This window comes from Shewanella sp. KT0246 (genome assembly GCF_019654955.1).
In the GTDB taxonomy this organism is placed as follows: Bacteria; Pseudomonadota; Gammaproteobacteria; order Enterobacterales; family Shewanellaceae; genus Shewanella; species Shewanella goraebulensis.
This window is the reverse complement of the sequence record NZ_BPEV01000006.1, coordinates 1-57,671: the sequence shown is the minus strand read 5'-3', so window position 1 is coordinate 57,671 and position 57,671 is coordinate 1. Positions and strand designations below refer to the sequence as shown.

The window sequence follows — 57,671 nt, the reverse complement described above, 5'->3', positions numbered from 1 at the left end:
ATCAAGGCGATAGGATCCGCGAGGAAGACCAAAAAGTCTTAAGCGATCGTTCATTACTGCGCTATCAAGAAAAAGTGGATATCGGCGGTAAAACCGTACTACTCGATACACTCAAGCTGCCTTTTTACAATCGTCGTGGTGAGTTATTGGGTCTGATTTCGGTATGGCGTGATGTCACCCGTGAGTACGAATCGGCCGAGCAATTACGTTTATCAGAAGAACGTTATCATTTAGCGATGGATGCGGTAGAGGATGGTTTATGGGATTGGTATTTAGACTCTGAACAATTGATCTGTAACCCTGCGTTTTACTCAATGCTGGGCTATAAACCGAATGAATTTCCTGCGCTGATATCATCAACGGATGCACTTATTCATCCTGATGATCGCATGCGAGTTGAAGAATATCGTAGTGGTTATGCTAAAAAGCCTGAAGGTACCTATGAGATCGAGTATCGAATGCGGGCTAAGTCGGGTGAATATCATTGGGTGTTATCACGTGGTCGCGCGGTAGAATTTGCTGAAGATGGCCAATCAAAACGTATGTTGGGTACCCATAAAGATATTACTCGTCAAAAGAGTAACGAAGTGGCCTTGCTAGAAGCCAAACAAGACGCTGAATTGGCGAATATGTATAAGAGTGAATTCTTAGCCAATATGAGTCATGAAATCCGCATGCCAATGAATGCCATTATCGGTATGTTGCAGTTAGCTCAGCGAACCCAGTTGACGTCGCAACAACAAGATTATTTAAATAAAGCCGGTTTCTCTGCTCAGTCATTACTGCGGATTATTAATGACATTCTCGACTTCTCCAAAATTGAGGCGGGTAAGTTAGAGCTCGAGCGAGTGTCATTCCCGCTGGATAAAGTGCTTGATCATGTCATTGATATGAACGCGCAAAAAGCCCAAGAAAAAGGGGTTGAGTTACTGCTTTATGCACCAGTGACAGCAGGATTAATTCTAAATGGCGATCCACTGCGTTTAGGCCAAGTGTTGGTGAACTTACTCTCTAACGCTGTTAAATTTACTCAAAACGGTGAAATTGAGCTGGGTTGTGAAGATGTCGGTGAGCGTGATCATCGCATTACCCTTAAATTCTGGGTCCGTGATACTGGTATTGGAATTAGCAAAGAGCAGCAAGCTAAATTGTTTGATGCCTTTTCACAAGCCGATGGTTCAACCACGCGTAAGTACGGCGGAACAGGTTTAGGCTTGTCGATTAGTAAACACTTAGTGTCGCTAATGGGCGGTACGATGGAAGTGTCATCTGAGCCGAACCAAGGCAGTACTTTTAGCTTTAATATTAGCTTCGAAATTGCCGAAGAGAATGTCGTTGCGCCATTAGTGGTCCCAGAGCAGTTGAATAATTTGACCACGTTAGTGGTCGATGATAATCCAAGTGCTTTACAAATATATTCAACCGTAATGAGCGACTTTAGCTTTGAAGTTAAGACCGCACAAAGTGGCGCTGAAGCACTTGAAGTATTAACCCATTCGTCAGTGGATTTATTGCTGCTAGATTGGATGATGCCTGAAATGGGTGGCGGTGATGTGGTGGATATCGTTGATGAAATGGTCGCAGATGGTCGACTGAAAAAACGTCCTGTTATTATCTTAATGACTGCTTACTCAGCTGAGCCTTTAGAAGCTGAGTTTGATGAAAAACGCGTGTTTGCAATATTACAGAAACCTTTTAAAGCTTCAGCCCTGTTTGATGAGATTATCGGTGCGTTTGCTGCTGAGCCTAAGCTAAACGTTGCACCAGTTGTGGAAGAAAACCCGCAGCAAACCAAAGAAGCTGGCTTAGTGTTATTAGTGGAAGATAACTTTATCAACCAACAAGTGGCGACAGAGTTACTTAAGAGCGCAGGTTATGAAGTGGTGCTAGCTGATAATGGTCAAATAGCATTAGACATCATTGACACTAAAGCTTTTGACGCTGTGTTGATGGATATTCAAATGCCAGTAATGGACGGTTTAACTGCCGCACAAGAGCTACGTAAGCGTTATTCTAGTGAACAAATGCCTATTATTGCGATGACAGCACATGCGATGTCGGGTGATCGAGAAAAGAGCTTAAAAGCGGGTATGAATGCCCATATTACTAAGCCTATTGTTTTGAATGAGTTATTTGATACGTTAGAGCATTGGATAGATTACAAGAATAGTCACAAGTCGTAATCATGCAAACAGCGTAAGCTTCGTTCTAGTTATTGTCTAGTGCCGATCTAGCTCTAGCTTAGCGCTGCTATTTGTATTAACTTGCTTAACGCTTGCACAGTTAAAACGTGAGTAACCCTGTTTTATCGAATTGGAGATAGTTGAATGATCCGCCACAGCATTGCACTTTCATTGGTATTAACCGCAATACCCGTTATGACTTACGCGGCTACACCTGCGCAAGAAGTGATAAAAAAAAGTGAGAAAGCCAGTGGGTTTATTAACTTTTACTATCAAACCCAATCTGGTGAGTTGTTTTTAGAAGCCAAAAAGCTTAATCAACCATTTTTGATGATCACCAGCTTGCCCCATGGGGTAGGCTCAAATGACATTGGTCTGGATCGTGGTCAATTAGGTGAAACTCGAATGGTACAGTTCGAGCGCCAAGGGCCATTCATTCTATTAAAGCAGTTAAACACCTTTTATCGAGCCAGTACTGATAATCCCGCCGAACGATTAGCAGTTAAAGAAGCATTCGCAGAATCAGTTTTGTGGCGCGGGAAGGTCTTAGATGGCAAAACGCCCTTAGTCTCAATCAATAATTTAGTCCTTAACGATCTTCATGGTGTAGCGCAACGTTTTGCTGATACCAAACAAGGCAACTATAGCTTAGATACCTCGCGTTCAGTAATTTTGGAACAAGGTATTAAGTCCTTTGAGAAAAATGCAGACGTGGATGTATTACTGACATTTACTAGCCAGAAAGAAGGCGAATACGTTCGTCAAGTGACTCCTGATGGAAAATTTGTATCGGTGCGCATGCGTTACTCGTTTGTCGATTTACCTGAAGAAGGTTATCAGCCCCGCGAATATCAACCCATGAGCGGTTATCTATCTGGTGAGTACTTTGATTACTCTGCACCGATAGACTCACCAGTGAGTAAACGTTATTTACTCAGACATCGTTTAGAAAAAGTCACTCCAGGTCTTGCACCTAGTGAAGTCGTTAAACCTATTACTTATTATCTCGACCCAGGTGTGCCAGAACCTATTCGCACAGCGTTACTTGATGGCGCTCGCTGGTGGGAAGAAGCTTTTACTGACGCAGGCTTTATTGATGGTTTTAAAGTAGAAATGCTGCCTGAAGGTGCTGACCCACAAGATATTCGTTATAACATGATTCAGTGGGTACACAGAGCGACCCGTGGTTGGTCATATGGCGCGTCAATTAAAGACCCTCGCACAGGCGAAATCATTAAAGGACATGTGACGTTAGGCAGCTTGCGAGTGAAGCAAGATCACTTAATAGCACGTGGCTTAACAGCTGGTTGGGAAGACAGAAAAGCTGCCAGTGATGCATCGATGGCATTAGCGTTAGCCCGTATTCGTCAATTATCAGCTCATGAAATAGGCCATACTATTGGGTTGGATCATAACTTCGCATCATCTACTAATGACAATGCTTCGGTGATGGATTACCCACATCCTAATGCCACATTAAATGGCGATAAAATTGATATATCGACACCTTATTCTGAGGGTATTGGTGAATGGGATAAATTTACCATTGCCTATGGTTATGGTAATGAAGCCAGCATGGCTGAGTTAGTGCGTCAGGCGAGAACTCAAGGTTTACGTTACATTGGTGAGGCTGATTCACGTTCGCCTTCATCTAGCCATGCCTATGCGAGCTTATGGGATAATGGTGCATCTGCCGCCGATGAGTTGACTCGGTTAGAAAAAGTTCGCCGTACTGCCATTGAGCAATTTAATGCCCAAGCGCTGCTTGAAGAGCAACCATTAGGTGAGTTGAGTGATGTGTTTGTACCAATCTATTTGTTAACTCGATATCAAATTGATGCAACTGCTAAGTGGATTGGTGGCAGTGACTACAGCTACCAGCAACAAGGTTCGGCGGAACGTTGGCATTACCTTTCTCCTAAGCTGCAACATTCTGCATTAGCCTCATTGCTAGATGTTATATCAGCCCAAAGCTTATCAGTTCCAGCTGAAGTGACAGAGATGCTAGTGCCTAAAGCGGGTAACTATCGCAAAACCCGCGAAAGCTTTGACTCTGGTATTGGGGTATTAACCGATCCTATTGGTATGGCGGAAGTATTGAGCCGTCAAATTGCAAACAGACTTTTGGCACCTGAGCGCCTAAATCGAGTAAATCAAGGGTTTATGGATGATTCAGAGCAGTTATCGGTTGTGAGTTTAGTGGATAAATTGCTGGCGAAAACCGTGTATCAAGACTTGCAGCGAGGCCAATTATTAGCAGTACAAATGCGGGTAAATGCAGTGGTATTGGATGAAGTATTAGCCAGTTATCATGATGATAAAACATCAGCTGAAGTCAAAGCGCAGTTACTTGCGAGACTTCACTATGCTGAAAAGCAATTAAAGCGCCGTAGTAATCGCGCCAGTAATTACCAAGCTGCTCATTTTGATTGGTTATTACAAGGACTAGCTAAAGGATTAGAGTCGAAAGAATATCGCTTTATTGCTCAGCCGCTGAAAATGCCTCCGGGCTCACCAATTTAATCGATTAAAAGCCTCATTTTAAAATGAGGCTTTTTTGTTTCTGGTCTTTAAGTCATTGTTAAAACGAATTTTTTTAAGGCTATCCCCTTAGAAGCTTGTTTTCTAGAAGCTATTAGTTATGCGCTTTTTTAGGATTTTTAGGATAAAAATGCTCAGCTTTACTGTCGATATGTGAAAACTGACGGGTATTTTTATAAGGAAGTTTCATAAACCCTGATACTCCATGGCCTTGAATCTTTGTGGCATGATGTAGAATTCGATCGAGTGAAGCGCGAAAAGCGGCCTGTTTACGCGGGTTTAATAACCGCAAATAACTGTGCACTTTTAAGTGGTTAGGAAGCGCTTCAAAGATGATACAACCGGTATGATGAATTTGGTTAATCCAGCCCAATTCGGTCATGATTTCAGTTGGCAGCTCTAAATTTTCTTCTGGATCTTTGCCGTCTTCAAAGTAAGAGTGTAATCGCGAACGCCCTTCAGATGCTGGGACATCACCGACTTCAAAACTTAACTGCGCATCATTTACCATTTGATAGGGCTCTGATGCATTTTGTCGTTCAAGGTGTAAGGTATCTTTAGCATTAAAAAAACAAGCTTTAAACACCCCGATACGCTTAATACCGCGGGCGAGGGTAACCATATTATTGACCGCTTTTATGAGTACATCTTTGGTTTCAGGGTCATAAATTGCAAGGTTTGAATCAATATAAACCCCACTTTTACGCCAATGAATCGCTAAACCTCCCACAATAGGGTACTGGGCTAATTTACCCACAGCAGCGACAAAGCCTTTTTCGGTATCGCCCATGCCGGCTAAGAAATTTCGGTAGTACTTCTCTAGTTGTACGTCGTCCATTTTGGCAATGGGATCTTGGGTGTTGTGTTCTTTTAAGAATGATTTTCGCGAGCTATAACTTACCGTTTCAACTTGTTTCTGTTTTGGCAGTAGCCACAGCGGAATATCTTCGTGAAGTGGCTGAGTTTGTAAATCAGGCAAGTGCATTTTGTGGTTATGTCGCATACTTTTTAAAAAGTAATCGCCAGCAAGGTTTTGTCTTTCGACATCATCACTGAGCATGCCATCTAGTGTGCGCGCAAGTTCAATGGGCAGCCCCAAACTACTTGCGGGGATCACTTTACTGCCAAAGCGACTGATTTGCCCTGAAGCCAATGCATATAGGGTTGCAGCTACACCTTGCTCATCAAACCGCGGGCTGGACAGTGCGCCGTTAAGTTGTTCAGAACCAATAAAGTATACGTCGCCCATTCTGGCATTGGTATGGTGTTGATCGCTCGACATCAAAGACATCACGTTATCTTCAACGGCCTTATTATGTTCATCACGTTGAGCAAAGACTGCTGATCCCCAATCGATTAAAGACAGGTGATCATTTTTAATGTCATAGACTAAATTAGAGGGCTTAATGTCACCGTGCACAAGACACTTACCAGTGCGAAGGTAATAAAGTAGGTTGGCTAATTGGCGAGCAATACTGACAATCATTGCCACTGGCAATACGCCCAAACGATGACAAATTTTATCTAAATCTTCACCCTGTGCTCGTTCCATTACCATAATGCCTTGTTTACCGACCCGCTCAAATTTGATGCCGCTTGGTACATTAGGGTGGACTAACTGACTAAGCATAAAAGCTTCTTCTTCAAGTCGGTCTTGGACACTGCGAGGCAGGGTTATACGAGAGAACTTAAATACATGGGATTCGCCAATGTCGTTGGTGCCAGCAAACACGAAACCATAAGCACCTTTACCAATAAACTCGATATCGGCATAACCGAGCTTACTAAGCTGTTGATTACATAGTCGGATCCAAGCGCGATGTTTTCGAGCATCTTCAGCTTTTAATAAATAAACAGATTGCTCTTCATTGATATAAAAGTGTTGTAGCTGAGGTGTTTGCACTGGGTACTCCTGTTAGCTAACTCATCGGCGTAATGAATTAGAAACTCCATAAACTCATATTTCGATTTATCAGGCAAGGCCTTAGATAACTTTTTACTATTATTCATCAGTAAAAAGCAAAATGATCGATAGAACGGCCGCAATTAGGCCTAAAGTGAGTTTTATATTAGCTATTGCGGGTAAAGCTGCCTATCTCAAAAAAACGGAGTTGTAAACTTTGACATGAATCAATTTGTTTTTGGTGATAGACAGGTACTATCTAAATGAATCAACGGATTCGGTTTAATCAAGGAGTGCTTATGCCTACCATCAATAAAGCTGACTTAATTTCACTATTTTCTTTTCCGCGTCAGCGTATTTTACAGTCTATGGAAGTAACGCATTGCCCACATGCAGTGTTCTATAATGCCAGTGATGAGCAGTGCACTACGTGCCATCAAGGTGAAGAATGCATTTGGATGAATCACAATGATGAATTAGTGGCGATTGAGAAGAAATCCGTTGAAGAGCTCAAACAGCAATTGCTGATCGCGGTAGACTTTATCGATTCAAACTTAAGCCCGCACCATTTATCAAGACGCAACTGTCAATGTGATAACTGCAAATGGCTTAAAAAAGTACAACAAGTGTTAGAAGGTGAACCTGAATAGGCGATCAGCATTTTTTAGCTTAAGGTTGGCAAGTAAGTAACTTACTCATATTTACAGCTATAGTTAAAGTGAAGAAAACCTTAATAACCATCCCCTTATTTCAGATTTGTCTGAGAGAATAAGTTGTAGTGCCATATTGCATATCACAATTTTTGTGATTACAGTGAAACCCATTAGTTATTGATGATATATCACTAGGGGTTTGTAATCATGGAGCCGAGTTTTTGGCACGAAAAATGGGATTTAAAGCAAATTGGATTCCATCAACCGCAAATTAATGAATTTCTGGTTAAGTATTGGTCGCGTTTATCGTTAGCAACCTCTGCAGAAGTCTTTGTTCCATTGTGCGGTAAGTCATTAGATATGTGTTACTTAGCGGAGCAAGGGCATAACGTACTTGGCTGCGAGCTAAATCAACTAGCTGTTGAAGACTTTTTTAAAGAAAATAATCTCCCTGTTAGTCATCAAGTTAAGGGGGAACACCAAGTTTACTTAACTGAGCAAGTCTCGCTCATTCAAGGTGATATATTCACCTTACCGACAGAATCTACTCAATCAATTACTGCTTTTTATGATCGCGCTGCGCTTATTGCCTGGCCAGAAGAAATGCGCCAGCAATATGCGATAAAACTTGCGACATTAGTTCCTGCTGGCGTTAAAGGTTTACTGGTGACCTTGGATTACCCACAAGAAACCCTTAATGGCCCACCATTTGCGGTAAGTCCGCAATGGATAGAACAATACCTAGCACCTTACTTTGATGTAGAGCTTTTAGAGTGTGCTGATGTATTGGCTGAAAATCAGCGGTTTGTGAAAAAAAATGTTCCTTGGCTTAACGAAGCAGCTTACGTGCTGACTCGTAAAATATAAAATTGCAAAGATGTGAAGAATTAAACCTTATTAAAGTTTCATATCTATTTAAAAGGCAAAAAAAAGCGACCATAAGGTCGCTTTTTTGATATTAGTCGCTTGTTATTAAAGCGATTTACTCAATTAGAAATCGTAACGCATACCTACGGTAAATACGTTGTCATCTTCTAAATCGATGGTTGGGCCACCGTCAAGTTGGTAATCACCTTCGTACATAGCGTAATGGCCATATACTAGAGTAGATTTAGAGATGCGGTAATCAGCACCTACAGTGATTTGAGTAATGCTAGCATCAGTAACAACACCATCTGCTGCTTTTTGCTTAGTTAGGTAACGACCGAAACCACCTTCGTCAACACCGTACTCAGCTTTTAAGTTAACGCCGTTTAGGTTGTAAACCACGTTTAAGAAGTAAGAATCACCTTCTTGCTCAGTTGTTTGGCTTTCAGTGTTTTGGTATAAACCGCCTACTTTGAAATCGCCAAATTTAACTTGACCCACTGCACGGTATGCATCGATGCCACCGATAGTGTTGTAAGCAGCTGCTACATAGTAGTTTTGTGCTTTAAGTTTTTTATCACCAATCGTTGCACTTAATGCATATTGATCTTCATAAGACTCGTTGTCATCAGCATCGGTGTAATTATCTTCCATTAAGTAAGTCGCGTTTAATGTGATTAAATCAGCGATTTTTGGAGAGTAGTACCAGATACCGTCAGCAGAACGAGTTTGACCAGCCACTAAACGGTCGATATCAGCATTGCTGTTACCGAAAACGTCAACGCCGCCTTCAGATTGCTTAAATACTGTGTCGTTACGGCCAACTAATACAGTACCGAAGTCAGTTTTTAGACCTAGGTAAGTATTACGAGCTTTGAAAACATCTGAACTTGAAGAGGTGTTTTCAACTTGGAATTCCATTTGGTATAGCACTTCAAAAGCATCAGAAATTTTCTCACTGCCTTTAACACCTAAGTGAGAGAAGTTATTTTCGAATACAGTGCCTTCTTTACCTTCTTGGGTAGTAACACCAAGATCAGAATTAGTTACTGCTAGGTCTAAACGACCGTAGAAGTTAGGGCCATCGGCTAGCGCACCGAAAGAAGTTAAAGCAATAACTGAGGCTACAGATGCTGAGATTAGCGTCTTTTTCATCTTTTCATACTCCCGTATAGAACCGAAGTCCTATTCCCATTATTGGGTGTTATAGTGAATTTCAGTTGCAAAAAAACTAATAGAAAATGCTTTTGCATAACGAACTGATCGGAATTTTTGCAGGTTTATAGGGTATAAGTTGTGGTGTAGTTCAAAGTTTTTGGTATAACGTAATGATTTAAGGTAAAAATGTGACAAATTCGATACTTTTGAGCATTGATTAACAGCTTTTTAGCAAACTACCTATTTGTGGAGGTTCACAAGCTTTGTTAATTCGTGTAAGGCTTGACTGTATTGGCTATACGGCTAGTTAAGGTGTTGCTAAATTGTTAACTCTTAAGCGGTAAAACTGCTTGAATTATGCGGTTTTGCATAATTCAAAGGTTGAATAAAATAAAGGCTATAAAAAAAGCGACCTTTTGAGGTCGCTTTTACATTTTTAAAACAATTTACCGCAGTATATTTCGGCGGCCAATTGGTTGTTTAGAAGTCTAAACGAACACCAACAGTAAAGATGTCATCACTTAAATCTTCAACAACACCATTTAATTTCATGTCGCCATCGTATTTAGTGTAGTGACCATAAACTAAAGTGTTTGAACTTAAGCGGTAGTCAGCACCAACACTGAACTGTTGGATTTCAACATCTGATACATCTTTACGAGCATCTAAAATGTTTGCACCTTCGCTGCTTTCAAGCTGACCTGTACGACGGTCTACAATTTTACCTAGCCCAGAATCATCGTAACCGTACATAGCTTTAATTTTTAGATTACCCATTACATAAGCTGCATTGATGAAGTAGCTGTCACCTTCAAGGTGTGCTAATTCGCTTTTTAAGCTTTCAGTGTTTTGGTATAAACCGCCAACAATGAAGTTGCCGAATTTAGCTTGTACAACACCACGGTAAGCTTCGATATCTGTGATACCGTCTTGGTAAGCAGCTGCTGCGTAGAAGTTTTGTGCTTTAAGGGCTTTATCACCAATTGTTGCACTAACAGCGTACATAGAATCACTTTGTGAATCATAGTTGTCGTCCATTAGGTAAGTCGCGTTTAGCGTTACCATGTCAGCAATTTTTGGAGAGTAGTAGCTGATACCATCGCCTGAACGTGTTTGCCCTGCAGCTAGTAAATCGATGTCTGAGTTAGTGTTACCAAATAAGTCAAAACCACCTTCAGAAGCTTTGAATACAGTGTCGTTACGACCAACTAATGCAGTACCTGCATTGGTTTTTAGACCGATAAACGTGTTACGAGCTGCGAAAGTATTGCCTGAGTTATCAAAGTTGCTTACACCGAACTCCATTTGGTAGATCACTTCAAAATCATCATTGATTTTTTCTGTGCCTTTAACACCTAACCATGAGAAGTTGTTTTCAATAATAGTGCCGTCTTTTTGATTTTGAGTAGCTACACCCGCATCAGAATTGGTGAATGCAAGATCAGCACGGCCGTAGAAATTTGGGCCATCAGCTAGCGCAGTAAAAGAGGTCATTGCAGTGCAAGATAAAATTGCTGCAGTGATCAGGTTTTTTTTCATCATCTTAATCTTCCTTTGGTAAGGGCTTGATTTTGTTAGACACTCATCAGTTATGCCTAACATTGATAGAAATAGCGATGACGCATCAAATAGGGTGCGTACGCTATTTATGGAATCCTGTATCTGCGTTTGATATTGCCATAAAAACTTAATAAAAAAGTGTGACACTAGTCACTAAAGGTTGGATTTTTTCGATATGTATCATATTGATTTACAAGCATTACTGTACTGAGTAACATAATTTCTAGCTTGCTTAACTAACAATATCTCTAGTTTTCCCTATTAGCATAAACTGATAACAATTGTGTCGCTTGTGAGCTATTTTTAAATGGTCGTTATGGGCTAAAAATGCGCAGTTATTTTTCGTCACTCAGTTATTTCGATTTTGCTGAGTTTCGTATAAAATATCGCCCCCTTATTAGTGAGCACACAAGAGCGTTACATGTTGTCAGAATCTTATTTAAATCGTTTTGGTGGAATAGGCCGTTTATATGGTCAAAATGCACTACAAAACTTTGCTAACGCTCATGTGGTTGTCATAGGTATTGGCGGTGTCGGTACTTGGGTGGCCGAATCTCTAGCACGAAGTGGGATTGGGCAAATAACGCTAATTGATTTGGATGATATCTGTGTCACGAATACCAACCGTCAGTCACATGCTATTGCATCAACAATTGGTGAGTCTAAAGTAGAGGTAATGGCAAAGCGTATTCGTGATATAAACCCGGAGTGTGTGGTTAACGAGATTGAAGATTTTGTTACTGCTGACAACTTAGCTGAATACTTAGGGACTAAAAACGATCCATTATCTATTGATTATGTGGTTGATTGTATTGATGCGGTAAAACAAAAGGCAGCGCTAATTGCTTGGTGTAAACGCAACAAGTTAAAAATTGTCACCGTAGGTGGCGCTGGTGGTCAAACAGATCCCACTCAAATTCAGCTCACTGATCTGGCTAAAACAGTTCAAGACCCATTACTTGCTAAAGTTCGGGGCATTTTGCGCCGCGAATATAATTTCACTAAGAATACTCAACGACGTTTTGCTGTCGATGCTGTTTTTTCTACTCAACATCTAGTTTACCCACAAAATGATGGCAGTGTCTGCAGTACAAAAGCAACTGCAGAAGGCAGCATGCGTATGGATTGTGCATCAGGATTTGGCGCTGTAACTATGGTAACAGGTACATTTGGGTTTATTGCAGCAAGTCGTGTGTTAGCAAGGTTAGCTGAAAAATAATCGATTAATTTTAAAAGAACAATTAAGGTTTCTCATTGGCATCAAAATTGCTTTTAACGTGATAGATTCAAAAATCTGACACTTTGGAAGCGAGATGATGAAAATTAAATTTGATAACGTAAAGTTAGCCAGCGTAAAGCGTGTTTTAGTCAGTGCAATGCTTTGGTGGGTTGTTGCTTGTGCAGTGTTGTTGTTTGCTCCTTCTCATGTACTACAAACCCTGTCCCTTGATAGTTTAGTAAGCGATTATGGTCACTTTATTGGTTTAGGCTTGATTGTTGGCGCGGCCTTTTTCTTAAGTCAGTTATTCACTTTTGTTGTTGATGAATCCATTAGTCATTTACGTGAAAAGCGGGCTATAGAGACCATTGAGGCCAAGGTTAAATTGCTAGATCCCGCGGAACGTGCCTTATTGAGAGAGTTTTTCCTTCAAGGTGCCACAATTTTGGCATTACCTCAAAATGAGCTTGCAGTGAAAGGTTTGATAGCGACCAGTATCCTTGAACTTGTTGGTAATGAGCGCCATTACGCAATACAAGGCCCTACTGCGGAATACAAAATTTCGATGAAAGCTAGAGTATATTTGAACCGTGATGTTTTACGATTACCAGCTGGCGAACCAAGTAAAGAAGAGCTATCACACTTGATTAAAGCAAGACCACAGTTTATCAATGGCTTAGTTCAACCAAGAAAGCATGCAGCCTAATAGTTGATAAGCACTCTCGGAAACTATAAACGTGTTAAGGGTAAGTTGTTAGTCTGACGACTTACTTTAGGTATGAAGCGCTTAGTTATAAAAAATTTAGTACAAACAATTATAGACACAAAAATGGGGGCTAAATGCCCCCTAATTATTTGCAAAAAAAACACAAAAAACTGACTTAAATCTAAATAAGTACTACCTATTCTTTTGGAGCTGACTTCACGATAAACATCCACATCATGTACGACATGATCCCCATGGTGCAGAAGATAACAATCATTGAAAGCAAACCAATTGCATTACCAAACATTAAATCTAACCAGAATGCCATTTTATTATCTCCTTTATAGTGAAGTCATAAATAACATACTGCAAACATCTGTTAACAATTATGATCTCGATCAATTAATGCTTCAGTTATTGCTTTATCGCTAATGTATTAAATTAGGGAAATGTAAATCATGATGGTGAGTCATTGTTTAGTCACTTAGTCGAAGCGATAACATTGCGAACCTAAAGGGTTAAGCTTCATAAGCTATAGTTTGAATGAGTTTTGAGCTATTGAATTGAAAACTGAGAATATCGCGCTGAAAGGACTTGCCATTGGCCTTAGCCTAGGTATAATTCTGACTCTCGATTGAGCCTAGCTCTTTTGAGACATCAATATGATGCCGGTGTGGTGAAATTGGTATACACGACGGATTCAAAATCCGTTGCTTTCGAGCGTGGCGGTTCAAGTCCGCCCACCGGTACCATCTCCTCTTAAGAGGAATAAACCGACTTAATGTCGGTTTTTTTGTGCCTGACGTTTACTCAAATATATTGACTGTACTTTTTACTTAAGCATTTTTAATCTCAATATTCGATTATTGAGTTGGCAGTGAGGTGTTTAGACGCTGTTGTCTATCATAGCCCGCGCTGATACCCAGTTCGTAGAATGGAATTTTCCGCGCTAAAGACTCTTGTGCCAGTGAATAGTTTGTATCATCTATGGACAAGCCATCGGCAATTTTCTCGCCTTCGTACCAGCCCAAACCATAAAGAAGCACTGCTGTAATGCAGGTGTATTGGGTGAGTCCTGAAAAATATTGTCCCATTGTTGTCTCTTTATGCTGCTGATGTCTTATCGGCGAGTTATCCTCTTATCTGTCATCAAATTGATAATATAAGTATAGATAATCTCAAAAGTTATGATTGGAATAGTAAGTAATTGTGGTTACGCTTTTATGAATGTGTTTTCGTTGAGTTAATTAAAGCTATAAGCTTGATATTGAAGGTGCAGGAACTGGATGGTAATTAATTATCAGCAGAACTCTCGCTAATTTATTGTTAGATTTATTGACTGTTTAGTTTTTATATTTATGTTTTGGTTAAATAAAGTTCCTCAAACCATAGTTTAATAATTTGAGTACATTGTTTATCTATAAATAAAGGGCACTAATGTGCCCTTTATTTAAATTGAAGTAGTTTTTAATTAAAACTTATAATCAATCGCTAGATAAACTTGCTGGGTATCATTTAAAGAGAATGAACCTGTGTTTGCCCCATTACTGACATCTTTCTCATAATCTTGCTTTAGGTATTGGTAGCCTATTTCAGTAGACCATTTATCATTGATGTTATACATGAAGCCGGTTTGGCCACCCCAAACAAAATTATTCCCCGAGTCTAAGTTGGCAGTATCAATACTGGTGTGTGTCATACCAGCCGTGGCGCCTATAAACCAGTTCATGTTACTTTGACCAAGTGGTACTAGGTAGTCATAAGATAATAAGAAATTCTGCTGTTTACCAATATCTTCAGAATTGTAGCCATAAGTACCATATACACGACTATTATCGTTAATATACTTACCAACACGAAGTTGATATGCCATATCTTTTTCTTTCTCTTTAGATCCATCGACTGAAGAATCTAACTCGTAAGTATTTTTCTGATAACCAGCGGCACCACCGACAAACCAATCTGATGCCATTGCAGGTACTGACATCATAGACGTTATTACACCAGCTAAAATAAGTTGTTTAGTTTTCATAATTCACTCCAAGGTATTAATTAATCATTATTTCGTTTTGTTGGAGCCACTATAAGCTTCACTTGCTGTATAAAAACTGAATGAATTTAATTAGTGAATTTTTGAAGTAGAAAAAATTAGTAAAAACTTGTTCATGATTGGTTTCTAATAATTGAAATTAGTGATTGCTCTTTTGTTGAATATTAGACGTTAAAACAGGCTTTACATTGGTTTAATTAAGCTGATTTTAAACAAGTAAATTTACATCATTAAATACTTAAATATTGAGAGATCACAAAATTATAACTTAGGTTGAGAATTCTATGCGCGAGGTCACTGTATCGTTTGTAGCTTATATTTGCAGTTAGCTATTTGTTGTATAAACAACTTGGGGGCTAACTAAAAAGATAACGATTCAATCAGCTCTCAACGACGAATTTTAGTGTTTATTACTTGATATACAAATCCCTTATATCAACAGGGTATTAATACTAAGTTTTACTATTTTGGCTGGAGTAGCCATAGATAACTCAATGTTTGCTAAGGAGATTTAGCTAATGTTTTATATTCATATGCTGTTGTTGTTGGCCGTGATATTTGTCGGTATCCGTCATGGTGGCGTCGCTTTTGGTTTGCTAGGCGGCTTAGGTGTGTCAGTGCTTGCGTTCGTATTTGGTATTGCGCCAGGCTCTCCACCAGTCAGTGTTATGCTGATTATTCTTGCTGTAGTTGCAGCTTCTGCAACCTTAGAAGCAACTGGTGGTCTTAAATTACTGGTAAAATACGCTGAAAAGCTATTAAGAAAGCACCCAAGTCAAATTACTTTCCTTGGCCCTTTATGTACGTATTCTTTAACGGTATTAGTCGGAACAGGTCACTCAGTTTATCCATTATTACCTGTTATCTATGATGTTGCTTATAAGAAAGGTATCAGACCTGAACGTCCGCTAGCTATGGCAACTGTTGCATCGCAAATGGGGATTACAGCAAGTCCTATTGCAGCAGCTGCAGCAGTTGTGATGGCAACAGCAATGGACAATAGTCTAGATATTAGTTTAATCAATGTATTGTCTGTAACAATCCCTGCTACGTTGGTTGGTGTACTTGCTGGTTGTGCGTGGAGTTTACATCGTGGTAAAGATTTAGATAAAGATGAAGAATTTCAAGCGCGTTTACAAGATGAAGATTTTCGAAACAATCTAATTGATCCAGAAGTTGAAACAACTGACCAAGCTCATACTGATAGCATTGCTAAACGTGGTTTAGCGTTATTCTTAGCGGGTATTTTTTCAGTTATTGTATTGGCAATGTTCAGTAAAGAGTTGTTACCTGAAGGCGTGAAAATGTCGGTGGCAATTCAGTTTATGATGCTATCTGTTGGTGCGATTATTTTACTGGCGACAAAGGTGTCTCCGCAAAAAATTGTCAACAGCAATGTCTTTACAGCAGGTATGACAGCTGTGGTGATTATTTTTGGTATTGCATGGCTGAGTGACACAATTATTAGTCATCATAAAAGCTATTTAGTGAGTTCGCTTAGCGACTTAGTGAGTGCTTATCCTTGGTCTTTTGCTATTGCCATGTTCATGGCGTCTATCTTCCTGAAAAGCCAAGCTGCTGTGCTGACGATTATGTTTCCGTTAGGCTTTGCGTTAGGTATTCCTGCGCCAGTATTAATTGGTGTTATTCCAGCGTGTTATGCTTATTTCTTCTTCCCATTCTATCCAAGCGACTTAGCGGCAATTAGTTTTGATAGATCGGGTACAACTAATATCGGTAAATATGTCCTTAACCATAGCTTTATTATTCCAGGCTTTATTGGGGTAACAACGGCGACTGTTTTAGGTTATTTCATATCGACTTTGGTTATTAATCACTAATGTGATTGCTTAAAAGCTAGATATAAAAAAGCCCAGCATATGCTGGGCTTTTTGCGTTATGTTTTGATTAAACGGTTTATTTGTAGACCGATTAAGACTTCATCTTACGACGACGGAATGCCGCTAAAGGAAGAAGAAGTGTTGTTAACCAACCCATAGAGCCGCTACTAGAGTCGCCATTACTAGTCACAGCAGTGACTTCAACGGTGACTTCTGCTGGAGTGCTTTCAAGTTCTCCATCGCTAGCAATAACACTAAATGTGTAAGAGCCAATTTCGGTAGCTTCAAAGCTGAAATCTTCTGTTAATTTATAGAATTGAATATCAACAGGACCAGATTTTTGACTCCAAACATATGTTAATTCTTCAGAATCAACATCGAAACCATTAGACGCGACACTAACTGTGGCCCCTAATTCTCTATTTGAAGCTGAAGGAGAAACAGTAGGAGCGTCATTTACATTGGTTACTTCTACAACGACTTCAGTCGGAGTACTCACATTACCTGCAGCATCTGTTGCCGAGTATGTAAACATATCCTTGCCGAAGAAATCTTTATTAGGCGTATAAGTTGCTTCACCTGATTCAGTGATTACAACAGAACCATTGGCTGGTTCATCAACGACAACAACACTACCTAGATCGCCAGAAGCGGCGATATTGATAATGCGTTGAGCGTAGGCTGTTACACCGTCACCAGTCACTTTAGAACGCGCCACTTTTTGAGCTGGCATTGTATCATTTTCTAAAACATTGAATGTTACAGCTGTTTCTTCAACAGTAGTTGAACTGTCCATATAGCCAAGATCGAAATCTTCCGCAGTAGCTTTATAGTCAATTTTGACTTGTCCAGCAGCAGATGAAACAACTTGAAGGTAATCATCGTTTGTTACCGCAGTCCCTTCGCCATTGTAATGGAATGTTGTACCAATAGTACCACCGACATTCTCAGCGCCAATTGATACATTTGCAGGCATATCAGTGATGTTTAGGTAATTAAATGATACATCTTCAGTATCACCTGTTTTTATCCAAACACTAAATGAATAAGCCGTTCCAGAAGCATCAGCATAAAGTTGACCATCTTTCCACTCAACAACAATGAAAGTACTTCCATCACCCAGTGTGATAACATTTAGGCCAAGCTGTCCGCCGCCAGTATCTGTAGCAGTTCCATCACTCAAATCAAAGTCAGACCAGAATGGAGCGAGTATATTATTAGGTGCTGCACTATCTGGTAACTCTTTATTATTCCATGTACCACCAGTATTGCCGCCGCCAACGAGTACAATACCGTTATCCGAGATGGTAATTGTGTCGTAAGCTACGCCGTTATACTTGAATTCAGGCAGCCCTGAATAAGTAAATGATTTTTCATCACAGCCTTCATCACAAGCAGGTACAAATGCTAAACCAGCATCAAAGATACTTGGATAAGTACCAGTTGAAGCACCAATTGACATCTGTGATTGTTCAAGGCTTCCCACCCAAGTGATTACACCAGTATTTTCGTTAACACTAAAACCATTTTGAGAAGCATTAGTTAAAGTAACTGATACATCATCTTCAGAAGTTAACATGGAACCTTCTGGCGCCATTGCTGTGAAAGTAACAGTATTCTCGAACATGGTATTGTTCAGTACTGCTGAAATTTCCATGTCATCTGCAGTAGTCAAATCTGCATCATCAGAAATTACAGAGATCAAAGAAGAGTCGCTAGATTCTTGTGCTAATACTGCGAGTGGTAAATGAGCATCTTGCATGCCTGATGCACTTGTAAGCATAATATTACCGAATATCCACTCACCGTACTCAGCAAAAGTAGAATCTACTGTGACCATAAAGGTTGCTGAGCCACCAGCTGGAATATCCAATGTTGAAGGAGAAACCATAATACCTGCAGCATCAGAGCTTGCTGCTAATGACCAAGAAGTGTCTTCATCACTCTTATTATAAACAGTACGAGTAAAGGTACATGGGCCAACACATGAATCTGCAGCAATAGAAGGCTTATCGAAGGTTAATACCGCTTTGGCAGCAGCATCTAAATCCATACGACCCGCACCCATTGCAAACGGTGAAGCTGCAGTAGTTGCATCATCATCTAGGATTCCATCAACTGTTGAAGTTGATGTTAGTGCAGTCTTAATATCATTCGCAGACCAATCAGGATGTAATTGACGCATCATTGCTGCAGCACCTGCAACATGTGGACTTGCCATACTGGTGCCAGAAATCATATTAAAATCTTCACCGCCGTCATCAGGTGAGTAAGCTGATAAAATATTGGTTCCTGGCGCTGCTAAATCTGGTTTTAGCATGTTTTGATTACCGTTCGGGCCACGAGAGCTCGAACTATTAATCGTATCAGCAAGGCTTGGTACCATTAAACGCTTAACTTCAGAACCAATTGTTCCTTCTGTCGCGGTTTCACCCATGGCCTCAACAATTGCTTCACCATCGTCTTTAGAAATCATCACTGATGGGAAAGTAACCCCAGGCATAGACATGGTAATTGGAGCACCTGGATTACTGTTATAAACCACTAATCCTGTGGCACCGGCATTCATGGCATTTTCTGCTTTATCTGAGAATGCACACGCTCCACGTGAAATTAGCGCAATACTGTCTTTAAAGCTATCAGCTTCGAATGCTTCACAGCCTTCAAAGTTAGCTTCATCAAGGTTAATTGCAGCAACAACAGAGGCTGTAACATCCATTTCGATAACAGTATCAGAACCAGGAATGGCTAATAAATCTTCTCCGCCCGCATTAAAACTGTTGGCAAAGTAGCGGCCTGTTGTGCTGTTGGCTACAGCAATACCAGACTCGATACATGCAGGACAACCAATAGTGCTTGCGCCATTGCCATCGTTACCAGCAGCTGAAACCACTATAACACCAGCGGCTTCTGCAGCTTCAAACATGGTTTTGTATGGGCTACTTGCTGGATCTGCACCTGCACCGCCACCCCAAGAGTTGTTGATAACATCAGCACCATCATTAACAGCGTGCTCTAACGCTTCCATTAACATGATGTTAGAACCACTTCCGCCAGAACAATCAGCTTTTGAGTAAAGTGCTTTATAAGACATTAAGTAAGCTGCTGGCGCTACGCCTGATAATTCAACATCAATGTCATTAAATTGTGTAGTAACTAAGTTACCTACGGCTGTACCTGCAACGTGAGTTCCGTGACCGCCGTAACCAAGTGGGCTCATGTATTCATCTGGACAGACTTCAAAGGTAGGTTGTGACCAGCGCGCAACGATTAACTTGTTATTACAAAAAGCTTCATCAGTGGTTGAACAATAATCATCAGTTGGAAGTGCACCAGTTGGCGCTTCAAAACCTTCATCAGCAAACATTGGGTTTTCAGGACGAATACCACCATCAATAACTGCTACTCGAATACCTTTACCCGCATTCTCCATTCCGCTAACTGTATTCCACATTGCTTCAGTATTAATAACTTGAAGTGATGCATCCATGCTGATGTCATACATGGTTTCTGGATAAACAGATTTAACCCCAGGAATCGCCATTAACTGCTCTACAGTTAAGTTTTGACCCGCAACGGTTACACCGTTAAATAACGTTTTAAATTGACGTTCTACTTTGCTATTAGCTGAAACTTTATTTAACGCATTCGAGAATGCTTTTTGTTCATTAGCTAGCTGTGAAGCATAGTTTTGTACTGCAGCTGACTGAATATCCAGTTTAGTATTTTTATCTGATTTTGCTGCCGATTTACCTGATACCGCCAAAGCAGGAGATGTCAGTTCTACAATAAAACGTTGAGGGGTGTTTATGGTGGTTAATTTATTTGCTGGTTTCTTATGCTGATCGATAGACAATATTTCTAAGTTGTACTTATTGCCTGTCATTTCGGTGTTTGCAAAGCTAGCACTTGAGAGTAGCGCTGCTGATATAGCTAGAGATAATTTAGTCTTCACAACTTCTTCCTTGGTTTAAGCATTTACCACGTCCAAGCATTTGTAGGATAGAGACTAGGTCGGTGGTAATGCTGATTGTTATATTTTTGTATTAATGCCTCGGGTGCATTCTTTGATGCACTCTACGACTTTTTAACACAAATATTTAACAAAGGTAACCAAAGTTGTTACAAATATTTAAATTTAACGTAAGTAAATACTATTCCTTTAGAGGTATTGGTTGTTTAGGCTTGTTATAAGTAATAAATAAAATGCCTAAGGCTTAACGCCACGAACAATGGGGTTTTGTAAGCTTATTAGGGTTTCTGTTGATTGAATTTCATCGATAGATTGGATGCGGTTGATCAAAACATGCTGTAATCCATCGATAGACTGGCACATTACCTTTACAAAAACACTGTAATTACCAGTGGTATAATATGCCTCAACAACTTCCTCAAGGGCATTTAACTTTGATATGGCTGCAGGATAATCGCCTGCACTTTTTAAATTAATGCCAATAAAACAACAAACGTCATATCCTAAAGCTTTAGGATCGACTGTTATCCTTGCTCCAGTAATAATGCCCGCCTGTTTCATTTTTTCGACACGAACATGAATAGTGCCAGCGCTGACTGCAAATCGTTTGGCGAGTTCTGCAAATGGGGTTCTTGCTTCTTCCATTAATGCTTGAAGAATTTGGTTGTCGAGCTGGTCTCTTTGAAATGGAGTTTCCATAGTAAAATGCCTAATTTAATTATAATTAAGCATTAATTTACGATGAATGATGAATAATGGCTATCAAAAAGTTCTCATGAACAATTTTTCTCACTTATCCCATCAAGTATTAAAGTGGTATGTGAGAACTTTCAGTCTGAAATTTTAGTTAGCTTTATTGTGAGCCAACAGGCTCAATAAAAGGCACGTCTGAGGTAAATGTCATTTCTTGCTGGCCATAAGGGTGATGAATAGTAAGTTCTGCTGCATGCAATAAAAGTCGTTCAGATAAACGTTTAGCGAGCGGGTCAGCATAAAAGCCATCACCTAAAATCACATGACCGATGGCCATCATATGAATGCGTAATTGATGGGAGCGACCTGTTATAGGCGTTAGCTTCACTAAGGTTGATTGTTTGGCGTAACTGACGACTTCAACGTGAGTTAACGAAGGTTTGCCTAACTTATGATCGACTTTTTGCTTAGGACGATTAGGCCAATCACATATGAGTGGGTAATCAACTTGTTTAATCGCAGGGCTGACATAACCTGCAACTCTTGCATAATAGGTTTTGGCGGTTTCACGATCTCTAAACTGACGTTTTAATTCTCGCTCGGCATTACGGCGAAGTGCAACAACAATAACGCCTGATGTTGCCATGTCTAATCTATGGACAATTTGAGCATTGGGATATTTTTCGAGTACCCGACTATAGATACTGTCATGGTATTTGGCTTCACGCCCTGGAATCGACAATAAGCCTGAAGGTTTATTCAGAACAATAATATCTTTATCTTCATGAATAATATCAAGCCAAGGATCGGTAGGAGGAGTATAGATGAAGTCTGCCATGATAAGCCTTTTACTAGAATGCGCGGCAAAGATACCTTTCAGTTTACATTAGTGCAAGCAAACTATGATTCATGACACTTGCACATGAGTTAATGGTAGCTGTTGTAAAGGCTTAATTATCGCTTTAGAAAGACATCGATAATTAACTTTCCCTTTAATGGCGTAGCTCATTTTATCTAGGGTTAGCAACGGAACGTCATCATTAAAAAAGCTGACTAAGAAAACGCATTGCCGTTGACGTGCATAATTGTAAATGTCCAAACAACAAAGGCCAATGGCACATGTACTAAGGCATAAAAACTTTGATCCAATCGCGACATTCCTTGTGCATTCCAAATCAGATACACATGTCCAATAAGTACCAGTGGAAACAAAGATAATAAAGGGTATAACGCAAACGGGCTGGCATCAGCAAATATGCTGTGACTAAACAGTGCCCAAAAAACCATAAAACTGGTGGTTAGCGGCGGTGCAGCTAACCGGTATTGCTCTGGATAAGGAAACATCCTATTACCTTAAAAATAACAAAAGATAATACTAGATTAACCTTTAATTTCCTTTTTGCCATGTATTACTTTTCTATGGACCACCGAATAATGCCTTAATCCGGCTGGACCGTGCGACACGACTACCGATAACAGCACGATAAAAACTGTTATTTCGGGCTTCCAATCGGCCATAGGAATAAATAAACCAAGCAGTAACACTTTGAGAATTGTTAATACGCCTTTTAATTGGATTAACCAGCGCCAGTCTCTAATCACTTCCCAAGCAAATAAAGCGAGACCGGTGGTCATGGCTAAAATCCAATAGTTAAGCCACTGACTTTGTTCGATACCTAATAATAACCCACCGCCAGCGCCAACAATCCCAACAATATGCAATGCACGTAAGCTGGTTTTGCCTAATCGTTGTAGCCAAAATTGAAACTCGGATACTTCTTGGTATTGCTTTTTAGACATGAGAAGACACATTTGTTGCTTTTAATGAAGCACCAGCTTAGCAAATTCATCTTGAATGAATAGCGATCTATAGCAAAATCTAAATTATTGATATGCTAAAGGTAGAAATGAATCAATTGAAGCCGCAGATGAAATCAATATTAGGCTTCTGCTTTTTGAGTTAAGGATAGCAATATGAAAATCGGATTCTTCAGTGCCAAACATTATGATATTCAACATTTTGATGCGATGAATAAACAGTTTGGTGCCACCATTGAATACTTTGATTATCGGCTTTGTATGCAAAACGCCAAATTAGCCGTAGGGTTTGAGGTCGTGTGCGCTTTTGTGAATGATTCACTGTGTGAAGAAGTGCTAGTTGAGCTGGCCAAAGGCGGCACTAAAATCATTGCAATGCGCTGTGCAGGCTTTAACAATGTTGATTTATCGGCGGCAAAACGCCTCGGAATTACCGTGGTAAATGTACCTGCATACTCACCTGAATCTGTGGCAGAGCACACAATTGCATTGATGCTGACGTTAAATCGTAAAATTCATAAAGCTTATCAGCGAACCCGCGATGCCAACTTTGCACTCACCGGGTTAGTGGGTTTTAACATGCATGGAAAAACCGTTGGGGTAATTGGTACGGGTAAAATTGGTATTGCTACCATCAAGATTCTGCTAGGGTTTGGTTGTAAAGTAGTTGCATACGATCCTTACCCTAGCGACATAGTTAAAGGCTTAGGCGTTGAATATATCAGCTTAGAAGCGTTATACCCTCAGTGCGACATTATCAGTCTGCACTGTCCGCAAACTCCAGAGAACCATCACTTATTATGCGCTCATAGCTTTAATCAAATGAAAAAAGGCGCAATGGTGGTGAATACCAGTCGTGGCGGCTTACTTAATGCAATAGATGCAATGGAAGCATTAAAACTTGGTCAAATAGGAGCGCTAGGGCTGGATGTTTATGAAAATGAAAAAGAGTTATTTTTTCAAGATAAGTCTAATGAAATAATTCAAGATGATGTGTTTAGAAGGCTTTCTGCTTGTCACAATGTTATTTTCACTGGACATCAGGCATTTTTAACCGACGAAGCATTAAATGCGATTGCGTTAACGACCTTGAAAAATGTCACCGATTTACTTTCAGGTCAGCATTCCGCCAATGAGTTAAATTAAACCGCAACTACAACTATAAGCATAAAGAGGGAATATGATAACCACTAAGGAAGTTCATGATATTGCGACACCAACTGGTGTGATGCGCACTTATGTTTATCGCCCTGACGCACCAGGTCAGTTTGCGAGTATTATTTTTTATTCAGAGATTTTTCAGCAAACGGCGCCGATAGCACGAAGCGCAGCGATATTAGCGGGTCATGGTTTTGTGGTGTTAGTACCGGAAGTATTTCATGAGCTTAATCCAATAGGCACAGTGCTTGAGTACGATGATATTGGCAAAGATAAAGGTAATGCTGACAAGTTTACTAAAACCCTAGAGCATCATGACAGCGATACCGAAGCAATGGTTGAGTTTGCACGCAGTCAAGCGTACTGCACTAGTAAAGTTGGAGCTATGGGTGTGTGTATTGGTGGCCATTTGGCTTATCGAGCTGGGCTAAACCCTGATATCAGCGGGGCATTTTGTCTGTACCCAACCGACATTCACTCAAATACTCTACCTTGTGAAGATAATAATGACTCTTTAACCCGTACTGGCGATATTGCTGGTGAAGTGGCAATTATTTTCGGCAAGCAAGATCCTCATGTTTCTAGCGAAGGACGCAAGTTAATCTATCAAAAGCTTGAACAAGAAGAGGTTAATTTTAGCTGGCAAGAAGTCAATGCCCAACATGCCTTCATGCGTGATGAAGGTGATCGTTATGATGCAGCTCTGGCACTGCAAATGTATTTACAAGCCGTCGCCTTCTTTCAACGATTACTTAGATAAAATTTATTTGAGTGATTGAGAAGAGTGCGTGAACGAAGTTAGCTGTATTAAATAGGCCCGCTCAAACTGGCATGATGGTTAGCCTGTTTGGGCGATTTTTTGTTTAAAGTAGCAAGATTTGCAGCTCACTAGTGTGAGTTATTCATTATCCTGTAAACTAGCCAGCCAAATTTCATTCATCTATCTATGATTACGTTCGACAAAGATGAATAAGCAGAGCTAAGCAAATGTCAGATTATCAGCAGTTACACCATGTCAGTGACGATATTGGTCCTATTTTCGTATTAGAAGATAACGAGTTTAGGATTTTGTCATTTGGTGATAATGACGAGCAAAGTAAAATCCTCAAAGCTCAGCCTCATGTTCCCCAACATACATATATTCAAGCAATGCTAGCAGTGCTGCTATTTTCTAAACCTAAAAGTGCGATCATTTTAGGCTTAGGCGGTGGTGGCTTAGTGCACGCTCTGCGCCGTTATGATGCAGCTATTAAGTTGACCGCGGTTGAGCTTCGAAAAGGTGTTATTGAAATATCTAAACGTTACTTTCAACTGCCGATAGGGAAAAAACTCAATATCGTGCATCAAGATGGTGGAGATTTTCTTGCTAATGCTGAGCACAAAAGAGTAGATGTTATTTTTGCGGATATGTACATAGAGCAAGGCGTTGACGAAAAACAACTGACCACAGAGTTTATTGAAAACTGCCACAAAGGGTTAAAAGCTGATGGCTTTTTAGTGCTTAATTGCTGGAAGGAGCACAGCAAAAGTGAGCTCCTAAAGCAAACGCTATCTCAGCACTTTGCAAATGTATACGCAACACTTACAGGAGGCGGTAATTGGGTGATTTACGCAAGTAAGCAGCCTCAGTCATTTAGCGCCGCAACGAATAAACAACAGTTACAACAGCTATCCCAGCAGTTAGATTACTCAGTTTCACGATCTTTAACTCGATTCACTCAATGGGAATAACAATACCGATTTTACGAGGACTTCAGGCTTTAACAGTAGTTCTCTGTTAAGTATTTAGTGTTAGCAGCATGGCTTACCTTCTTTGTTGTCTATTACCAAAGCTTAAAACAGACTATGTGTTATCGGAAAATTCGATAGTATTTCATTATTCAAAATAAACTTTCTAAAAAACCGATTAGGGTGATAGTTTTTACCCGTTATATTTAATTCTAAGTTATCGCTATTATCTATTCCATCAAACGGATACAGCTAAACACTTAATTAAATATATCGGAGTAACACAATGACTCAATCAATTATCAATTCTACAATCAAGCCATTCTCAGCAACTGCATTTCACAATGGCGAATTTGTACCTGTGACTGAGCAAGACCTTTTAGGCAAATGGTCAGTGGTATTCTTTTACCCAGCTGATTTCACTTTTGTTTGTCCAACTGAATTAGGCGATATGGCTGACCATTACGCTAAGCTTCAAGAAATGGGCGTTGAAGTTTACTCAGTATCAACTGACACTCACTTCACTCACAAAGCATGGCATGCAAGTTCAGACACTATCGGTAAAATTAACTACCCAATGATTGGTGACCCAACTGGCGCAATCACTCGTAATTTCGGTGTGATGATTGAGGAAGACGGTCTAGCACTTCGCGGTACATTCGTAATGAACCCAGAAGGTGAAGTTAAAGTTGCTGAAATTCATGACCTAGGTATTGGTCGTAGCGCATCTGAGCTAGTACGTAAAATTCAAGCAGCTCAGTACGTTGCATCTCATGATGGCGAAGTATGTCCAGCAGCATGGCAGCCAGGTGAAGAAACACTTGCTCCATCAATTGACTTAGTTGGTAAAATCTAACAAAAGATTCATGGCTCATTCATCTCATCATCGTGAGTGAGCCATGTTCAATAGATTCACCAAAACTGTTTCAAATCATCTCCAATCAACCTTAGACCTCCCTCTGGTTTTACTCGATTCATCACCGAGTTTAACTCTCTAAGGTTGATATTTTTTTGCTCAATCATTTATTTTCTAGGAGCACACCTATGTTAGATACGAATATTAAAAATCAACTGAACACCTATCTGCAAAACCTCAAGCGCCCAGTTGAACTTGTCGTGTCAGCAGATGAAAGTGCCAAATCTCAAGAGTTATTATCGCTTGCAAAAGATGTTGAAGGATTATCAACGCTAGTCAGTTTTAAGCAGCAAACGTCGGTTAGAACGCCGTCGATGAATATTCTAAATCCGCAAAATGGCTCAAACATTACCTTTGCAGGTTTACCAATGGGGCACGAATTTACTTCTCTAGTGCTTGCATTACTTCACTCTGGTGGTCACCCGATTAAATTAGCTGACGAAGTCATCGAACAAATTAAATCACTGCCGGGTGAGTTCCATTTCGAAACTTACGTTTCGCTTAGCTGCCAAACCTGTCCTGAAGTGGTTCAGGCATTAAATATGATGGCAGCGATTAATCCAAATATTACTAACGTGATGATTGACGGTGCGTTATTTCAAGATGAAGTGAATGACCGCAATATCATGTCAGTTCCTAGCGTATACATGAATGGTGAACCGTTCTCTGTTGGGGCTATCAGTGTTGTTGAAATTTTAAATAAGCTCGATATTAATGCTGTGGCTAGAAAAGCCGAGCAAATCAACAACAAAGAAGCTTTTGATGTACTTGTCGTAGGCGGCGGCCCAGCGGGCGCATCTGCAGCAATTTATGCAGCACGTAAAGGACTTAGAACTGGTATTGTTGCTGATAAGTTTGGTGGTCAAGTCGCTGAGACCGTTGGGATTGAAAACTTTATTTCAGTATCAAAAACTGAAGGGCCAAAACTTGTGGCCAATTTAGAAGCCCACGTTAAAGACTATGATGTTGATATCATGGATAACCAGCGAGCCTTGTCATTAAAAGATGGCGGCCTATTTGAATTGGAACTTGAAAGCGGTGCTAAATTATCAAGTAAAACAGTATTACTGGCTACAGGTGCACGCTGGCGTGAAATGAATGTTCCTGGTGAGCAAGAATATCGTGGCAGCGGTGTTGCCTATTGCCCACATTGTGATGGTCCTTTATTTAAAGGAAAGCGAGTTGCTGTCATCGGTGGTGGTAATTCAGGTATCGAGGCGGCTATTGATTTAGCCAATATTGTAGAGCATGTAACGGTACTAGAATTTGATACCACATTACGTGCAGACGAAGTATTACAGCGTAAGGCACACTCAATGGGTAATATTGATATTATTACCCAAGCTATGACCACTGAAGTGGTGGGTGACGGTAAACGTGTCACTGGGCTTAGATACACTGATCGTAAAACGAATGAATCTCATGATGTTGAACTTGCAGGTATATTTGTTCAAATAGGTTTAGTACCAAACACTGAATGGTTAACTGATACTGTTGAGTTAACTGGCCGCGGTGAAATTATTGTCGATGCCAAAGGTCAAACGTCAATTCCAGGTGTGTTTGCTGCAGGAGATGTCACTAATTCAGCTTATAAGCAAATTATAATCGCGATGGGAAGCGGTGCAACGGCTTCATTAGGCGCATTTGATTACTTAATTCGTCATAGCGAAACTGAGCAAGTAACTGAGCAACTAACTGAGACTACTTCTGCGCAGGTTGTTGCAGCTTAAAGTTAAAGGGCTGCTTAGCCAAGTAAATTGAAGGTGAACCTCAAATCATCTAGCAGTTAACCTATATATTTAGTTCGAATACTCAGCATGTATATTCTGCAAATATAAAGCCTAGGTTAGCTGCTTTTTTATTTTCAATTTTAAAAGTGACTCAGCTAAATCAAAAGTCGGATTTCAAAATAGTTGTAAGCTGAGTGAATTAAACTCACTTTTCATGTCACAATTAGTTAAATAATCGTTATAATCAATAGATAACAGTTCAACTAAAAGCGCTAAATGCTCAAGCCGACTCCAACATTTGAACACCAATTACATATTGAAACACAGCAATACCTTGCCAAAGGGTGTCGTTGGATAAGTATATTGAGTTTTGTTTTAGGATTAGTGACATTTTTCGCCAAATTATACAATAACCCCAATCAAGATTTGATGTTTACTACGCTCAGTATTTTGCCGTTAGTTGGTGTCTCTTTTTATGGCTCAGTACATAACTTCTTACAAGCAGAAAAACCTGATGTTGGAAACTTCAACCGTTACTACAGATACATTTTTGCTCTAGTCCTATGCTGGTTGACGGTTTGTAATATGCTGGTTATGCAAGGGATTGCGGCTGAAAATCGAGTCGAAGCGATACTACACTTATTAATCTTTTCACTGTCTGTGGCCTTATTTCCAAAACGCGGTATTTTACTGTTATCTGTTTTTTTTATGGCAAGTTATATGGCTATTTTGAGGTTTTTTTACTCAGAAGAGTTATTTTTCCCTGTTGTAAAGATGCTTTGCTTTGCAGGTGTGGTTATTTCCGGTCAACAAGTAATGGAGAAGTGGTTCCGTAAAGCCGTTTTTAAAGATGTCGAGAATCAGCGATTACTTGAAGAACTCAATCAACTTGCGTTAACTGATGGGCTGACCAAAATGAGTAATCGACGCTACTTCGATATGATGCTGAAAAAAGAAATTCAACATTCAGAGCGAACAGCTCAACCAATGTCGATTATTCTCATGGACATAGATTACTTTAAAAAACTTAACGACCACTTAGGGCATCAACGGGGTGATGAGTGCTTAGTGGAATTGGCTAAATTACTAAAGGGCCTGATTAAAAGACCAAGAGATGTATGTGCCCGCTATGGTGGTGAAGAGTTTATTGTTTTGCTGCCAGAAACTGATATTGCTGGCGCGGTAGATGTGGCGCATAAGATTAAAATCAAATTAAACCAATTAGGATTTAAACACCCGGACTCGCTTGCTAGTGAGTTTGTCACCGTATCTCAAGGTGTCTCGCAATGGCGTAAAGGAATGACAGTTGAGCAATTAGTGAAACAAGCTGATGATAAACTGTATGAGGTTAAAGCAAAAAGCAGAAATAATATTGCTTTCGCACTTTAGTTCTTCGTTATATAGCCGATATACAAATTGTAACGTATTTAGGTTAATGCCTGATTAAAAGGATTTACGCGTTTCTCTCAACAAACAGCGCAATACACCATCTTAATTTTACTTAAAGTCGATGCTGTTAAAAATATACGTGTATTAAAGGTCTCGTTTTCCTTTTTTGAATGCTTTTGGGGGCAATAAATGAATTGGTTCAGCAATATGTCTATTTTTAAGAAGATCGGACTGATATTCGTATTATCAGTGATCATTTTTGCGGTTAACTTAACCATCAGTATCGTATCAATTAATAAAAACAACGATACGATGACCTTCATGCAGGACAAGGTTTCTCAACGTGTTGAGCTAGCAAACCAAAATGTGATTTATGTACAGCGTCTTGATGAACTTTATACGCAAGCGGTATCGTTTGCTGATGAAGACCTAATCGAAAATGCCAATAAAACATTTGAGTCATTAAAGAAAAACCTTAATAGCTTATCGGGGATTGACAGCGAGCAGTCAGCCAATCTATCGACGCTTAATCGCGAACTAAGCGAATACAACGATATTACCTACGATCTTGCCAAAGGTATGATTGATAACAGTCTTGATATGAGCAAGATTGGCGAGATTATCACGAGTAAAACTCAAGTTTACGACAAGTTAATGATCGGCGTTCAACGCTACCAAACCGACAAAGTCGCCGAATTTAATAATACCATTCAAGAGTCTGTAAGCCGCGCTGAAAGCAGTTTAGTGCTGACATTATCGATTGGATTAGTGCTGTTATTACTCATGGCAATTGCGACCATTTCTATTGCTAAATCATTAAGTGGCTCTGCAGGCCACCTTGCTAATTCCTTGGGCGAGCTGGCTGATGGTAAAGGTGATTTACGTCATCAGCTCGATGTCACAGGTCGTGATGAGCTGGGCCAAGTATCAACTAACTTTAATCGTTTTTTACGTCTTCTTGCTGATGCTATTCAGCAAGTGGTGAGTGTGACGGCGCCGTTATTACAAAGTGCAGAATCATTAAAAGAACGCATGGGTATTGCCACACAAGCGACTGAAAAACAAAGCTTGGACGCTAAAGCTGTGCAGCATTCAATGGAAGAAATGGGTTTATCAGTTAATGAAATTTCCCAAAGTGCCCAACAAGCTGCAGAAGCAGCCGACAGCGCGGAGCAAGAAGCTACCAACGGTTTAGCTGTGGTTGCAAGCACAATTAATATTTCTCAAGAATTGAATGCTGAAATTGAAGTAGCGTCTGAATCGATCAATGAACTTGCTAAAGATACTGAAAGTGTTAATTCTATTTTGAATGTCATCACCTCCATTGCTGAGCAAACTAACTTACTTGCATTAAATGCCGCAATTGAAGCTGCACGGGCAGGAGAACAAGGTCGAGGTTTTGCGGTTGTTGCTGACGAAGTGAGAGCACTTGCATCAAAAACAGCTGACGCGACAAAAGAAATTAGAGAAGTATTATCGCGCTTAAAAGTGGCGGCTGAGTCTTCGGTTAGCACCATGGATGTGGCAATTGGTAAAGCATCAGATAACGAAAAACATGCCCGCGAAACAGGGGATGTACTTAAGTCTATTCAAGAGCAAATCGTTAATATTAATACCATGAACACCCACATAGCTGCGGCGACTGAGCAGCAATCCGCAGTTGCTGCACAGGTGAGTAATAACGTGGTAGAAATGAATGCTTCATTTGTACAAACCTTAGATATTTTGGCAGAAGTGCAAGATGTATCTGATGGGTTACTCGATTTTTCTGATGAACTGCAAAATGCCACTTCGCAATTCAAGCTATAAGTTAGCTTAAGCTAAAAACTCACTCAGTCAATATTGGGTTCTAACTAAAAGTCAGCTCGAGTTAATAGCTATTTGGCCTTGTATAAAACCACCTTAGGGTGGTTTTTTTATGGCTGTTTTTAATTCAACAATAAATGAATCTGAATTGATATTTGGTGTCTAGTAACGCTTAAAGTTATTAAAAACTTTCCCTAAGCTTTATCAACTGCTGCTTTGTTAAGCGGTTCTTTTCACTGTGTTAGCGTATTATCTCAAACTATATAAACAGTGAAATTGCTTCATTCATCGCTTTGATTTAACTTATTACCCGTAACTAAAAATAATCAATAAAAAGCCATAAGAAAATAGCTCATACCAAACGTGTATTACCGTTTTGGCTTTCGCAGACAGTGCGTAAAAGGATCCCAATGCCAAGCTTGATAAGAATCGTGTTAATTAATACCCATCTTCCGGGTGTCGTTGAACTGCAACTCGATGGACATACCAATATTTGTGGTACCAATGCCTCAGGTAAAACAACACTTCAACGTCTTGTTCCTGTTTTTTATGGCGAGTACCCAAGTCGGGTTGTACCTTCAACACGTGATAGTTTTGAGCGTTGGTATCTTCCCCATGATTCAAGCTACATCATTTACGAATATAAAAAGAGTGATGGCAAGTTATATCAAGCGGTAATGGCGTCAGCTGGAGATGGCAAAGGGGTAAATTACCGCTTTATTGCTAAAGGTTTTGATCTTGATGATTACGTAAAAACACGTAATGGCGACACAATTATTTGTCATACCATGGCGGAGCTTGGCCGTGAAATGAAACGCGCCCAAGTCATTCACACCAATTTATTAAATACTCGCGAGTACCGCGCCATTATTCAACATGACCGTAGCTTACTCACCACAGGCGGCAATAAAGGCGAACTGCGCACTTATGGGCATCAATTCTCATTATGTGATAGCGAATACTCACTACGTCATATTGAAAAACTCGCTAAAGCGGTGCATTCCAAAGAAGGAAAGATGGAAACAGTAAAATCGATGGTGGCGGCGATTTTAGAAGAAGATGGCGTTAATCCACCGACTTCTCGTTTAAACCCTCAACGGGTTGAGAGTTGGATCCGTGAAAGCCAGTTAGTACAAGGTTTTGAACAAATTCGCCCAGAGTTTGAAAAGCTAGAGCAAGAGTTTAATCAATTACTCAGTGCTGAACTTCGTTTAGGCAGTTTAGCCAAAGGTTATCGCGCGGATGAAACCTTTGAGGCTGAAAGACAAGAGTTAAGTCAAAACGAGTCTAAAGACGCCAGCTTACAACTGCGCATGTTAGATGAAGAGTGGAAAGAAGCCCGCGATGAAATCAGCCAAGAGCTATCGTTTGCTCAAGGTGATACACGTAAATTTGAAGCTGATTTAGATGCTATTGAAGATCAATATGAAGGCTTTTTAAATTCAAATATCGAACAAGCCAAAGCAGATTTAGATAGCCTAGATAACTGGCGTAGTGACTTAGAGAATTTAACCGAACGCCACAAACTGCAAACTGAGAAACATCAGGATATTGAAGCAGCTTACAGCACACGCCGAAGTAAAATTGCTGAGCAGTTGCACCGAGAACTTGAATCGCTCCACGAAGAGCAAGATGAACTGCGTGAAAACCGAGATGCACAACGTGAAGCATCAGCAGATGACTTAGCCAAATTAGAACATTTGTGGCGTGAGAAAACCGATGCAGGCAAAGCGACATTTGCTGAGCAAGAGTATCAACTTAAATTAACTCGCGGTGAGCTAAGCCACCAAGTGGATGGCGTAACTTATACCGAGGAAGAGAAAACCACATTAGCGATTTTTGATGAGCGCATTAGCCGCGCAGATGAAGAGCAAGAAGTCTGCAATCAAAAAGTCGATCGCTTATCAATTGATGAACGTAAACTCCGTGCTAAGCGTGACCAAGTAAGTGAAGCGCTGCGCATTGCCAGTGTACGCGTTAACGAACGCTTGAGTGACGTAGATGATGTAAAAGGCATCTTATTCCCACAATCCCATACCTTGCTGGAGTTTCTTCGTAAAGAGTCTCCAGGCTGGGAGCAAAGTTTTGGTAAGGTGATTGCGCCAGAATTACTCCATCGCACTGACTTACACCCTAATGTTGCTGGCAATAGTGATGATGCTTTATTTGGCATCGGTCTTGATTTAAAAGCGATTGATGTCCCTGATTACGCTGCTTCAGAGCAGGACTTGCGTTTGCGCCTAACTAAAGCGGAAGAAGCGTTAGCCCAAGCTGAAGAGTTAAAAACTGAGCACGAAGATCAACTGGTTGCGATTAATGATGAGCTAGATAATCTCAATAAAGAGCTGACTTTCGCGCGTACGGCTTATAAAAATAGTCGTGAAGATGTACGCCGTTTATTTGATGAAAAGCGCAGTACACAAAATCAAATAAATCAAGCGCTAGCAGACAGAAAAGCCCATGCGGGTAAACGCCTAGTGCAACTTGAAACTGAGTTAAAGCAACAACACAATCATCACCTCGAATGGTTGAGTGAGCAAAAAGAGCAAGCCCTTGAAGCGAGAATGGAGAAGAATGCTTATTGGCAAGATGTGGTTGGCGCGCTTGATAATCAATTAGGGCAAATAAAAGCCAATATAGAAACACGTCGCAGTAATGCTAAGCAAGAACAAAAAGCGTGTGACACTTGGTATAAAAATGAGCTTAAATCCCGTGGTGTTGATGAAGCGGCTATTGTTGCGCTTAAAGGCAAAATTCGAGAATTAGAAACTCAAATCAGTAATGCTGAAAAACGTCGCAGTGACGTATTACGTTATGATCATTGGTATCAAAATGCTTGGCTTATTACTAAGCCTAAGCTGCAAACTGACTTATCAAAGGTTAAGCAAGCTGCGCTTGAATTAGAGCAACAACTTGCAAATAAAACCGCCGATGTTAAGCAACGTAAACTGGTACTTGAAACAAAGAAGAAAGCATCTGATGCAGCACAAGTTGATGCCTCAGAAAATCTCACCAAATTACGTGCAGTAATGCGTAAACTGGCAGAGCTTAAATTACCAAAAAGCAAAGATGAAGCCGACGGTAGTATTGGCGAGCGTTTACGCCAAGGTGAAGAGCTACTTTTACAGCGTGATTATTTGCTGGGTTCTGTAAAGCAGTATGTTGAACACTTTGACTCGGTCATCGCTAGCAAGTCTGGTTCAAGTTTAGCTGAGTTTTGGGAGCGTGCTCGTGATGAGTCAAGCTTTACCAATGACAAAGGCATCCGCTTATTAGATTATCGCAAGCTTGTGCCGCAACTTGAGCAATTATTAAATGTCATGGTGCCGCAATCGTTAATGGCGATTCGCGAGCAAGGACGGATTTTCGGTATTGATTTGACTGCTTACTATGACGTACTAGCCGATATCGATCGCCGTATTGCTTCACAAAGTGCGCGCATTACCCGTGAAGTAGGTGAGGAGTTATTCCTCGATGGTGTTTCTGAATCAGCCGTCAGAATTCGTTCGCGGATCAGTGAGCTTGAGTTCTGGCCTGAGCTTGAAGTGTTTGTAAAAGCCTTTAAACAGTGGAAAGCAGATGGCTTTAGCCAATTACCTGATGAGCATTACACCTCAAGCATGCGACGGGCCTTAGATATTATTGGCCGTTCAGCATTATCCGGTGGCATTGCTAAGTTATTGGAAATTGAACTGCGTCTAAAAGAAGGTAATAGCGATTTGATTATTCGTACCGATAGACAACTTAATGAGTCGTCAAGTCATGGTATGGCTTACTTAATTTTGTGTAAGTTCTTATTGGCATTTACCCGTTTATTACGTGGAAAAGCTGATGTGACTATTCATTGGCCTATTGATGAGTTAGGCACCTTGCACCACACCAATGTGAAGAAGATTTTTGATGCCTGTGTGAATAACAATATTAGTGTATTGGGCGCATTCCCGAACCCTGAATCAGAAGTACTTAACCTGTTTGCTAACCGCTACATCATTAATAAGCAAACCCGTAAACTGCAAGTGGTAAAACCTAAGAGTAACCCTTTGGCTGAACGCTTAAGTCAACGTGCTACTAAGGAGGCAATCTAATGTCTGAATCAAACCAAACAGCCTTCTCTTCAGGTACTAAAGCATCTTCTGAATTTAGTTCGTCTTCTGAAACTACATTAGTGGGCACAGGCATGCTTATCGAGCAGTTACTTCGAGGTGAGTTTATTTGCCGCACGACCAATGAAGATGGTTGGCGTGCACTTAAAAACAGTCAAACATTTGAGAAAGTTGAGCAATATCTTAATCAAATCAATCGTACAATTTCGTCAGCAGCGGAAGGCGATGTGTTCTTTTGCGGATACCTGCAGTTAGGCGAGCAAGAAAAGAAAGTTATTTCGAGCCAGTTTAAAGATATTTGCTCGGCATTAATTCCGCTAGTGGAATGGCTTGTGCTGGTGCAAGAAAGCAGTGGTCAAGATGCCCCTTTAAGTGAAGGAGCGCCAATTCGCTTAACTGAGCTGCAAGCCCGAATAGAAGATACGCCCGCTTTTATGGAGCAATTGGCCAAACTTAGTCAGTATCGCTTATTTGGATCAACCAGTAGCAATGTCGATAATCAGATTAAGCTAGTCTTTAAGCGTTTGGTTGAACTGGGGTACTTAGTAAAACCGAATAGCGAAAAACAAATTTACATCGCCACAGGTAAGCTTGATTACTTATATGAAGTGATTCGCTTTATCGATGAGACAGAAGGCTTAAGTCTTGAAGCGCAAGCAGAAACGGCCACTCAAAGGGATTTAGTATGAGTAATAATTTACATCAAGCCGGGGTTAAGCTGCTCAAGCAGCTTAGTCGTCATGCTGATGTGGTTATGGATGCCTATCTAGCAGGATCGGTAAATGAGCTGACTCATGATGCTGCAGTGATTGAGAAACTTAAAAAAAGTGGCATCTTATGGCGACCTGAGCCCGATGAAGAGCTACGCCTAAAACGATCTGTTCGAGCCTTACTTGAAGAGGCCTTGAGTGATGAGCGTAATCGTCAGATTGATGCCAATGTTGGTTCGGCGTTTAGCACTATTAAAACCTTAGCTGATCATTATAAAGAAGCCCGCCATAATATTGATTATGGCGCAGCTGAAGCTTACTTGGCTGATTTAAGTGAGCATGTTTATAGCTTTACCGATAGCCTACGTTATTCCATTAGGGTGTTGTGGAGCCGGATCAATAATGAATTTGGTTACGTGGGCAGTATTAGCGCTAAAATTCGCGAGAATGAGTTAGCGCAAAGCCAAGTTTCTGAGTTATTAAACGGACTGGAAATGTTCCAGTTTAGCGAGTTAAGTGAAATCGCTGGTGATATTCGCGAACTCAGAAGATTGCTTGTGACCAGTTTGCAAGAAACGTTGAGCCAATGCACTCAAGAGATCAGTGCTGTGCAGGGCAGGTTACTTGAATTACTGGGTCGCTTTAGACAAATTCAAGGCCGAACGAGATTGCTAAAAGGTTTCTTACTGCACACTGATTTACATCCAGATTACCAGCCTGATAATCATGTAGCTCATAAGTATGTGCCTAACCTGTTCAATTGCGCTGAAGCCATAATCAAACCTGCTAGTGTTGATGTGAGTAACAGTGAACATGAGCTGATTTTACTGGATACGGTATCGAAAATTAAAGCCATTAGTCGCGATCTGCTGCCTGCAAAAGTACGTGAGCAAAATGTTGAAATGACTATGAGCGAGGTTGAAGACTTTGATATACCGGACAACCCACTCAAATTAGCGGTTGATCAGTACTTCTGTGAAGTAATAGATTCTGGCGTGCGTCAATCTGCATTGGAATACTTGCAAGCGAATAAACTGGATTGGGCGGCTGAAAACTGGCTATATCAAGTGATTGGTGGCTATGAAGGCCTGCCTGATGAGCATAAAGCTTATTTTGAATTAGAACCGATTGGTGAGCCAGATCCTGTCTATAATGGTAACTTTATGATCCATGATGTGGAGCTTTGGTTAGCTTAAACAAGTTCGAGTTAGCTATAGTAGAGTCATTCGATATCAAATAAAAAAGCAGCTGAGTTAATTCAGCTGCTTTTTTATTGGCTTCAATCCTTAGGTTTATTTTCAAAAAGCAGATTTAAAGCGCGATCTAGCTAGATAGGAATGTGATTGAAGAATATGGATGTAACGGTAACGCTGAATGTTGTTGCGACTCAGTTGTGCTTGTTGAGTGATATTGTAACGTCTAGATTAAATTGATTTAGCCATATATGTTACTCGAATAGTTTTGACTGGTATCAAGCTGAAATATTGTTCATTGAATTAGATAAATTCACTGCTATAAGTTTTTTGATTGGTATATTTATCTGTTATGAGGATGTGTTTTAGCTTTCAAAGCTAGGTTTGGAGAGTTAAAGTTATATTTCAAGGGTAAGTTGTTTAAAATCAGCTGGTTAAGGTTAGCTGTAAATATCCCCTTTCAAAGTGACTGGCAACTTATTGATCTCTAACATTGAAATATGTTGCATCTTGTTTCAGTATCCTTGTCGTTAAAAATAATTAAAACAAATTTTTTGTCGTTTTTAAGCGTATGCTTTCTGAAGTCGGCTTGAACTAGGAATACAACAATCATGACTAAATCATTATCAACTCGAATTTTTATCGGGTTATTCTTAGGGGTGCTACTGGGTAGCATTGTTCAATTTGCGCTAAATGACGTGGCGTTCTTTTCGGGTACTTTGGTTGAAGCCGCCTCCGGCATAGGCAAAATGTTCGTTAATATGATCATGATGCTAGTGGTGCCGTTAGTATTTGTCAGTATTGTTTGTGGTGTGTGCGAACTTCAAGATTTAAAAAGCTTTGGTCGTCTAGGTGGAAAAACATTTAGCTTTTACATTATCAACACTTTAGTCGCTATGACTGCCGCTTTCGCTGTTGCAATGCTGATTGAGCCAGGTAAAGGCGTCGACATGTCTAGCAATGTTGATGTTGCAATTACCGCGACTGAATTGCCTAACTTAATGACTTTAATCGTTAATATCGTGCCGAATAATCCATTCTCTGCCTTTACTTCAGGCAATATGCTGCAAGTGATTTTCATGGCGTTATTACTTGGTGGTGTGATTAAGTCATTAGGTGAAGTGGCTAAGGGAGCGGTTAAAGGTTTTCAAACTGCTAATGTGATTATGATGCGCCTTATTACAGTGGTCATGAGTCTTGCGCCAATCGGTGTATTCGCCCTGATGTTTAAATTAGGTGCCACTTTAGAGCCTGAAATCTTCTTCAGTGTTGTGCAGTATCTGCTGCTGATCCTTGGTTTGTTATTAGTGTGGATTTTTGTGGTTTACCCATATGCAGTCAGCTTCTTTACTCAAGTGACTGCCAAGCAGTTCCGTGAAAAAACCCGCGAGCAAATCTTGTTCTCGCTTTCAACTGCCAGTTCAAATGCCACGATTCCGGTCACTATGCGAACCTTAACTGACAAGCTTGGTGTTAATCGTGCCGTAGCTGGTTTTGGTGTTCCGCTTGGTGCAACGATGAATATGGGCGGCGTATCGATTTATATTACTATCGCGATTTTCTTTGTGGCGAATGCCTTTGGTATGCCAATCAGTGGTGAGCAAATCCCAGCATTATTGTTCAGTGTGTTTTTACTGTCAGTGGGCGCTGGTGGCGTTCCAGGTGGCGGGATGGTAATGATTGGTGTGCTTATCCATCAGATGGGCTTACCTGTTGAAGCCTTTGCGATTGTTGCTGCTCTTGACCGTATCATTGATATGGTACTGACTTCATGTAACGTAGTGGGTGATACCGCGGTATTAACTATCGTTGATCAAACTGAGAAGCCGCATCAATTAGATGCTGAAAAAGCATAAGCTTTATAAACAACTGAAAAGAGGTCTGCATTTGCAGGCCTTTTTTGTATATGCTGATAAGGTAAATCAGTATCACTGACCAAAAGGGAGCGTTAAGTGAGATTAGCAATTGGAATATTATTAATACCATTGATGTTATTGATGGGCTGTCAGTCAACAGAGCACCACGTTGAAGCGTTGCCTCAATATACTTTTATCGCACACGATAATGATCTGCAAAGAGTTGAGTTAGCTCAGTCAAAGGCTTTAGAGCAAGGAAAGTTATTGTTAGTCGTGATGGGGGCACAGTGGTGTCATGACAGCAGAGGTCTGGCGGGTAACTTTTCAGACCAAACAATGCAGCCAATTTTAACTTCGCGTTTTGAAACCGTATTCGTCGATGTGGCATATTTTGACGATATGCATAGCTTACCGCAAAAGTATGGTTATCCCGCTTACTTTGGCACACCGACTGTGATGGTTATTGAACCGAAAACGGGGAAGTTGCTTAATGAAGTCAATTTATCAAAATGGCAAAGTGCTGACAGTGTTCCGTTAGATGAATATATTGAGTTTTTCTCAACCATCGGCACTCAGCCTGTTGAATCATTACCAACATCACCGCAACTAGATGAGTTCATTGATGCTAATGTGGCCCACTTAAAGCAAGGTTTTGATTATCTACGTCCAATATGGGCTGCGGTGCGTAACGGGACTGAAACTGACTCTAAGCAGCTTCAACAGGTTGCGACTGAGATTTGGCAATATCGCACTCAAATACAAAAAGATATTCTAGCGATGAAGTTAGTGTTAGTGGCTGAGCCGAAAGCCACACTGGCATTGCCTGAATATACTGAATTTAGCTGGCAATAAATTAATGGAAACAATTAGTCCATAATTGCGAGCTTTTGTTTTATTTTGGCTAAATCATCTAGTATGGCATTGATGGCTATGTGTATGGGTAGCAAAGCCATTAAAGGTAAAGCATGTCTAAATAAATCAGATTTCATTATGTATTCGAATGTTTGGGTATATTCTGGAGGCAGAGCATAAGAGCTGTATATATAGAATAAAAGGTTCGAAACTATATAAAAATAAGCGGTATTGAATAGTAGGTTAATGCGCTTTTTAGGAGAAGAAAAATCCATATTCTGATCGCCTTGTTATAAATAATATTCAGTTGCAAATGTTTTTGTCGATTATTAATCAACCTTTTCAGAGATTAATGTTTGAGTATGTATATTTGAAGGCGTTAAGGAAGAAAGTCGTTGCTGAGTTGCAATTTGATACACTTTCAACAAGTAAAAAAGTCAGTAAATTAATTTACTGACTTTTTGTATAAAATGATTTGGGTGCTACAGATTAATCTATATTAGGCTCATTGCTGTAATCAAGTCCATGATAGCTCAAGCAAGTATCAACTTCATTGGCACTACCTAAGATGACCGCTACACGCTGGTGAATAGCTTCTGGTTCAATGTCTAAGATATCGCCATAGCCTGTTGAAGCTTTACCACCGGCTTGTTCTACCAACAAAGCCATTGGATTAGCTTCATACATTAAGCGTAGTTTGTATGGCTTCTCAGGGTTCTTGTTGTCAGTAGGGTACATAAAGATACCGCCACGACATAATACGCGATGAACATCGCCAACCATTGCCGCAATCCAACGCATGTTGAATGACTTTTCGCGAGTGCCGATTTTACCTAGCAATAAATCGCTAATGTAAGTTTGCATCGGCGCTTCCCAAAAGCGCTGGTTTGACATATTAATAGCAAATTCAGCGGTGTCTTTGCTGATGCTAACCGATTCATCAGTCAGTAAAAACTCATTAGTCTCTGGATCGAGTGTGTATAGCTGAGTACCTTGACCAGTTGTCAGTGCCATCATGGTTGATGGGCCATAAAGTACGTAACCTGCGGCAACTTGTTTGCGCCCATTTTGTAAAAAGCTGCTTTCAGTAAACTCACCGCCTTGTGCTGGCAATACTGAGAAAATCGTGCCGACTAATGAGTTAATATCAATGTTTGATGAGCCATCTAATGGATCAAAACAAACTAGGTATTCACCTTGCTTATTAACTTCAACAACATAGTCTTCTTCTTCAGAGGCTAACCCGCGTACATTACCTTCGGCTTTAAGCGCATCTTTAAGCATGTCGTTAGTGATAACGTCGAGCTTCTTTTGGGTTTCACCTTGTACATTTTCTTGTTCTGTTGCGCCCAAAACACCCGCTAAAGCGCCATGGCGAACTGCTTGGCTGATTTCTTTTGAGCAATCAGCCAAACTTAAAATCAGTTGAGAAAGTGAAGCTGATACAGCTTGATTTGTAAGGGTTTGTGTCAAAGTTTGCATGCTTGTTCCTAAGACAATAGAGGTTAAGGTCGGTAACCAGTGGTTAATGTTCTAATTTATTGGCATAGATAATACCTTAGATCGGCTTTCATTACAGCGTGAAACAGCTGCACTTTATATGACTTCGGACTGATTTGTTATAAACTCAGGCGAAAATAAGCTTTCTCGTAGGCATCAGGGCCTGTTTATCTTTCAAGGTTGTTTTTGCTGCGAATTGTTGGCCACTTTAGCAAGATAGAGGTTTTGCTGTGTAGTTATTCTACATAAAAAACCTATAGCGCAGTTGAAAGTGGCCAACAAACGCAGCCCAAAGGGTTCGGTTAAAAACGTTTTACTCTGTGTTGCGCAAATTTAGCTTAGATTGCTAGGCTGCAATCCGCCCGCCTTGATTAAAACGCTTTTATCTCGAACAAAAGCTTACCTACAAAGATAAACAGGCCCTTGGTTAATAAATAATTAAAACAACGAAAATTTGCCTCGATTTACTACAAGGAATAACAATGATTAATACTTGGAAATTAGCTGCGCTATCTCTGGCGTCAGCGATTCCGCTAGTGTTTGCTAGCTCACTTGTTTCACCTCACGTTATGGCCACCACAATGAAAATGACTGGTAATTCAACACCACTGACAATTGAACGCATACATGCCTCTCCAGCCCTTGCTGGTGCAAGTCCTCGCGGCCTTAAGTTATCGCCAGACGGTCGCCTTGTGACCTACCTTGCTAGTCGTGAAGATAATCAGCATTTTTACGATTTGTGGCAAATGGATATCAAAACATCAAAACGCAGCATGCTGTTAAATGCTGATGATTTAGCATCGGGTGAATTGTCAGACGAAGAGAAAGCTCGCCGCGAACGTCAACGTATTTATGGTCAAGGGATCATGGAATACTTTTGGGCTGAAAACAGTCAAGCGTTATTAATCCCTGCCGCTGGCAAACTGTATTATTTTACGCTTGCGGATAATAAAACGATTGAGCTAGATACTGGCGAAGGTTTTGTCACTGATGCGCGTTTATCGCCAAACGGGAACTTTGTTTCATTTGTCCGTGAGCAAAACATTTATGTATTAGCTTTAGACTCATCGACACTGACGCAATTGACTTTTGACGGTAAAGGGCCAGTTAAAAATGGTATGGCTGAGTTTGTTGCCCAAGAAGAAATGGGCCGCATGACTGGTTACTGGTGGTCACCAGATGAGTCATCAATTGCTTTTACTCGTATTGATGAGTCAGGTGTTGAGCTAGTGACTCGTAATGAGATTTATGCCGACGGAATTAAGCTAACTGAGCAACGCTACCCTTATGCTGGCAAAACTAATGTCGAGATAGAACTGGGTGTAATTAAGCTTGCAAAGGGCAATAACAAACAAACTGTTTCTTGGATTGATTTAGGCAAAGAGAAAGACATTTATTTACCTCGAGTTAAATGGCTACCAGACAGTCAGCATTTATCTTTTCAGTGGCAAAGCCGCGATCAGCAATCCCTCGATTTACGCATTGCTGATGTGAGTGATAGTGACAAGGCTAAAACTATTGTCGCCGAGCGCAGCAAAGCGTGGATAAATTTAAATGATGACTTACAGTTTTTAAAGCAGCAAGCGTCCTTTATTTGGGCATCTGAGCGTGATGGTTTTAACCACCTATATTTGTTCGATTTAAACGGCAAAGTACTTAAGCAGTTAACCCAAGGCGACTGGGTGGTGGATGCGCTTGAACTGGTAGATGAAAAAGCAGGTTGGGTTTACTTCTCTGGTCGAAAAGATAGCGTGGTTGAGCGTCATTTATACCGAGTGCCATTAGCTGGTGGTAAAATTGAGAAGTTATCATCTCGTAGTGGCATGCATTCAGCAGTGTTTGCAGATAATAAGCCTGTGTACTTAGATTATTTTAGTAGCTTAAGTCAGCCACCACAGGTGAGTTTACATGATGAAACAGGTAAACAATTAGCTTGGGTTGAACAAAACGAAGTCACTAAAAACCATCCTCTATATGACTTTGCTGGTTTGTGGGAAATGCCTGAGTTTGGCGAGCTTAAAGCTGAAGATGGCCAAGCATTACAGTATCGCTTATTTAAGCCTGTACCATTTGATGACAGTAAAAAGTATCCGGTAGTGGTACGTGTTTATGGCGGGCCGCATGCGCAATTAGTGGTTAATAGCTGGAGCGAAGCAGACTACTTTACCCAGTATTTATTGCAGCAAGGTTTTGTAGTATTTCAGCTAGATAACCGTGGCTCTGCTCATCGTGGTACCGATTTTGAGTATGTTATTTACCAAAATATGGGCGATGCAGAAGTTAACGATCAAAAAGTCGGCGTGGACTATTTACGTAGCTTGCCTTATGTCGACGGCGATAACATAGGTATTTATGGTCACAGTTACGGTGGCTATATGGCGTTGATGACACAATTTAAAGCCCCTGACTATTTTAAAGCAGCGATATCTGGAGCACCGGTTACCGATTGGCGTTTATATGATACGCACTACACAGAACGTTACATGGGTCACCCTGAAAAAAATAAAAAAGGGTATGATGCTGGGAGTATTTTACCTTACGTGAAAAATTATCAATCGGGATTGATGATGTATCACGGCATGGCTGACGACAATGTACTTTTTGAAAACAGTACCCGTGTTTATAAAGCCTTGCAGGACGAAGGTAAGTTATTTCAGATGATGGATTATCCAGGTTCGAAACATTCAATGCGCGGCGAGAAGGTGAGAAATCACCTTTACAAGTCATTGGCTGCTTTCTTGGAAAATGAGTTGAAGTAATGGCGGTAGCGGTATTAATTGCCCTAAATATCATTGTTGGGGCATTGTGTTTGATGAGTTTGATTGAATTGTTTAAAACTAAGAAGCGTAAATAGCTTCTAAATAAAAATTTAATAGGCCCTAGTCTTGGTACATGAAAACTTTTCAGCTTTCTTTTGCTGAAAAGATAACCAGCCTCTAGGTTTTGAGTAAAAATAAAGGCCGCTTAGCGGCCTTTATTTTTGTCTAATTAATACTTAGCTTAGTATTAATTTATTATTACTCTGCTTCTTTCAAGCTTTGAGTCAGTTCAACAATGCCTTTTTTACCATCGCCGAATAACATTAGTGTGTTATCCATAGCAAATAGTGGGTTAGGTAACCCAGCAAAACCTGGGCTCAATGAACGCTTAATCACTACCACCGTTCTGGCTTTATCAACGTTAAGAATAGGCATGCCATAAATTGGACTGCCTTTATCTTCACGGGCCATAGGGTTGGTGACATCGTTAGCGCCAATCACAATTGCAACGTCAGTTTGTTCGAATTGTGGATTGATTTCGTCCATTTCGATTAACTGATCATATGGCACTTCTGCTTCAGCAAGTAGTACATTCATGTGACCCGGCATACGACCAGCAACAGGGTGAATAGCATACTTAACATCGGTGCCACGGGCTTGTAAAACATTAGCCAGTTCACGAACGGCGTGTTGTGCTTGCGCCATAGCTAAACCATAACCTGGTACGATAACAACGCGCTCTGCTGTTTCAAGCATCATCGCGATTTCATCTGGTGATGTTGATTTCACTTTACCAGCGTAAACTTCGTCAGCATCAACCTTCTCGCCGCCTTCTGCCATCACACCGAACAAGACATTGAACAGTGAGCGGTTCATCGCTTTACACATGATTTGCGTCAAGATAATACCTGATGCGCCAACCAAAGAGCCTGATACAATCAGCACTGTGTTACCTGTGATGAAACCCGTTGTCGCAGCAGCAATACCTGAGTATGAGTTAAGTAATGCAATCACCACTGGCATATCAGCGCCGCCAATAGGCACAACGAGTAACACACCTAATACGACAGCAACAGCTACTAGTGCATACATTAAGTTAGTGTTGGTCGGGTCCATTACAATTGCGATAGCGAGTGCTATCGCACTAATTAGCAAGATGGCATTTAGTGGTTTATTACCAGGAACTTTAATCGGGTTACCTGAAATAAGCTCCTGCAATTTCGCAAAAGCGACAAACGAGCCAGACAAGGTCACTGAACCAATAATGATGGTCGCACCAATAGAAATTAGCGCAACAGTATTGGTTGCAGCGGCAGGGTCAAGAAAGCTAGCTGCAGCGATCGCAAGTGAGGCTCCGCCACCAAAACCATTAAGCAGAGCGACCATTTGCGGCATATCGGTGACTTTAATTTTAGTCGCCATGACCGCACCAATAGTACCACCGAGTAGGACACCTGCGATGATCCATTCATAACTAAGAATGCTTTGATCAAACAAGGTGACAACTACTGCAATGAACATACCCATTGCCGATAATTGATTACCACGAACTGCTGTACGTGGTTTGGTTAGCCCTTTGATACCAAGAATAAATAAGACTGCGGCAACAAGGTAAGCTAAATAAATAAATGTTGTCATTGAGTCTATTTCCTTTTGAACATGGCTAGCATGCGATTAGTTACCATGTAACCGCCCACCACGTTAATGGTCGCGAGTACAACAGCAATAAAGCCAAGTACATTGACCATGATACCTGCGCCAGAACCTGCAGATAGTAGTGCGCCAACCAGTGAAATACCTGAAATCGCATTTGATCCAGACATTAATGGCGTATGAAGTGTAGGTGGTACTTTAGTAATAAGCTCAACACCTAAAAATACTGCAACCACAAACAGTGTTAGTAATAATAACAGGGTCATATCCATTAGGCTGTCTCCTCTGATGGGGCTTCAGGTGTTGCTAAAGGGGCTAAACCCAGTAAGTCACGAAGACGTGCGCTGCTGACGTCATTGCCATGAGCAACGACAGTATCGCGTACAATTTCATCTTCAAAATCTAGGACTAGCTCACCTTCTTTGTTGATAAGCAAGTTAAGTAAGTTCTCAACATTTTTACCGTACATTTGGCTAGCATGATTTGCTGCTGTGCTTGGTACATTGGAAGGTCCTAAAATCATGACGCCATTATGCATAATGATTTTATCAACTTGAGTTAACTCACAGTTACCGCCACTTTCAGCGGCTAAATCAACAATGATAGTGCCGCTTTTCATGCCATCAACCATTTCTTTGGTGATAAGCACAGGGGCTTTACGACCAGGGATCGCAGCCGTCGTAATGACGATATCTTGTTGTGCAAGTACGTTAGCCATGGCTTGTTGCTGACGTTTTAAAAAGTCATCACTTTGCTCAGTAGCGTAACCGCCTTTGGTCTCAGTGTTTTCAGCTTCAATATCAAGCTCAACAGGTTTTGCGCCTACTGAAATGATTTGCTCGCGAGCTGCAGGGCGAATGTCATAAGCTTCCACTACTGCACCTAAGCGTTTAGCTGTGGCACAAGCTTGAAGCCCTGCTACACCCACACCCATAATAAATGCGCGTGTAGGTTTTAATGTACCCGCTGCTGTCATCATCATTGGGAATAGACGAGGTGCTTTATGGGCTGCAAGTAGTACGGCTTTGTAGCCAGAAATGGTTGCCATTGAAGACAATACATCCATGCTCTGAGCACGAGTTATGCGCGGGATTAATTCAAGCGCGATTGCACTGCCACCTGTTTTGGCGATTGCTTGGGCATTTTGAGGATTAACTAGTGGATCCATCATCCCTATAACCAATTGATGTGGTTTCAAAATAGCTTGAATTTCATCGAATTGATCACCCTTACAGTTCACTACTGTAATGATATCGGCTTCAGTGAGTAGAGCTTCTCTTGAAGAAGCTATTGTGGCTCCAACCTTGACGTAATCGTCATCGGTGAAACCTGCTTGTAGTCCAGCGCCTGATTCTACGATCACTTGTAGCTGTTTTTTCATTAAAATGGTCACATTTGCAGGGATTAGCGCAACGCGTTGCTCACCTGGGTGACTCTCTTTCGGTAGACCTAATTTCAAAAGGACAACCTCTTAGTTATATGTAGGGAAGGGTCGGGTCGTTTAAGTACTTAGACAAGTCGAAAAGTTGCCATTGCTGGCGTTTACTTTACTAGACAACTTTAGTACCAATTTTTTAAAGTGCATCATTCTGGCAATTCTTAGATATGAAACAAGCAAAGAATGCATAAAACCGCATTTTTGTCGTGGTCTTACCTAAAAGTTTGCACTAGACCACACTTTTGTAGCTTAAAAAAACGTCTTTGCATATTCCTTAATGGAATAAAAAAGTAATTTTTATTATTTTTTGGTTTTAAGCATTAGGAGTAATCTGATGACATTAAACTGTTATAAGGCCATCTAATGTTGTTAAAAGAACTTTCTTCATTCGCTTCGCCATTGTCTCAAGGACAAGTCGAAAAGCTAAAACAGCTCACTTCAGAGTTATCTGCAACGCAATTAGCTTGGGTTAGCGGCTATTTAGCGGCAACGTCAAATCAAGGCCAAATTACGGTAGCGCCAGAAACAGCTGCTGCACAAACAGTAACGATTTTATTTGGTAGTCAAACTGGTAACGGTAAAGCCATTGCTAAAGAGCTAGCTGCTCAAGCAACAGCTAAAGGCTTTGCCGTTAATTTGGCATCAATGGCCGATTATAATGTGCGCCAGTTAAAGCAAGAAACAATCTTAATCGCAGTGGTTAGTACTCACGGTGAAGGTGAAGCGCCAGATGACGCTATTGAATTACATAAGTTTCTTGCATCAAAACGTGCGCCTAAACTTGAACAACTTAACTTCTCAGTATTGGCACTTGGCGATACCAGTTATGAGTTTTTCTGCCAGACAGGTAAAGACTTTAGCGAACGTTTAATAGCGCTTGGTGCTAAAGAACTATTACCGATTGCAGAGTGTGACGTTGACTATGAAGAAGCGGCTGAGCAATGGCAGCAGCAAGTAATCAAAGCAGTTGAGCCGCTTGTTCAAGCAAGTGGTGCAAGTGTGGTTTCTATCGATAGTGCAAAGTTGACATCAGAAAATGAGTTCACTAAGCAACAACCATTTGAAGCTGAAATTTTATTGAGCCAAAAGCTTACCGGTCGAGATTCAGATCGTGATGTTCGCCATGTGGAAATTGATTTAGGTGAATCAGGAATAAGTTATCAAGTAGGTGATGCATTAGGAATTTGGTTTACTAATAATGATGCATTAGTGAAAGAGGTCATCAACGGACTATCACTTGATGCAGCATCAGAAGTCACTGTGAGTAAGCAAACACTGACTCTTGAGCAAGCATTAACTGAGAAGAAAGAGCTGACTCAGCTTTATCCCGGTCTTGTAACTACATGGGCAGAACTTGCTGGTAATAAAGAATTAACAGCTATTGCGGCAGATAAAGAGCAAACTCGTCAATTTGTTTTAGGTCACCAATTAGCTGACTTAATTACTTTATATCCTGTTGCAATTGATGCAGCTAAATTAGTTGAGTTACTGAGACCACTCACACCACGTTTATATTCAATTGCATCAAGCCAAGCTGAAGTTGAAAACGAAGTGCATTTAACTGTTGCACTTGTTGAAGATGAACGAGCAGGTCAAGCACGCTTTGGTGGTGCTTCACATTTCTTAGCATCCGCTGAAGAAGGCCAATTAGTTAAGGTGTATGTTGAACCTAATAAGCACTTCCGTTTACCTGAAAATAATGACACGCCAGTCATTATGGTTGGTCCAGGTACAGGCGTTGCTCCATTTAGAGCATTCATGCAGCAACGCGCTGCTGATGGTGTGAATAGTGATAGTTGGTTATTTTTCGGCAACCCTCATTTTGAGCAAGATTTTTTATATCAAGTTGAGTGGCAGCAGTATCTTAAATCGGGAGATTTGTCTCGTTTAGATGTGGCTTTCTCACGTGACCAAGCACATAAAGTGTATGTTCAACATCGTATTGCAGAACAAGGCGAGTCTATTTGGAAGTGGCTACAAAACGGTGCTCATTTTTATATTTGTGGCGATGCTGAGCGTATGGCGAAAGATGTTCACCAAGCACTTATCGATGTTGCAATTGAGTTTGGCGGGCTAGATGAAGCTGGCGCAGAGAGCTATTTAGAAGACCTACGCAGTGCTAAACGTTACCAAAAAGACGTTTACTAAATCAATAGACATAAAAAATCGCAGTCTTCATCGCGACAATAAGAATAAAGCTTCGTTGCTCAATTTGAGCAACCAACGCAGCAAGTATTAAAGAGGCCACATGATGAGTGAGCAAAAGTTAGCCGTAAACGAATATTTAAAAACCGACAGTGATTATCTGCGCGGCTCGATTAAAGAAGGGTTAGATACCCAAGTAACAGGTTCGTTTAGCGATGGTGATCAGCAGTTGATCAAATTCCATGGCTTTTACCAACAAGACGATCGTGACTTACGTAATGAACGTAAAGAGCAAAAATTAGAGCCTCTTTATAGCTTTATGCTTCGTGCTCGTGTGCCTGGAGGGATTTGCTCTCCTGAGCAATGGCTTGATGTTGATAAGATTTCTTCAACATTAACCACATCGAATAGTATCCGTTTAACCACGCGTCAAACGTTCCAATACCATGGTATTCCAAAACGTAACCTTAAAACCTTGATTCAAGGTTTAGATAGAGCGGCACTTGATTCGATTGCAGCATGTGGTGACGTTAACCGTAACGTGATGTGTAATCCAAATCCAATTGAATCTAAATTGCATCAACAAGCCTACGCAGTAGCAAAAGAGTTATCCGATCATTTATTACCTCATACCCGCGCTTATGCAGAGATTTGGTTAGATGAAGAAAAGCTATTAGACACTGAAACCAACGAACCTGTATATGGCAAAACTTACTTGCCACGTAAGTTTAAAATGGCGGTAGCAGTACCACCGGATAATGACGTTGATGTTTATACCAATGACTTGGGTTTTGTAGCGATTGAAGAGGCTGGCGAGCTTATTGGTTTTAATTTGGTTGCTGGCGGCGGCATGGGGTCAACTCATGGTGAAGTTGAAACTTTTCCACGTTTAGCTGATGACTTTGGCTTTATCAAAACTGCTGATGTGATCAAGTTTGCTGAAGCTGTGATGACAGTGCAACGTGATTGGGGTAACCGAGTTAATCGTAAACGTTCGCGCTTGAAGTACACCATTGTTGACCACGGTGTTGCTGAATTTAAGGCTGAAGTTGAGAAACGCGCTGGAGTTAATTTCGAGCCCAAACGTGACGCTGTTATTGGCGACCGCGGCGACCGGTATGGTTGGGTAAAAGGTGTCGATAACAACTGGCATCTAACGTTATTTATTGAAAGTGGTCGAATTAAAGATGAACAAGGCCAAACATTGCAAACCGGTCTTCGTGAAATAGCCAAAATTCATAAAGGCGATTTCAGAATGACATCTAATCAAAATATGATTATTGCGGGTGTTGCTGAAGAAGATAAGGCGGCAATTGAAGACCTTGCTCGCCAACATGGTTTTTTTGGCAAGCTTATCAGTCAGACCCGTGGTCACTCAATTGCCTGTGTTGCTCTGCCTACGTGTCCATTAGCGATGGCAGAAGCTGAGCGTTACTTCCCTGAATTTATTGATCACATTGATGCTCTACAAACTAAGCATGGCATTAGTGAGCAAGCGATAGTGGTTCGTATGACTGGCTGTCCAAACGGCTGTGCAAGACCATTTGCCGCGGAAATCGGTTTGGTAGGTAAAGCACCTGGACGTTACAACTTGTATTTAGGCGCGAGCTTCGAAGGCACACGTTTAAATAAAATGTACAAAGAAAATATTCAAGAAGCTGAAATTTTGGCTGAATTAGATAACTTGTTTGCTTTGTACGTACAAGAACGTGATGCGGGTGAGACTTTTGGTAACTTCACTGTGCGTCATGGCATTGTTAAAGCAGTGAATGATGCCGCTGTAGATTTTCATGGTTAGAGTGCTTTTAACAAGCGCTTTACCAATGAGGGCAAGATGATGATTAATCAAAACGAATTATTAGCATTGCTAACCGCTCCTAAATCAGAGCAAGGTATTGTGCTAGAACAAGTAAATCGTTTTCTATCTGGATTGACGGCACAAGAGAGGGTGACTTGGGGCTTAGCCTATTTACCTGGCGAGCATGCACTATCTTCAAGTTTTGGTATTCAATCGGCAGTAATGCTCCATTTAGTCAACCAAGCACAAGCTAATATACCGGTGATTTTGACCGATACAGGTCATTTGTTTCCTGAAACCTATCAGTTTATTGATCAGTTAACTGAACGGCTTGATTTAAACCTTCAGGTTTTTAAAGCCGCTAAGTCATCCGCTTGGCAACAAGCTAGCTTTGGTAAACTTTGGGAGCAAGGGCTTGATGGGTTAGAGAGGTATAATCGTATTAATAAGGTAGAGCCTATGCAACGGGCGCTTGCTGAATTGAATGTCGGTACTTGGTTTGCGGGGTTACGCCGCAGTCAAGCGAGTACGCGTGAAGCTTTACCTATTTTAGCTATACACGGTGAGCGATTTAAATTACTGCCAATTATTGAGTGGAGTAATAAAGACGTACACCAATACCTGACAGAAAACGATTTACCTTACCACCCTCTTTGGGAGCAAGGTTATGTCTCTGTTGGTGATACTCATTCTAGTAAACCATTAGAGCTTGGAATGACGGAAGAAGAAACCCGTTTTAATGGCTTAAAGCGAGAATGTGGTTTGCATTATGAGATTTAGTCAATATTAGACATAATAAGTTAATTATTAAATATCAGCCTGTTGGCTGATATTTTTGCTTAAATTAACTGAGCGAGAAACGGTATAAATAGATGGCTAGCGCTGTTCAAACAACTTTTATGAACCTTAAAAGCCTTTGTTTAAGAAGTAAGTAATCTTCACTGGAAGTTGATATTTTGAATCTGTGAAAGCGCATTATGAAGATGAGTTAAGTTTTGTTTATGTTGAACATCAATCTAAAAGTTTGGGGTATATTGATACTCAATTAAGACTAATGACTGATATTTTGCTCTAGAAGATTTTTAATAAACATTTTATCCACAAAATTATGCACAAGTTAATTTTATAGTCTAGATTAAGAGGTTCCCGTAGATGGTTTTTGTCGACACTTTAGGTTTGTGATTGCAAGCCAAGTACCTCCAAAAGCCTTGCTCGCTCAGTCGAGCGCCCTTGTGATTGGCTTGCTAGCGCGAGCATAATCCTTTTAAACTTCTCGGTTGGTCACTTACGGTGACTAACCGAGAAGTTGCCTCCTTATTCTATTGCCATTCTCCCTCCCAGTTATAACTAAACGAAGATTTACTACCAGATCACTTTTTGGGTTTAGCTGACAGTGGCTTTCACCTTAACCACGCCTGAATAACGCCCTATAAATAACTTTCAAATTGTGCTTTTTATATGAATCGGTAATAAAAAAATGCTAAGTTATTGCGACACTTATTAAAATTGATGTGTTCTGAATCGAATACGTTAACAAAGCTAATTTTTAATCCAATAACTCTCAAGGAAGAGTGACTTGTTTTAATCTACATGTGATTTATGGAGCTATAAAAAATGAAAAAACTCGCAATCGCTGCGGCGGTTATCGCTGTTGGTGCTGGGGCATATGTGTTGTCTGGTAAAGATGGCAGTACTATTTCAGATAACGAAATTCTTGCGTATATCCCAGCTGATACCTTGTTGTTTTCTGGGCAATTAACCCCATTTCCATTAGAAGATTATTTGTATTCTATGCCAATGGGAGTGAACAGTAAGGTATCTTTAGAGCAAATTGAACAAGCGGGCCCTTACGGAAGTGAGCAAGAGCGCTTTTTTGTGAGTTTATATAAAAGCTATTTAATGAGCTTTGAAAACCCTGAAGTATTTTTAAAGACATTTGGTTTGCCTGCCAATATTGAGTCTTACACATACACTTTAGGTGCTTTGCCAGTATTTAAAATTCAAGTTGAAGATGAAAGTGCGGTTTGGGCGTTACTTGATAAAGCGTCAGAAGAAAGCGGCTTAGTTCACAAAGCTGAGTCAGTAAAAGGTCAAGAGTATCGTGCTTATCCGCTTATCGATGAAGATGAATCTATCGATATGGTGTTTGCTCAAAAAGACGGTTGGTTAACGGTCACACTTAATACCTCATTTAATAAACCAGAACTGCTTGAAACGGCATTGGGGTTAATTAAGGTTGATAATCCGATCAGTGAATCAGGCATGCTTGATGAAATTGCTACGACTCATGGCTTCTTAAAAGACAGTATTAGCTTTATTAACCATGTTGAATTAGTAAATGGGTTAACTTCAAACGACGGCAATATGCTGGCCAAGCAATTGACGAAGTTAGTTCAAATGGAAGGTTCGAATGAAGATCCTTTTGCTGAGTTCAAAACGCCTGAATGTAAGGCTGAGTTTAATGCTATCGCGGCCAATTGGCCAAGAACTGTAATGGGGCTTAACTCTTTTTCCGTCAACAGAAAAGAAACTAACTTTGATGCCGAAGTGGTTATTGAGTCAAATAATCAGGTTATTTTAGGTGCACTGGCTAAAATGCGCGGTTTTATTCCAAGTTTTAGTCAAAACATCAGTAACAATGTTGCGTCTATGGCATTTGGATTAGATGTGGTGCAGCTCGCTCCGGCATTATCTGAAATCTGGAAAGATTTACAAACCCCCAGTTATCAATGTGAAGCACTTGCGCAAGTGCAATATGGGATTAGTGAACAAAATCCTGCAATGCTTGGTATGATGACAGGTATGGCTAATGGCGTTAAAGGTATCAGTACAACCATTGTTGATTTTTCATTAACAGATGAAAATGGCGAGCCTGGCTTTAAGCATTTAGATGCACTGATCAGTTTGTCGGCTGACGACCCTGCAATGCTAATGAATATGGTGCGACCTTTTGTTCCACAATTAGCAAATATCCAGTTAGAAAAAAATGGTGATGCAGTAGATGTGACGCCTTACTTAATGTTGCCGCCAGAAATGGGTGTAACGGCGAAAATTGCCATGAAAGATAATCATTTGGTGATTTTCAGTGGTGATAAAGGTGAAGCATTAGCGGATACGTTAGCGAATGAACCATTAGCATCCAATGGATTAACTAGCATGGCTTTAGACTACCAAAAGCTACTTACACCGGTATTTACGCTTATTGAAGAAAGTGGTGAGCCAATACCAGATGAATTAGCAATGCTTAAAGATTACGACATGCGCATGCAGTTAACGCTTGATGTAACAGCCAAAGGTATTTCTATTTCGACTAAAGCGAATAGCACGGCAAAATAATCTGACGGTGTTTAAATAAAAAAGGTGAACTTTGTAGTTCACCTTTTTTATGCTTAAAAATTGTAGCGATTAATGGTTCTATCGCTTACTCAAGCGTTAGTTTACAAAATATCGTTTATTGAAACCCCGATACCAATACGTTGGTTGTGATGGTTATAATCAATCAAGCTTTCGCCGTAGCCATTAAAGTATTGAGCATAGACCCTTAAGTTACCAAGTATCGGGTAACTCCATGTGGCTTCCAAGGCGCCTTTATTGGGACTGTCTAAATTATTACGACCCGTTAGTGTAAAGAGGTGCTCATCGAGGCCGTAAACCGCTTTAATTTCAAAATTTCCCATGTTGTCTTCAATATCAGGGTTGTCATCACCATCGGGTGATGTAGGTGTTTCTTTTTCATCTTCAGGTATGCGATACCAAGCTTTAAAAGCTAAAGCAAACGGGCCACGATCAAATATCATTTCGCCATAAATTCGGTTCCAACTTCGAGATAAACTGCCCGATTTACCATTAGACTGATGTACGGCACCGACACCCCAAAATGAGTTTCTCAGGCCTGCGATTTCCCAGTCATTATTAAATAACATAAAGATTTCGGGCTCGTGATTGGTTTCTCTGAAAGGTGATGAAATATCTTTATTATAAACCTGCCAATAGGATTGGTTAGTGTAAGCGAAGAATAAATGGCCATTATCGCCAAACACATTGTACCAAAGAGGGAATTTAAAGCTTATTTGAAACTTTGCTTCGGCATTATCGACTTCTTCATCTACTCCTTCATTGCCCGTGTTAAAGCCAACATAAGGATCTGAATTGGGCGAGTCATTATAGGTATAAGGCAGTATGTAATTCACCTTGTGAGGGGTAATCACAAAACGTTTATCAGAGGTCTCTATTTCGCTTTTTATTCTTTCATCAACTAAAGAATCATTGTCATCGGCATTGACGCTTGCAGAGGAAAGTAAGCAAAAGATGAGCGATAGACTGAGCGTTTTTTTCATCGAAATCCCTTTATCTTTGTTATTTTTGACAGGTTATCATTGCGATAACAAAGGTGAAACAAATAAATGGTTGAAGTCATAGACGAAACAAAAGGGATTCATTTGATTGTTAAGGTGTAAGAGTGACAGAAGTGCTGTTAGTTGCTTATTATGTATATAACCAAAAGGAATAAAAGCTAAGTTTTATCTATTGTATATGGAATATGTAAACCGTTATATTTAACCTTAAATAAATAATGTGGGGTTATCGGTAATGGCATTAGTTTCAATATCAGGTCAAGAGGCCAAAGGAAAAGTTTGGTTAGTTGGTGCTGGCCCTGGTGATGTTGAATTACTGACATTAAAAGCCTATAGAGTGCTTAAACAAGCTGATGCTGTGCTATATGATGCACTCGTAAGCCAAGATATTCTCGACTTAATCCCACAACATGCAGAGAAAATTGCTGTTGGAAAGCGTGCTGGTAAACACAGTGCAGCTCAAGATGAAATCAATCAGTTACTCGTCACTAAAGCCTATACCCGCAAAAATGTAGTGCGTTTAAAGGGCGGTGATCCCTTTATATTTGGCCGTGGCGGCGAAGAATTACAAACTTTAGTTGAGAGCGATGTGCGCTTTGAGGTTGTGCCAGGTATAACTGCTGCAAGTGGTACTTCAGCGTATGCTGGGATCCCGTTAACACACCGTGATTATGCTCAAGGTGTTTCTTTCATTACGGGCCATTGCCAATTAGAAAGTCGTCCGATGGACTGGCAAGGTTATGCTAACACCAATAATACCTTAGTGGTTTATATGGGAATTCTGAATGCCAATATTATCAGCGAAGGATTAATGAGTCATGGCCGAAACCCTGATACACCGGTAGCGATTGTCTCAAAAGCGACAACATCCTCGCAGCAACGCTTTATTGGTAAACTGAGTGATTTACCAAAGCTGGCAGCTGATCCAGCTTTGCAAATGCCAGCATTGATGATTATTGGCGAGGTGGTTCAACTAGCAGATTCATTGAACTGGTTTAATCCAGCTGAAGTGACCGATATAAAATTGCCAAACAATGTGAGTTTATAGTGCTAAACATCTCACAGCTCACGAGTATTCAGAGAGGCTGAAAAATCAATTCGGTCTTTTTACTTATTTTTGAGTTTTATGCTTATTTTTAACAACAAGGGGTAAACTGAAGCGAGCCTGTAACAACCTCATTTATTTTTCATGTAATTGTCATTCATATATTATTGAGTTTACTGTGATCTCAGTCTATGTTGTTTGATAGTGTCTTATGCTACGCGAACAACTTTCGTTGAATTCTTTCTCTTTTTTGGTGTTTTAAACTTCCGAAATTGAAATTAAATATCGTGTTTAGAACAACTTTTTCAGCGTGAAGCTATTTTATCTGTACATTTATTTCACATTAATTTTAAAAGGTGTGACTTTAATAGC

41 protein-coding genes and 1 tRNA gene (1 of these 42 running past the window's edge) are annotated in these 57,671 nt (G+C 40.5%); 26 read left to right on the top strand and 16 right to left on the bottom strand.

Annotated elements, in window-relative coordinates; all coding sequences use genetic code 11:
* Together K5Q58_RS04420 and K5Q58_RS04415 are read left to right on the top strand one after the other, a co-directional pair.
* Nucleotides 1-2,183: the 3' portion of a response regulator gene (locus K5Q58_RS04420; protein ID WP_220752664.1), read on the top strand. 1,525 nt of this gene lie to the left of the window's left edge; only the last 2,183 of its 3,708 coding nucleotides appear in the window; its start codon lies off the left edge, out of view; it ends in the stop codon at nucleotides 2,181-2,183.
* A gap of 144 nt (nucleotides 2,184-2,327) precedes the next feature.
* A complete protein-coding gene (locus K5Q58_RS04415; RefSeq protein WP_220752663.1) occupies nucleotides 2,328-4,706 on the top strand; it encodes a zinc-dependent metalloprotease in 2,379 nt (792 codons plus the stop codon).
* A 112-nt stretch (nucleotides 4,707-4,818) separates the two neighbouring features.
* Here the strand turns inward: K5Q58_RS04415 and K5Q58_RS04410 are convergent, their stop codons facing one another.
* Nucleotides 4,819-6,627, bottom strand: a complete 1,809-nt coding sequence (locus K5Q58_RS04410) for a protein kinase (RefSeq protein WP_220752662.1) — start codon at nucleotides 6,625-6,627, stop codon at nucleotides 4,819-4,821.
* A gap of 299 nt (nucleotides 6,628-6,926) precedes the next feature.
* Here K5Q58_RS04410 and K5Q58_RS04405 point away from each other — a divergent pair, with 299 nt between their 5' ends.
* Both K5Q58_RS04405 and K5Q58_RS04400 read left to right on the top strand, forming a co-directional pair.
* Nucleotides 6,927-7,277, top strand: a complete 351-nt coding sequence (locus K5Q58_RS04405) for a hypothetical protein (RefSeq protein WP_220752661.1) — start codon at nucleotides 6,927-6,929, stop codon at nucleotides 7,275-7,277.
* Nucleotides 7,278-7,487: 210 nt separating this feature from the next.
* Nucleotides 7,488-8,147 carry a thiopurine S-methyltransferase gene (locus K5Q58_RS04400; RefSeq protein ID WP_220752660.1) on the top strand — a complete coding sequence of 220 codons (660 nt, stop codon included), beginning with the start codon at nucleotides 7,488-7,490 and terminating at the stop codon, nucleotides 8,145-8,147.
* Between the two features lie 123 nt (nucleotides 8,148-8,270).
* On the opposite strand, the gene K5Q58_RS04395 is transcribed toward K5Q58_RS04400, so the two are convergent.
* Together K5Q58_RS04395 and K5Q58_RS04390 are read right to left on the bottom strand one after the other, a co-directional pair.
* Nucleotides 8,271-9,302: a porin gene (locus K5Q58_RS04395; RefSeq protein ID WP_220752659.1), complete on the bottom strand. Its 1,032-nt coding sequence runs from the start codon at nucleotides 9,300-9,302 to the stop codon at nucleotides 8,271-8,273.
* 483 nt (nucleotides 9,303-9,785) lie between these two features.
* Nucleotides 9,786-10,844 (bottom strand): porin, encoded by a 1,059-nt coding sequence (locus K5Q58_RS04390; RefSeq protein ID WP_220752727.1) that lies wholly within the window; start codon nucleotides 10,842-10,844, stop codon nucleotides 9,786-9,788.
* 445 nt (nucleotides 10,845-11,289) lie between these two features.
* On the opposite strand from K5Q58_RS04390, the gene tcdA reads away from it, so the two are divergent.
* Entirely contained in the window at nucleotides 11,290-12,084 is a 795-nt protein-coding gene (gene tcdA, locus K5Q58_RS04385; RefSeq protein WP_220752726.1) for a tRNA cyclic N6-threonylcarbamoyladenosine(37) synthase TcdA, read from the top strand.
* 94 nt (nucleotides 12,085-12,178) lie between these two features.
* Nucleotides 12,179-12,790, top strand: coding sequence for a superinfection exclusion B family protein (locus K5Q58_RS04380; protein ID WP_220752658.1), 612 nt, complete (start codon nucleotides 12,179-12,181; stop codon nucleotides 12,788-12,790).
* 196 nt (nucleotides 12,791-12,986) lie between these two features.
* Here K5Q58_RS04380 and K5Q58_RS04375 read toward each other — a convergent pair whose 3' ends face one another.
* Nucleotides 12,987-13,118 carry a DUF3149 domain-containing protein gene (locus K5Q58_RS04375; protein ID WP_076540587.1) on the bottom strand — a complete coding sequence of 44 codons (132 nt, stop codon included), beginning with the start codon at nucleotides 13,116-13,118 and terminating at the stop codon, nucleotides 12,987-12,989.
* A gap of 339 nt (nucleotides 13,119-13,457) precedes the next feature.
* On the opposite strand from K5Q58_RS04375, the gene K5Q58_RS04370 reads away from it, so the two are divergent.
* Nucleotides 13,458-13,542 (top strand) — tRNA-Leu (locus K5Q58_RS04370).
* A gap of 111 nt (nucleotides 13,543-13,653) precedes the next feature.
* Here the strand turns inward: K5Q58_RS04370 and K5Q58_RS04365 are convergent.
* Nucleotides 13,654-13,884 carry a hypothetical protein gene (locus K5Q58_RS04365; protein ID WP_220752657.1) on the bottom strand — a complete coding sequence of 77 codons (231 nt, stop codon included), beginning with the start codon at nucleotides 13,882-13,884 and terminating at the stop codon, nucleotides 13,654-13,656.
* 377 nt (nucleotides 13,885-14,261) lie between these two features.
* Nucleotides 14,262-14,822: an outer membrane beta-barrel protein gene (locus tag K5Q58_RS04360; RefSeq protein ID WP_220752656.1), complete on the bottom strand. Its 561-nt coding sequence runs from the start codon at nucleotides 14,820-14,822 to the stop codon at nucleotides 14,262-14,264.
* A gap of 536 nt (nucleotides 14,823-15,358) precedes the next feature.
* Here K5Q58_RS04360 and K5Q58_RS04355 point away from each other — a divergent pair.
* Entirely contained in the window at nucleotides 15,359-16,681 is a 1,323-nt protein-coding gene (locus tag K5Q58_RS04355; protein WP_220752655.1) for an anaerobic C4-dicarboxylate transporter, read from the top strand.
* 91 nt (nucleotides 16,682-16,772) lie between these two features.
* Here K5Q58_RS04355 and K5Q58_RS04350 read toward each other — a convergent pair whose 3' ends face one another.
* The 5 genes from K5Q58_RS04350 to K5Q58_RS04330 form a co-directional block, all read right to left on the bottom strand.
* A complete protein-coding gene (locus K5Q58_RS04350) occupies nucleotides 16,773-20,636 on the bottom strand; it encodes a S8 family serine peptidase (protein ID WP_220752654.1) in 3,864 nt (1,287 codons plus the stop codon).
* A 255-nt stretch (nucleotides 20,637-20,891) separates the two neighbouring features.
* Nucleotides 20,892-21,353: a transcriptional regulator AsnC gene (asnC, locus tag K5Q58_RS04345; RefSeq protein ID WP_220752653.1), complete on the bottom strand. Its 462-nt coding sequence runs from the start codon at nucleotides 21,351-21,353 to the stop codon at nucleotides 20,892-20,894.
* Between the two features lie 154 nt (nucleotides 21,354-21,507).
* A complete protein-coding gene (rluA, locus tag K5Q58_RS04340; RefSeq protein ID WP_220752652.1) occupies nucleotides 21,508-22,185 on the bottom strand; it encodes a bifunctional tRNA pseudouridine(32) synthase/23S rRNA pseudouridine(746) synthase RluA in 678 nt (225 codons plus the stop codon).
* Between the two features lie 215 nt (nucleotides 22,186-22,400).
* Nucleotides 22,401-22,691 (bottom strand): hypothetical protein, encoded by a 291-nt coding sequence (locus K5Q58_RS04335; protein ID WP_220752651.1) that lies wholly within the window; start codon nucleotides 22,689-22,691, stop codon nucleotides 22,401-22,403.
* Nucleotides 22,692-22,727: 36 nt separating this feature from the next.
* Complete coding sequence (locus K5Q58_RS04330) at nucleotides 22,728-23,147, bottom strand: hypothetical protein (protein ID WP_220752650.1); 420 nt, start codon at nucleotides 23,145-23,147, stop codon at nucleotides 22,728-22,730.
* A 174-nt stretch (nucleotides 23,148-23,321) separates the two neighbouring features.
* Between K5Q58_RS04330 and K5Q58_RS04325 the strand changes: the two genes are divergently transcribed.
* The 12 genes from K5Q58_RS04325 to K5Q58_RS04270 all read left to right on the top strand — a co-directional run bounded on the left by K5Q58_RS04325 (nucleotide 23,322) and on the right by K5Q58_RS04270 (nucleotide 40,606).
* Nucleotides 23,322-24,311, top strand: a complete 990-nt coding sequence (locus K5Q58_RS04325; RefSeq protein ID WP_220752649.1) for a 2-hydroxyacid dehydrogenase — start codon at nucleotides 23,322-23,324, stop codon at nucleotides 24,309-24,311.
* A gap of 34 nt (nucleotides 24,312-24,345) precedes the next feature.
* A complete protein-coding gene (locus tag K5Q58_RS04320; protein WP_220752648.1) occupies nucleotides 24,346-25,083 on the top strand; it encodes a dienelactone hydrolase family protein in 738 nt (245 codons plus the stop codon).
* A 227-nt stretch (nucleotides 25,084-25,310) separates the two neighbouring features.
* Nucleotides 25,311-26,054 carry a spermidine synthase gene (locus K5Q58_RS04315; protein ID WP_220752647.1) on the top strand — a complete coding sequence of 248 codons (744 nt, stop codon included), beginning with the start codon at nucleotides 25,311-25,313 and terminating at the stop codon, nucleotides 26,052-26,054.
* A 283-nt stretch (nucleotides 26,055-26,337) separates the two neighbouring features.
* Nucleotides 26,338-26,907, top strand: a complete 570-nt coding sequence (gene ahpC / locus K5Q58_RS04310) for an alkyl hydroperoxide reductase subunit C (RefSeq protein ID WP_153912646.1) — start codon at nucleotides 26,338-26,340, stop codon at nucleotides 26,905-26,907.
* A 188-nt stretch (nucleotides 26,908-27,095) separates the two neighbouring features.
* Nucleotides 27,096-28,697: an alkyl hydroperoxide reductase subunit F gene (ahpF, locus tag K5Q58_RS04305; protein WP_220752646.1), complete on the top strand. Its 1,602-nt coding sequence runs from the start codon at nucleotides 27,096-27,098 to the stop codon at nucleotides 28,695-28,697.
* Between the two features lie 276 nt (nucleotides 28,698-28,973).
* The gene (locus K5Q58_RS04300) at nucleotides 28,974-30,086 is read left to right on the top strand and encodes a GGDEF domain-containing protein (protein WP_220752645.1); all 1,113 of its coding nucleotides are present in this window, start codon (nucleotides 28,974-28,976) and stop codon (nucleotides 30,084-30,086) included.
* Between the two features lie 189 nt (nucleotides 30,087-30,275).
* A complete protein-coding gene (locus K5Q58_RS04295) occupies nucleotides 30,276-31,895 on the top strand; it encodes a methyl-accepting chemotaxis protein (RefSeq protein WP_220752644.1) in 1,620 nt (539 codons plus the stop codon).
* 407 nt (nucleotides 31,896-32,302) lie between these two features.
* A complete protein-coding gene (locus K5Q58_RS04290; RefSeq protein ID WP_220752643.1) occupies nucleotides 32,303-35,977 on the top strand; it encodes an ATP-binding protein in 3,675 nt (1,224 codons plus the stop codon).
* A 92-nt stretch (nucleotides 35,978-36,069) separates the two neighbouring features.
* Nucleotides 36,070-36,684 (top strand): hypothetical protein, encoded by a 615-nt coding sequence (locus K5Q58_RS04285; protein WP_220752725.1) that lies wholly within the window; start codon nucleotides 36,070-36,072, stop codon nucleotides 36,682-36,684.
* Complete coding sequence (locus K5Q58_RS04280) at nucleotides 36,681-37,901, top strand: phosphoenolpyruvate carboxylase (protein ID WP_220752642.1); 1,221 nt, start codon at nucleotides 36,681-36,683, stop codon at nucleotides 37,899-37,901. Before K5Q58_RS04285 ends, K5Q58_RS04280 begins: the two co-directional genes overlap by 4 nt.
* Before the next feature lie 608 nt (nucleotides 37,902-38,509).
* Nucleotides 38,510-39,754, top strand: a complete 1,245-nt coding sequence (locus K5Q58_RS04275; protein ID WP_220752641.1) for a dicarboxylate/amino acid:cation symporter — start codon at nucleotides 38,510-38,512, stop codon at nucleotides 39,752-39,754.
* 96 nt (nucleotides 39,755-39,850) lie between these two features.
* Nucleotides 39,851-40,606, top strand: coding sequence for a thioredoxin family protein (locus K5Q58_RS04270; protein ID WP_220752640.1), 756 nt, complete (start codon nucleotides 39,851-39,853; stop codon nucleotides 40,604-40,606).
* A gap of 489 nt (nucleotides 40,607-41,095) precedes the next feature.
* Here K5Q58_RS04270 and K5Q58_RS04265 read toward each other — a convergent pair whose 3' ends face one another.
* Nucleotides 41,096-42,088 (bottom strand): class 1 fructose-bisphosphatase, encoded by a 993-nt coding sequence (locus K5Q58_RS04265; protein WP_220752639.1) that lies wholly within the window; start codon nucleotides 42,086-42,088, stop codon nucleotides 41,096-41,098.
* Nucleotides 42,089-42,588: 500 nt separating this feature from the next.
* Between K5Q58_RS04265 and K5Q58_RS04260 the strand changes: the two genes are divergently transcribed.
* Nucleotides 42,589-44,865, top strand: coding sequence for a S9 family peptidase (locus K5Q58_RS04260; RefSeq protein WP_220752638.1), 2,277 nt, complete (start codon nucleotides 42,589-42,591; stop codon nucleotides 44,863-44,865).
* Nucleotides 44,866-45,123: 258 nt separating this feature from the next.
* On the opposite strand, the gene K5Q58_RS04255 is transcribed toward K5Q58_RS04260, so the two are convergent.
* From K5Q58_RS04255 to K5Q58_RS04245, 3 genes are read right to left on the bottom strand one after another with little or no spacing between them, the layout of a single operon-like run.
* The gene (locus K5Q58_RS04255) at nucleotides 45,124-46,503 is read right to left on the bottom strand and encodes an NAD(P)(+) transhydrogenase (Re/Si-specific) subunit beta (protein WP_220752637.1); all 1,380 of its coding nucleotides are present in this window, start codon (nucleotides 46,501-46,503) and stop codon (nucleotides 45,124-45,126) included.
* A 5-nt stretch (nucleotides 46,504-46,508) separates the two neighbouring features.
* The gene (locus K5Q58_RS04250; RefSeq protein ID WP_055025191.1) at nucleotides 46,509-46,784 is read right to left on the bottom strand and encodes an NAD(P) transhydrogenase subunit alpha; all 276 of its coding nucleotides are present in this window, start codon (nucleotides 46,782-46,784) and stop codon (nucleotides 46,509-46,511) included.
* A 5-nt stretch (nucleotides 46,785-46,789) separates the two neighbouring features.
* Nucleotides 46,790-47,977, bottom strand: coding sequence for a Re/Si-specific NAD(P)(+) transhydrogenase subunit alpha (locus tag K5Q58_RS04245; protein WP_220752636.1), 1,188 nt, complete (start codon nucleotides 47,975-47,977; stop codon nucleotides 46,790-46,792).
* 342 nt (nucleotides 47,978-48,319) lie between these two features.
* Between K5Q58_RS04245 and K5Q58_RS04240 the strand changes: the two genes are divergently transcribed.
* The 4 genes from K5Q58_RS04240 (at nucleotide 48,320) to K5Q58_RS04225 (ending at nucleotide 55,235) form a co-directional block, all read left to right on the top strand.
* Entirely contained in the window at nucleotides 48,320-50,104 is a 1,785-nt protein-coding gene (locus tag K5Q58_RS04240; RefSeq protein WP_220752635.1) for an assimilatory sulfite reductase (NADPH) flavoprotein subunit, read from the top strand.
* 103 nt (nucleotides 50,105-50,207) lie between these two features.
* Nucleotides 50,208-51,899: an assimilatory sulfite reductase (NADPH) hemoprotein subunit gene (gene cysI / locus K5Q58_RS04235; RefSeq protein WP_220752724.1), complete on the top strand. Its 1,692-nt coding sequence runs from the start codon at nucleotides 50,208-50,210 to the stop codon at nucleotides 51,897-51,899.
* Between the two features lie 36 nt (nucleotides 51,900-51,935).
* Nucleotides 51,936-52,679 (top strand): phosphoadenylyl-sulfate reductase, encoded by a 744-nt coding sequence (locus tag K5Q58_RS04230; protein WP_220752634.1) that lies wholly within the window; start codon nucleotides 51,936-51,938, stop codon nucleotides 52,677-52,679.
* An 834-nt stretch (nucleotides 52,680-53,513) separates the two neighbouring features.
* Nucleotides 53,514-55,235 carry a hypothetical protein gene (locus K5Q58_RS04225; RefSeq protein WP_220752633.1) on the top strand — a complete coding sequence of 574 codons (1,722 nt, stop codon included), beginning with the start codon at nucleotides 53,514-53,516 and terminating at the stop codon, nucleotides 55,233-55,235.
* 101 nt (nucleotides 55,236-55,336) lie between these two features.
* On the opposite strand, the gene K5Q58_RS04220 is transcribed toward K5Q58_RS04225, so the two are convergent.
* Nucleotides 55,337-56,236 carry a phospholipase A gene (locus tag K5Q58_RS04220; RefSeq protein WP_220752632.1) on the bottom strand — a complete coding sequence of 300 codons (900 nt, stop codon included), beginning with the start codon at nucleotides 56,234-56,236 and terminating at the stop codon, nucleotides 55,337-55,339.
* A 253-nt stretch (nucleotides 56,237-56,489) separates the two neighbouring features.
* Here K5Q58_RS04220 and cobA point away from each other — a divergent pair, with 253 nt between their 5' ends.
* Entirely contained in the window at nucleotides 56,490-57,302 is an 813-nt protein-coding gene (gene cobA / locus K5Q58_RS04215) for a uroporphyrinogen-III C-methyltransferase (RefSeq protein WP_220752631.1), read from the top strand.
* The last annotated feature ends 369 nt before the right edge of the window (nucleotides 57,303-57,671 follow it).

What these genes read in the sequence shown, in the direction of transcription:
- K5Q58_RS04325 (WP_220752649.1), top strand. Translation starts at nt 23,322, where the DNA reads ATGAAAATCGGATTCTTCAGTGCCAAACATTATGATATTCAACATTTT.
- K5Q58_RS04330 (WP_220752650.1), bottom strand. Translation starts at nt 23,147, where the DNA reads ATGTCTAAAAAGCAATACCAAGAAGTATCCGAGTTTCAATTTTGGCTA.
- K5Q58_RS04295 (WP_220752644.1), top strand. Translation starts at nt 30,276, where the DNA reads ATGAATTGGTTCAGCAATATGTCTATTTTTAAGAAGATCGGACTGATA.
- K5Q58_RS04415 (WP_220752663.1), top strand. Translation starts at nt 2,328, where the DNA reads ATGATCCGCCACAGCATTGCACTTTCATTGGTATTAACCGCAATACCC.
- K5Q58_RS04220 (WP_220752632.1), bottom strand. Translation starts at nt 56,236, where the DNA reads ATGAAAAAAACGCTCAGTCTATCGCTCATCTTTTGCTTACTTTCCTCT.
- K5Q58_RS04390 (WP_220752727.1), bottom strand. Translation starts at nt 10,844, where the DNA reads ATGAAAAAAAACCTGATCACTGCAGCAATTTTATCTTGCACTGCAATG.
- K5Q58_RS04300 (WP_220752645.1), top strand. Translation starts at nt 28,974, where the DNA reads ATGCTCAAGCCGACTCCAACATTTGAACACCAATTACATATTGAAACA.
- K5Q58_RS04255 (WP_220752637.1), bottom strand. Translation starts at nt 46,503, where the DNA reads ATGACAACATTTATTTATTTAGCTTACCTTGTTGCCGCAGTCTTATTT.
- cobA (WP_220752631.1), top strand. Translation starts at nt 56,490, where the DNA reads ATGGCATTAGTTTCAATATCAGGTCAAGAGGCCAAAGGAAAAGTTTGG.
- asnC (WP_220752653.1), bottom strand. Translation starts at nt 21,353, where the DNA reads ATGGAAACTCCATTTCAAAGAGACCAGCTCGACAACCAAATTCTTCAA.
- K5Q58_RS04290 (WP_220752643.1), top strand. Translation starts at nt 32,303, where the DNA reads ATGCCAAGCTTGATAAGAATCGTGTTAATTAATACCCATCTTCCGGGT.
- K5Q58_RS04230 (WP_220752634.1), top strand. Translation starts at nt 51,936, where the DNA reads ATGATGATTAATCAAAACGAATTATTAGCATTGCTAACCGCTCCTAAA.
- K5Q58_RS04265 (WP_220752639.1), bottom strand. Translation starts at nt 42,088, where the DNA reads ATGCAAACTTTGACACAAACCCTTACAAATCAAGCTGTATCAGCTTCA.
- K5Q58_RS04365 (WP_220752657.1), bottom strand. Translation starts at nt 13,884, where the DNA reads ATGGGACAATATTTTTCAGGACTCACCCAATACACCTGCATTACAGCA.
- K5Q58_RS04355 (WP_220752655.1), top strand. Translation starts at nt 15,359, where the DNA reads ATGTTTTATATTCATATGCTGTTGTTGTTGGCCGTGATATTTGTCGGT.
- K5Q58_RS04315 (WP_220752647.1), top strand. Translation starts at nt 25,311, where the DNA reads ATGTCAGATTATCAGCAGTTACACCATGTCAGTGACGATATTGGTCCT.
- cysI (WP_220752724.1), top strand. Translation starts at nt 50,208, where the DNA reads ATGAGTGAGCAAAAGTTAGCCGTAAACGAATATTTAAAAACCGACAGT.
- K5Q58_RS04260 (WP_220752638.1), top strand. Translation starts at nt 42,589, where the DNA reads ATGATTAATACTTGGAAATTAGCTGCGCTATCTCTGGCGTCAGCGATT.
- K5Q58_RS04285 (WP_220752725.1), top strand. Translation starts at nt 36,070, where the DNA reads ATGCTTATCGAGCAGTTACTTCGAGGTGAGTTTATTTGCCGCACGACC.
- K5Q58_RS04360 (WP_220752656.1), bottom strand. Translation starts at nt 14,822, where the DNA reads ATGAAAACTAAACAACTTATTTTAGCTGGTGTAATAACGTCTATGATG.
- K5Q58_RS04225 (WP_220752633.1), top strand. Translation starts at nt 53,514, where the DNA reads ATGAAAAAACTCGCAATCGCTGCGGCGGTTATCGCTGTTGGTGCTGGG.
- K5Q58_RS04405 (WP_220752661.1), top strand. Translation starts at nt 6,927, where the DNA reads ATGCCTACCATCAATAAAGCTGACTTAATTTCACTATTTTCTTTTCCG.
- K5Q58_RS04335 (WP_220752651.1), bottom strand. Translation starts at nt 22,691, where the DNA reads ATGTTTCCTTATCCAGAGCAATACCGGTTAGCTGCACCGCCGCTAACC.
- K5Q58_RS04240 (WP_220752635.1), top strand. Translation starts at nt 48,320, where the DNA reads ATGTTGTTAAAAGAACTTTCTTCATTCGCTTCGCCATTGTCTCAAGGA.
- ahpC (WP_153912646.1), top strand. Translation starts at nt 26,338, where the DNA reads ATGACTCAATCAATTATCAATTCTACAATCAAGCCATTCTCAGCAACT.
- K5Q58_RS04280 (WP_220752642.1), top strand. Translation starts at nt 36,681, where the DNA reads ATGAGTAATAATTTACATCAAGCCGGGGTTAAGCTGCTCAAGCAGCTT.
- K5Q58_RS04375 (WP_076540587.1), bottom strand. Translation starts at nt 13,118, where the DNA reads ATGGCATTCTGGTTAGATTTAATGTTTGGTAATGCAATTGGTTTGCTT.
- K5Q58_RS04400 (WP_220752660.1), top strand. Translation starts at nt 7,488, where the DNA reads ATGGAGCCGAGTTTTTGGCACGAAAAATGGGATTTAAAGCAAATTGGA.
- K5Q58_RS04395 (WP_220752659.1), bottom strand. Translation starts at nt 9,302, where the DNA reads ATGAAAAAGACGCTAATCTCAGCATCTGTAGCCTCAGTTATTGCTTTA.
- K5Q58_RS04275 (WP_220752641.1), top strand. Translation starts at nt 38,510, where the DNA reads ATGACTAAATCATTATCAACTCGAATTTTTATCGGGTTATTCTTAGGG.
- K5Q58_RS04380 (WP_220752658.1), top strand. Translation starts at nt 12,179, where the DNA reads ATGATGAAAATTAAATTTGATAACGTAAAGTTAGCCAGCGTAAAGCGT.
- rluA (WP_220752652.1), bottom strand. Translation starts at nt 22,185, where the DNA reads ATGGCAGACTTCATCTATACTCCTCCTACCGATCCTTGGCTTGATATT.
- ahpF (WP_220752646.1), top strand. Translation starts at nt 27,096, where the DNA reads ATGTTAGATACGAATATTAAAAATCAACTGAACACCTATCTGCAAAAC.
- K5Q58_RS04320 (WP_220752648.1), top strand. Translation starts at nt 24,346, where the DNA reads ATGATAACCACTAAGGAAGTTCATGATATTGCGACACCAACTGGTGTG.
- K5Q58_RS04250 (WP_055025191.1), bottom strand. Translation starts at nt 46,784, where the DNA reads ATGACCCTGTTATTATTACTAACACTGTTTGTGGTTGCAGTATTTTTA.